Source organism: Enterococcus ratti (assembly GCF_001886195.1).
GTDB lineage: Bacteria > Bacillota > Bacilli > Lactobacillales > Enterococcaceae > Enterococcus_B > Enterococcus_B ratti.
This window is the reverse complement of sequence record NZ_JXLB01000006.1, coordinates 1-57,671: the sequence shown is the minus strand read 5'-3', so window position 1 is coordinate 57,671 and position 57,671 is coordinate 1. Positions and strand designations below refer to the sequence as shown.

52 protein-coding genes and 1 pseudogene (1 of these 53 running past the window's edge) are annotated in these 57,671 nt (G+C 34.9%); 12 read left to right on the top strand and 41 right to left on the bottom strand.

Annotated features, from left to right (window positions below):
* The 11 genes from glyS to RV14_RS03955 form a co-directional block, all read right to left on the bottom strand.
* Nucleotides 1-74 carry the start of a glycine--tRNA ligase subunit beta gene (gene glyS, locus RV14_RS04005; protein ID WP_071855020.1) on the bottom strand. The gene continues 2,002 nt to the left of window position 1, outside the view, so 74 of the gene's 2,076 nt are visible here — the first part of the coding sequence; its start codon is at nucleotides 72-74; the stop codon falls past the left edge of the window.
* Nucleotide 75: 1 nt separating this feature from the next.
* Nucleotides 76-993 (bottom strand): glycine--tRNA ligase subunit alpha, encoded by a 918-nt coding sequence (glyQ, locus tag RV14_RS04000; protein ID WP_071855019.1) that lies wholly within the window; start codon nucleotides 991-993, stop codon nucleotides 76-78.
* 363 nt (nucleotides 994-1,356) lie between these two features.
* Nucleotides 1,357-2,166: a DNA repair protein RecO gene (recO, locus tag RV14_RS03995; RefSeq protein ID WP_071855018.1), complete on the bottom strand. Its 810-nt coding sequence runs from the start codon at nucleotides 2,164-2,166 to the stop codon at nucleotides 1,357-1,359.
* A 203-nt stretch (nucleotides 2,167-2,369) separates the two neighbouring features.
* Entirely contained in the window at nucleotides 2,370-3,269 is a 900-nt protein-coding gene (era, locus tag RV14_RS03990; RefSeq protein ID WP_071855017.1) for a GTPase Era, read from the bottom strand.
* 11 nt (nucleotides 3,270-3,280) lie between these two features.
* Nucleotides 3,281-3,688, bottom strand: coding sequence for a diacylglycerol kinase family protein (locus RV14_RS03985; protein WP_174544631.1), 408 nt, complete (start codon nucleotides 3,686-3,688; stop codon nucleotides 3,281-3,283).
* The gene (gene ybeY / locus RV14_RS03980; RefSeq protein ID WP_071855015.1) at nucleotides 3,672-4,148 is read right to left on the bottom strand and encodes an rRNA maturation RNase YbeY; all 477 of its coding nucleotides are present in this window, start codon (nucleotides 4,146-4,148) and stop codon (nucleotides 3,672-3,674) included. The genes RV14_RS03985 and ybeY overlap by 17 nt, the downstream gene beginning before the upstream one ends.
* A 43-nt stretch (nucleotides 4,149-4,191) precedes the next feature.
* Nucleotides 4,192-6,384 carry an HD family phosphohydrolase gene (locus tag RV14_RS03975; RefSeq protein ID WP_071855014.1) on the bottom strand — a complete coding sequence of 731 codons (2,193 nt, stop codon included), beginning with the start codon at nucleotides 6,382-6,384 and terminating at the stop codon, nucleotides 4,192-4,194.
* A gap of 12 nt (nucleotides 6,385-6,396) precedes the next feature.
* Nucleotides 6,397-7,374, bottom strand: coding sequence for a PhoH family protein (locus tag RV14_RS03970; protein WP_071855013.1), 978 nt, complete (start codon nucleotides 7,372-7,374; stop codon nucleotides 6,397-6,399).
* Nucleotides 7,375-7,810: 436 nt separating this feature from the next.
* The gene (locus RV14_RS03965; RefSeq protein ID WP_071855012.1) at nucleotides 7,811-8,257 is read right to left on the bottom strand and encodes a GatB/YqeY domain-containing protein; all 447 of its coding nucleotides are present in this window, start codon (nucleotides 8,255-8,257) and stop codon (nucleotides 7,811-7,813) included.
* Between the two features lie 26 nt (nucleotides 8,258-8,283).
* Nucleotides 8,284-8,460, bottom strand: coding sequence for a 30S ribosomal protein S21 (gene rpsU / locus RV14_RS03960; protein ID WP_002356740.1), 177 nt, complete (start codon nucleotides 8,458-8,460; stop codon nucleotides 8,284-8,286).
* Nucleotides 8,461-8,646: 186 nt separating this feature from the next.
* Complete coding sequence (locus RV14_RS03955) at nucleotides 8,647-9,075, bottom strand: Fur family transcriptional regulator (protein WP_071855011.1); 429 nt, start codon at nucleotides 9,073-9,075, stop codon at nucleotides 8,647-8,649.
* A 92-nt stretch (nucleotides 9,076-9,167) separates the two neighbouring features.
* On the opposite strand from RV14_RS03955, the gene RV14_RS03950 reads away from it, so the two are divergent.
* Nucleotides 9,168-10,025 carry a pyruvate, water dikinase regulatory protein gene (locus RV14_RS03950; protein ID WP_071855010.1) on the top strand — a complete coding sequence of 286 codons (858 nt, stop codon included), beginning with the start codon at nucleotides 9,168-9,170 and terminating at the stop codon, nucleotides 10,023-10,025.
* A 186-nt stretch (nucleotides 10,026-10,211) separates the two neighbouring features.
* Here RV14_RS03950 and RV14_RS03945 read toward each other — a convergent pair whose 3' ends face one another.
* The 8 genes from RV14_RS03945 to RV14_RS03910 all read right to left on the bottom strand — a co-directional run bounded on the left by RV14_RS03945 (nucleotide 10,212) and on the right by RV14_RS03910 (nucleotide 18,897).
* Nucleotides 10,212-10,559 carry an ArsR/SmtB family transcription factor gene (locus tag RV14_RS03945; RefSeq protein WP_174544629.1) on the bottom strand — a complete coding sequence of 116 codons (348 nt, stop codon included), beginning with the start codon at nucleotides 10,557-10,559 and terminating at the stop codon, nucleotides 10,212-10,214.
* Nucleotides 10,560-10,575: 16 nt separating this feature from the next.
* On the bottom strand, nucleotides 10,576-12,309 hold the full coding sequence (locus RV14_RS03940) for a phospho-sugar mutase (RefSeq protein WP_071855009.1): 1,734 nt from the start codon (nucleotides 12,307-12,309) through the stop codon (nucleotides 10,576-10,578).
* A 112-nt stretch (nucleotides 12,310-12,421) separates the two neighbouring features.
* Complete coding sequence (locus RV14_RS03935) at nucleotides 12,422-13,462, bottom strand: hypothetical protein (protein WP_071855008.1); 1,041 nt, start codon at nucleotides 13,460-13,462, stop codon at nucleotides 12,422-12,424.
* 253 nt (nucleotides 13,463-13,715) lie between these two features.
* Nucleotides 13,716-14,330: a hypothetical protein gene (locus RV14_RS03930; RefSeq protein ID WP_071855007.1), complete on the bottom strand. Its 615-nt coding sequence runs from the start codon at nucleotides 14,328-14,330 to the stop codon at nucleotides 13,716-13,718.
* A gap of 68 nt (nucleotides 14,331-14,398) precedes the next feature.
* Nucleotides 14,399-14,596, bottom strand: coding sequence for a hypothetical protein (locus RV14_RS03925; RefSeq protein WP_071855006.1), 198 nt, complete (start codon nucleotides 14,594-14,596; stop codon nucleotides 14,399-14,401).
* 401 nt (nucleotides 14,597-14,997) lie between these two features.
* Complete coding sequence (trxB, locus tag RV14_RS03920; protein WP_071855005.1) at nucleotides 14,998-15,927, bottom strand: thioredoxin-disulfide reductase; 930 nt, start codon at nucleotides 15,925-15,927, stop codon at nucleotides 14,998-15,000.
* A gap of 139 nt (nucleotides 15,928-16,066) precedes the next feature.
* On the bottom strand, nucleotides 16,067-17,500 hold the full coding sequence (locus tag RV14_RS03915) for a 6-phospho-beta-glucosidase (RefSeq protein ID WP_071855004.1): 1,434 nt from the start codon (nucleotides 17,498-17,500) through the stop codon (nucleotides 16,067-16,069).
* Nucleotides 17,500-18,897 carry a 6-phospho-beta-glucosidase gene (locus RV14_RS03910; RefSeq protein WP_071855003.1) on the bottom strand — a complete coding sequence of 466 codons (1,398 nt, stop codon included), beginning with the start codon at nucleotides 18,895-18,897 and terminating at the stop codon, nucleotides 17,500-17,502. Before RV14_RS03910 ends, RV14_RS03915 begins: the two co-directional genes overlap by 1 nt.
* A 219-nt stretch (nucleotides 18,898-19,116) precedes the next feature.
* On the opposite strand from RV14_RS03910, the gene RV14_RS03905 reads away from it, so the two are divergent.
* Nucleotides 19,117-20,001, top strand: a complete 885-nt coding sequence (locus RV14_RS03905; protein WP_071855002.1) for a MurR/RpiR family transcriptional regulator — start codon at nucleotides 19,117-19,119, stop codon at nucleotides 19,999-20,001.
* Nucleotides 20,002-20,983: 982 nt separating this feature from the next.
* On the opposite strand, the gene RV14_RS03900 is transcribed toward RV14_RS03905, so the two are convergent.
* Nucleotides 20,984-21,208: a YneF family protein gene (locus tag RV14_RS03900; protein WP_071855001.1), complete on the bottom strand. Its 225-nt coding sequence runs from the start codon at nucleotides 21,206-21,208 to the stop codon at nucleotides 20,984-20,986.
* A 240-nt stretch (nucleotides 21,209-21,448) separates the two neighbouring features.
* On the opposite strand from RV14_RS03900, the gene RV14_RS03895 reads away from it, so the two are divergent.
* Nucleotides 21,449-23,023, top strand: a complete 1,575-nt coding sequence (locus RV14_RS03895) for an Nramp family divalent metal transporter (RefSeq protein WP_071855000.1) — start codon at nucleotides 21,449-21,451, stop codon at nucleotides 23,021-23,023.
* A 109-nt stretch (nucleotides 23,024-23,132) separates the two neighbouring features.
* On the opposite strand, the gene RV14_RS03890 is transcribed toward RV14_RS03895, so the two are convergent.
* On the bottom strand, nucleotides 23,133-24,032 hold the full coding sequence (locus tag RV14_RS03890; protein WP_071854999.1) for a deoxyribonuclease IV: 900 nt from the start codon (nucleotides 24,030-24,032) through the stop codon (nucleotides 23,133-23,135).
* A 324-nt stretch (nucleotides 24,033-24,356) separates the two neighbouring features.
* On the opposite strand from RV14_RS03890, the gene RV14_RS03885 reads away from it, so the two are divergent.
* Complete coding sequence (locus RV14_RS03885) at nucleotides 24,357-26,678, top strand: transglycosylase domain-containing protein (protein WP_071854998.1); 2,322 nt, start codon at nucleotides 24,357-24,359, stop codon at nucleotides 26,676-26,678.
* Nucleotides 26,679-26,774: 96 nt separating this feature from the next.
* Here RV14_RS03885 and ccpA read toward each other — a convergent pair whose 3' ends face one another.
* Complete coding sequence (gene ccpA, locus RV14_RS03880) at nucleotides 26,775-27,776, bottom strand: catabolite control protein A (RefSeq protein WP_071854997.1); 1,002 nt, start codon at nucleotides 27,774-27,776, stop codon at nucleotides 26,775-26,777.
* Nucleotides 27,777-27,982: 206 nt separating this feature from the next.
* Between ccpA and RV14_RS03875 the strand changes: the two genes are divergently transcribed.
* Together RV14_RS03875 and RV14_RS03870 are read left to right on the top strand one after the other, a co-directional pair.
* Nucleotides 27,983-29,086 (top strand): M24 family metallopeptidase, encoded by a 1,104-nt coding sequence (locus RV14_RS03875; protein ID WP_071854996.1) that lies wholly within the window; start codon nucleotides 27,983-27,985, stop codon nucleotides 29,084-29,086.
* 700 nt (nucleotides 29,087-29,786) lie between these two features.
* Nucleotides 29,787-33,260 (top strand): NPCBM/NEW2 domain-containing protein, encoded by a 3,474-nt coding sequence (locus RV14_RS03870; protein ID WP_071854995.1) that lies wholly within the window; start codon nucleotides 29,787-29,789, stop codon nucleotides 33,258-33,260.
* A 329-nt stretch (nucleotides 33,261-33,589) separates the two neighbouring features.
* Here RV14_RS03870 and RV14_RS03865 read toward each other — a convergent pair whose 3' ends face one another.
* From RV14_RS03865 to RV14_RS12605, 4 genes are all read right to left on the bottom strand, one after another.
* The gene (locus RV14_RS03865; RefSeq protein ID WP_071854994.1) at nucleotides 33,590-34,177 is read right to left on the bottom strand and encodes a YtxH domain-containing protein; all 588 of its coding nucleotides are present in this window, start codon (nucleotides 34,175-34,177) and stop codon (nucleotides 33,590-33,592) included.
* 22 nt (nucleotides 34,178-34,199) lie between these two features.
* A complete protein-coding gene (locus tag RV14_RS03860; RefSeq protein WP_071854993.1) occupies nucleotides 34,200-34,619 on the bottom strand; it encodes a DUF948 domain-containing protein in 420 nt (139 codons plus the stop codon).
* 193 nt (nucleotides 34,620-34,812) lie between these two features.
* Entirely contained in the window at nucleotides 34,813-35,040 is a 228-nt protein-coding gene (locus RV14_RS03855) for a hypothetical protein (protein ID WP_071854992.1), read from the bottom strand.
* 747 nt (nucleotides 35,041-35,787) lie between these two features.
* Nucleotides 35,788-36,063: a PTS system mannose/fructose/sorbose family transporter subunit IID gene (locus tag RV14_RS12605; protein WP_245785458.1), complete on the bottom strand. Its 276-nt coding sequence runs from the start codon at nucleotides 36,061-36,063 to the stop codon at nucleotides 35,788-35,790.
* Nucleotides 36,064-36,555: 492 nt separating this feature from the next.
* Here RV14_RS12605 and RV14_RS03845 point away from each other — a divergent pair.
* The 6 genes and pseudogenes from RV14_RS03845 (at nucleotide 36,556) to RV14_RS03820 (ending at nucleotide 42,023) form a co-directional block, all read left to right on the top strand.
* A pseudogene (locus RV14_RS03845) lies at nucleotides 36,556-37,235 on the top strand (ABC transporter ATP-binding protein).
* Nucleotides 37,236-38,504 carry an ABC transporter permease gene (locus RV14_RS03840; protein ID WP_071854991.1) on the top strand — a complete coding sequence of 423 codons (1,269 nt, stop codon included), beginning with the start codon at nucleotides 37,236-37,238 and terminating at the stop codon, nucleotides 38,502-38,504.
* A 155-nt stretch (nucleotides 38,505-38,659) separates the two neighbouring features.
* Complete coding sequence (locus RV14_RS03835) at nucleotides 38,660-39,292, top strand: TetR/AcrR family transcriptional regulator (protein ID WP_071854990.1); 633 nt, start codon at nucleotides 38,660-38,662, stop codon at nucleotides 39,290-39,292.
* Nucleotides 39,293-39,383: 91 nt separating this feature from the next.
* Nucleotides 39,384-40,106, top strand: coding sequence for an ABC transporter ATP-binding protein (locus tag RV14_RS03830; RefSeq protein WP_071854989.1), 723 nt, complete (start codon nucleotides 39,384-39,386; stop codon nucleotides 40,104-40,106).
* Complete coding sequence (locus RV14_RS03825) at nucleotides 40,091-40,795, top strand: ABC transporter permease (protein WP_071854988.1); 705 nt, start codon at nucleotides 40,091-40,093, stop codon at nucleotides 40,793-40,795. Before RV14_RS03830 ends, RV14_RS03825 begins: the two co-directional genes overlap by 16 nt.
* Before the next feature lies 1 nt (nucleotide 40,796).
* Nucleotides 40,797-42,023 carry an MFS transporter gene (locus tag RV14_RS03820; protein WP_071854987.1) on the top strand — a complete coding sequence of 409 codons (1,227 nt, stop codon included), beginning with the start codon at nucleotides 40,797-40,799 and terminating at the stop codon, nucleotides 42,021-42,023.
* A 256-nt stretch (nucleotides 42,024-42,279) separates the two neighbouring features.
* Here the strand turns inward: RV14_RS03820 and galU are convergent, their stop codons facing one another.
* The 15 genes from galU to RV14_RS03745 all read right to left on the bottom strand — a co-directional run bounded on the left by galU (nucleotide 42,280) and on the right by RV14_RS03745 (nucleotide 57,140).
* Entirely contained in the window at nucleotides 42,280-43,218 is a 939-nt protein-coding gene (galU, locus tag RV14_RS03815; protein ID WP_071854986.1) for a UTP--glucose-1-phosphate uridylyltransferase GalU, read from the bottom strand.
* A gap of 14 nt (nucleotides 43,219-43,232) precedes the next feature.
* A complete protein-coding gene (locus RV14_RS03810; RefSeq protein WP_071854985.1) occupies nucleotides 43,233-44,258 on the bottom strand; it encodes an NAD(P)H-dependent glycerol-3-phosphate dehydrogenase in 1,026 nt (341 codons plus the stop codon).
* A 43-nt stretch (nucleotides 44,259-44,301) separates the two neighbouring features.
* Entirely contained in the window at nucleotides 44,302-45,132 is an 831-nt protein-coding gene (lgt, locus tag RV14_RS03805) for a prolipoprotein diacylglyceryl transferase (protein ID WP_071854984.1), read from the bottom strand.
* Between the two features lie 14 nt (nucleotides 45,133-45,146).
* A complete protein-coding gene (hprK, locus tag RV14_RS03800) occupies nucleotides 45,147-46,085 on the bottom strand; it encodes an HPr(Ser) kinase/phosphatase (RefSeq protein ID WP_071854983.1) in 939 nt (312 codons plus the stop codon).
* Nucleotides 46,086-46,279: 194 nt separating this feature from the next.
* Nucleotides 46,280-46,630 carry a phage holin family protein gene (locus RV14_RS03795; protein ID WP_071854982.1) on the bottom strand — a complete coding sequence of 117 codons (351 nt, stop codon included), beginning with the start codon at nucleotides 46,628-46,630 and terminating at the stop codon, nucleotides 46,280-46,282.
* Entirely contained in the window at nucleotides 46,630-46,935 is a 306-nt protein-coding gene (locus RV14_RS03790) for a PspC domain-containing protein (protein ID WP_071854981.1), read from the bottom strand. The genes RV14_RS03795 and RV14_RS03790 overlap by 1 nt, the downstream gene beginning before the upstream one ends.
* Nucleotides 46,936-47,117: 182 nt before the next feature.
* Nucleotides 47,118-48,689: a daptomycin-sensing surface protein LiaX gene (gene liaX, locus RV14_RS03785; RefSeq protein WP_071854980.1), complete on the bottom strand. Its 1,572-nt coding sequence runs from the start codon at nucleotides 48,687-48,689 to the stop codon at nucleotides 47,118-47,120.
* Nucleotides 48,690-49,061: 372 nt separating this feature from the next.
* Nucleotides 49,062-49,739: a phosphate signaling complex protein PhoU gene (gene phoU / locus RV14_RS03780; protein ID WP_071854979.1), complete on the bottom strand. Its 678-nt coding sequence runs from the start codon at nucleotides 49,737-49,739 to the stop codon at nucleotides 49,062-49,064.
* A 12-nt stretch (nucleotides 49,740-49,751) separates the two neighbouring features.
* Nucleotides 49,752-50,510 (bottom strand): phosphate ABC transporter ATP-binding protein PstB, encoded by a 759-nt coding sequence (gene pstB, locus RV14_RS03775; protein WP_071854978.1) that lies wholly within the window; start codon nucleotides 50,508-50,510, stop codon nucleotides 49,752-49,754.
* Nucleotides 50,511-50,525: 15 nt separating this feature from the next.
* The gene (pstB, locus tag RV14_RS03770) at nucleotides 50,526-51,332 is read right to left on the bottom strand and encodes a phosphate ABC transporter ATP-binding protein PstB (protein WP_071854977.1); all 807 of its coding nucleotides are present in this window, start codon (nucleotides 51,330-51,332) and stop codon (nucleotides 50,526-50,528) included.
* A 13-nt stretch (nucleotides 51,333-51,345) separates the two neighbouring features.
* Nucleotides 51,346-52,230 (bottom strand): phosphate ABC transporter permease PstA, encoded by an 885-nt coding sequence (pstA, locus tag RV14_RS03765; protein WP_071854976.1) that lies wholly within the window; start codon nucleotides 52,228-52,230, stop codon nucleotides 51,346-51,348.
* The gene (gene pstC / locus RV14_RS03760; RefSeq protein ID WP_071854975.1) at nucleotides 52,230-53,150 is read right to left on the bottom strand and encodes a phosphate ABC transporter permease subunit PstC; all 921 of its coding nucleotides are present in this window, start codon (nucleotides 53,148-53,150) and stop codon (nucleotides 52,230-52,232) included. The genes pstA and pstC overlap by 1 nt, the downstream gene beginning before the upstream one ends.
* A 112-nt stretch (nucleotides 53,151-53,262) precedes the next feature.
* The gene (locus tag RV14_RS03755) at nucleotides 53,263-54,117 is read right to left on the bottom strand and encodes a phosphate ABC transporter substrate-binding protein PstS (protein ID WP_071854974.1); all 855 of its coding nucleotides are present in this window, start codon (nucleotides 54,115-54,117) and stop codon (nucleotides 53,263-53,265) included.
* Nucleotides 54,118-54,450: 333 nt separating this feature from the next.
* Nucleotides 54,451-55,899, bottom strand: coding sequence for a cardiolipin synthase (gene cls / locus RV14_RS03750; protein ID WP_071854973.1), 1,449 nt, complete (start codon nucleotides 55,897-55,899; stop codon nucleotides 54,451-54,453).
* 533 nt (nucleotides 55,900-56,432) lie between these two features.
* Entirely contained in the window at nucleotides 56,433-57,140 is a 708-nt protein-coding gene (locus RV14_RS03745; RefSeq protein WP_071854972.1) for a hypothetical protein, read from the bottom strand.
* Nucleotides 57,141-57,671: the final 531 nt, after the last annotated feature.

Genomic DNA, 57,671 nt, shown 5'->3' with positions numbered 1-57,671 from the left:
TGTTTCATACTCGACGTAACCACCTGCGCAGGCATTTCTTCCAAGCCGATTTCTAATAGTAAATCTTTTGCCATTTTATTCAGCCTCCTTGTTTTTTTTCGGATTTTCTATAGTTTTATTCAATAAAGGAAAGCCTAATTTTTCACGTTCAGCAACAAAAATCTTCGCCACCGCTCTTGCCATATTCCTAATACGTGAAAGATACCCCGCACGTTCTGTAACAGAAACAGCACCACGAGCATCTAATAAATTGAACGTATGACTACATTTTAAAATATAATCATAAGCTGGATGCACAAGATTTTCATCAATACAGTGTTTTGCTTCTTTTTCAAAACGATCAAAATTGCTTAGTAATAATTCTTGATCGCTTCCTTCAAATGAATATTTTGAATGCTCATATTCCGGCTGCTTAAAAATTTCTCCATATTTGACACCATCTGCCCATTCAAGCTCATAAACACTTTCCACTTCTTGAATGTAGGAAGCTAAACGTTCCAATCCATAAGTGATTTCTGAAGTCACGGGTTTACATGGCAATCCTCCAACTTGCTGAAAATAGGTGAACTGCGTAATTTCCATACCGTCCAACCAGACTTCCCAGCCTACACCGGCACATCCCATAGAAGGATTTTCCCAGTTGTCTTCTACAAAACGAATATCATGTTCCAAAGGATCAATTCCTAATAAATGCAAACTCTCTAGATAAAGCTCTTGAATATTTTCCGGAGAAGGTTTCATGACAACTTGAAATTGATGGTGTTGATACAGACGATTAGGATTTTCACCGTAGCGACCATCTGCCGGACGACGAGAAGGTTCTACGTAAGCGGCATTCCAAGGCTCTGGTCCAATCGCTCGTAAAAAGGTATACGGACTCATAGTGCCTGCCCCTTTTTCTGTATCGTAAGCTTGCATTAACATGCAGCCATTTGCTGACCAAAATTTTTGTAAGGTCAAGATCATTTCTTGAACGGATCGTTTTTTGTTCATTTGTACTACTCCTTCCAATTCTAAAATATTTTATTATGAGAATTTGAAACAACAAAAAAAGCCCCCATGCTTGTCTACACAAACATAGGGACGAATAAATTCGCGGTTCCACCCTACTTCCGAAAATTTCGGCAGCTTCGTTTTCACAGTACTCACAAGTGCCTCTTCAAAAATCGCCAGCATTCGGCTTTCACCTTCCCGAATTCGCTTTAGCTACGTATTTTTTACTGATCTTGCTCAACGTACTTATTTATTTTTCTTCGTAGTTCTTACACTTTTTGCCTAAACTCTCATTCGTCTAGATTTCATAATAGACGTTTATTCAACCATTTGTCAAATAATTTTAAACGATTATTAAAATTTCTACTCTTTTTTTTTATTTTCAGTTGATTTTTCATTTGTTACAGGTCTTTTTAAAACATGTTCCCACGATTTCATTTGATCGATAAATTTTTTACTCTTCAGATGAATTCCTACATATTCTTCGTATAACTGATCAATCAATTGTCTGATACTTGCTTTTGTCTCTTCTTTTAAATTGATTGCATTAATTTTATCATATGAAATAGATGAAAACAGCCGGACAAAATAAACAGCTCGCGGATCAGCGTGATAACGACGTAAATCCATCGACCAATGTTCTTCACAAAGTATGCCTCCAAATTTTGAAGAATAATCAAATTTACCGCGTTTTTTCCCACAAACTACACAATGAGTCCAAATCGGAGCGATACCAAAACGTTGTAATAATTGCACTTCAAAAATATTAGTAATGATCTGCGGGTCATCTTCTTCATCCATTTTCTGTAAAGCTAATTGCGTGAACTGGAAAAGGGTCGGATCGTATTGATGATCTTCAATAGCTGCATCTACTAAATTCAACAAGTAGGTTCCATAACCACTTAAAAAAATATCTTCTTGAATTTTTCGAAAAGGATGAATATTTTTTACACTTTTAATAAATGATAACCCTTCATTTTTAAAAGTACCAATGTATACAGCTTCTGTGAAAGGCAAGAGAGCCGGAGCTAACGGTTGATTTTGTCGATGAATTCCTTTAACATAAAACATCATCTTTCCAGCAGATTCAGTAAATATTTTCACCAATTTATCTTTTTCTTTGTAATTTCTACTAAACAATATAATTCCCTTTGATTCTGCTAGCTGGCTCATTTTTTCTCCTCCTTTTCGTTTACGCATCTGCTTTTATGCTATTCATAAAGAAACAATAAGAAAAAGAAAAATTATTTAATGAATCACCTTTCTTTCCCACTGTCTTATTGAAGCCTCAAAGGAAGCCCACCCTTCATCTATCATTTGCTATAATCATCACTCTTTCAATTTTGCTCTCTTATTTTTATTAGTTATCCACTCTTTTAATAATTATCTTTACGGTAACCGAAGTCTTGCAAGTAGACTTTTTTATCTCGCCAATCTTTTTGGACTTTTACCCATAATTCTAAGAATACTTTCTCACCCAAAAGACTTTCAATTTCTTTTCTTGCTTTCGTTCCGATTTCTTTCAACATCTTTCCACCTTTGCCGATAATGATTCCTTTTTGGCTATCACGTTCGACAATAATAGTTGCTTGAATTTGAATTTTATTATTTTCGTTGCGCTTCATTGTATCTACTACCACAGCCACAGAATGAGGCACTTCATCTCTCGTTAAAATTAACACTTTTTCACGAATCAGTTCTGAAACAATAAAATATTCTGGATGATCAGTTACTTGATCGTCTGGAAAATATTGTGGTCCTACTGGCATTTCTTCAACTAAAATATCCATCAAACGTTCCACATTGTTGCCTTGTGTAGCTGAAACAGGTACAACTTGTGCAAAAGCCATTTGGGTGGAATAATCTTCAATTTTACTAAGCAATTCATCCGGATGAACTTTATCAATCTTGTTGATAACTAAATAAACAGGTGATTGAATATTTTTCAAGCGTTCAATAATAAAATCATCACCATGTCCTCTTGTTTGATCGGCACTGATCATAAACAACACAGCATCCACTTCTTTTAAGGCACTATAAGCGGCGTCTACCATGAAATCTCCTAAACGGTGTTTTGGTTTATGAATCCCAGGTGTATCAATAAAAATTAATTGTGCTGCTGGTGTCGTATAAACACCTTGAATCTTATTTCTAGTCGTTTGTGCTTTGTCGCTCATAATCGCAATTTTTTGCCCAACAATGCGATTTAACAAAGTAGATTTCCCCACATTTGGACGTCCAACAATAGCAACAAATCCTGATTTATGTTCTAGCATATTCTTCTCCTTTAATAAAAAAACATTTGATAGATTTTAGGCACAAATAAGATGAAACCAACGATAACTGCAAAAAAAGCGGTAATAAGCACGGCCCCTGCGGCCATATCTTTAATCTTTTTCCCAATTGGATGAAAGTGAAAATCTGTTACCATATCGACAACATTTTCAAAAACCGTATTTAAAATTTCAACAATCCAAACCAAAAAAACCGCTAAAAATAGCCATAGCCATTCCATCAAGTTCAATTGACACACAAACCCCATAAAAAACGCAAACAAGCCAAATCCCACATGTTTTTTCATGTTGCGTTCTTCTGAAAATACAGTTTTAATCCCTTGAACGGCAAATTCTACGGACATTAAGAAATGCTTATTTTTCCCTACGTTTTTCTCACATTTTTTATCTTTTAAGTCCATACGCATCTAAAATCTCTTTCTGCAAACCAAACATCACTTTTTCATCTTCTGGAGTCATGTGGTCATAGCCATTAATATGCAAGAAACCATGAACAGCCAAAAAGCCCAATTCTCTGTCATAGGAATGTCCGTATTCATGCGCTTGTTCAGCTGCACGTTCAGTGGAAATCATAATATCTCCTAGTACTCGAGGCAATGGATTGTCGCCTTCTTCAAAAACTACAGGCACTTCACCTTCGCCTTCTTCTTCTAAGGCAAAACTAATCACGTCCGTTGGCGTATCTTTTCCGCGGTAAATTCGGTTAATTTCTTGGATAGCTATATTATCCATAAAAGTAACCGACATTTCCGTATCATCCGGTAATTTTAAGTAAGAGGCTGCAAATTGTAAAAGATCCTCGATTTCATTGATTTTTTCTGTCGAAACTTTTCGTGTTTCGTCCATAAATGTAATATCCATCTCTATCGCTTCTTTCTTATTCTTGCTTTTTAGCACTTTTTTACTAGCTTTTGTTCGCTTCTTTCATCTTCTTTGCTTCAGTTTTCATTTTAGGATATTTAATTCTTGAATGGAAAGTACTGCTTAAGCCGTTAATGAGTGATTTTTCAACTTTTCGAATTTCTCCCAATGTTAAACCACTCTCATCAAGTTGACCATCCGAGATGCGTTCTTCAATTAATTGGTGAACAAACTTTTCGATTTTTTCTCCAGTAGGATGTTCCATCGCTCGAACAGCTGCTTCACAACTATCTGCAATATTCACAATCCCCGCTTCTCTTGTTTGTGGTTTAGGTCCCGGATAACGAAATTGTTCTTCTGTTACTTTTGAATTCCGTTCTTTTGCTTTGATATAAAAATACTTCATTAACGTCGTACCGTGGTGTTGCCGACAAATATCAATCACCATTTGAGGCATGCGATATTCTGCTAAGATTTTAGCTCCATCTGTCACATGACCAAAAATAATTTGTTTGCTATCTTCTGGCAATAAAAAATTATGGGGATTTTCTGCCCCAGAAGGCAAATTTTCGACAAAAAAGCTGGCATGTTTGATTTTTCCAATATCATGATAATAACAAGCAACACGTGTCAACAATGAACGACCATCAATTTCAGCCACCGCATTTGCACTTAAATTTGCCACCATCATGCTATGATGATAAGTCCCCGGCGCTTCTTCCAGCAATTGTTTTAATAATGGGTGATTAGGATTACTTAATTCGTTCAATACGATTACACTATCATCATTGACCATCAACTCAATATAAGGATGCAACCCCATAGTTAATAAGTAAGACAATAATGCTCCCATAAAGCCGCAAATAAGTGTCAACCATGTTGTTTCGTTACCAAAACTCATCCCCTGATAAATAATTAACACAATATCCATCATTAGAGGAAAAAGAATCACCCACATCATTGCAGAAAACCATTGTTCCGAAACCCTCTGACGTTTTAAGACTGTAGCCAGTAAACCTGAAAATAAATAAACCATTAAAATAACTGGCAAAAAATTAGTACCAATAGAACCATAAAAAATAAAAAGGGCAGATACAGCTTGGAATAAAGCAGCCATGATTCCTGCTCTACGATTCAAGAAAAAGTTTAAAACTAAAGGAACAAATGCAGCGGGATAAAAAAGTGGAATATATGCTGTCTGCTCAGTTTGAAAAAGTTGAAAAAATTTCATTAGTAAAACACTAATGGACATTGCCGTCACATAAAAAAGAATATATTCCGTACGCTTTCCTGCTTCATGATACTGCATCGAGTTATAAACGAGTACCGCAATTTGTAAAAGAACGGCTAAAATCATAGCCACTAAAGGAAAAATCGAAGTCGTTTGGTTGGTTAATCCTAGCAGTTCAAGTTTTTTCATGGCTTCTGCGTCAATTTGATTGCCTTCACGAACGATGATTTCTCCTTGATAAATCATTACTGGTTGAACAGCTTCTCTTGCTGCTTGCTTTAACTCTTGGGTTTTCTTTTCATTTAACACATCGTTTACAACGATTCCTTGATCCACAAGGTAATGGATCGTTTGCTGCTGATCGGCTGAGATATTTAAATATTGGATTTGGTCTTTTGCTTCTTGCTTAAAAGTCTCTAAATCACTTTCTCGTACTTGTTTATTCATTTGCTCACCAATCAGTCTAAGACTTTCATCACGCACGCTTGTAACCTGACTAGCTGTCATACTAAATATTTTTGTATAAAAATTTGTCGGAAGCTTTTGGTAAAAAGCGACGTTTTCTGCATTTGCACTTTCAAAATTCTTCTTTAATGCGGCGATTCGTTCTTCTACTGTTGGTTTGGGTATATTTTCATTAGTTTTTGCTTTGTCAACTTTTTCTTTATATGCTTTATCTATTGACTCATTGGTTTTATCGATCAGTTCAAAAAGCTGTTTGATTCGACTCATTTGTTCTTCTTCTAAATCTTGCTGATACGTATATTCAGGAGTCACAGCTTCTGCCGCTAGCTTTCTTTTTTGTTCTGTTTCTTCTGTATTTTCAATAGTTTTGTTTGCTCGGATACTTTCTTCTGCCACTTGTCCTTCTTTAAAGTCATTAGCTTTTTGTTTCACGCTGCTAAAGGTAACCCCACAAATAATAACAAAAAATAAAAACAATAAAAAAGGCATTGCGGTCTTTCCTAATTTTGCCTGCAATTGTTGCAGTATGTTGTTCAACATTTGCTTATCCTCCTAAGCTTTGGGCTTGATAAAATCTGCCTTTTCATAAGCTTTGATGATCTCGGCTACAACAGGATGACGAACCACGTCACTTGCTTCAAAATTAACAAAAGCAATTTTTTTAATCTGTCTTAATGTACGTTCTGCATGAATCAGACCACTCACTGTTCCTTTTGGCAAATCAATTTGACTTGCGTCTCCATTGACAATCATTTTTGATTGATACCCTAAACGTGTCAAAAACATTTTCATTTGTGCGACAGTAGTATTTTGCGCTTCATCCAATATTACAAAAGCGTCATCAAGCGTCCGCCCACGCATATAAGCTAATGGTGCAATTTCAATAATGCCTCGTTCCATCAGGCGATTGGTGTGATCTAAACCAAAAATTTGATAAAGTGCGTCATAAACGGGACGCAAATAAGGATCAACTTTTTCTTTCAAATCCCCGGGTAAAAATCCTAAATTTTCTCCTGCTTCCACTGCCGGGCGCGTTAAAATAATTTTTTGCACTTCGCCTTTTTTCAAAGCTGCAATTGCCAGTACAACCGCTAAAAATGTCTTCCCCGTTCCAGCAGGACCTATGCCAAAAACAACATCGTGTGTAGCAACCGCCTCCACATATTTTTTTTGCCCGCTGTTTTTTACACGAATCGGCTTGCCGTTTCGGTCTTTAACAATTTCTTCTTCATACATTTCAATAAAATAATCCAACGTTCCTTTTTGCCCCATTTTTAAGGCAGCCACAACATCTGGCGTACTGACGTGAATGCCACGTTTGATTAATTCTTGTAACGTCCGTATGACTGAACTGGCTAATGAAAGTCCCGGCTCTTCTCCAACAATTTGGAGCATTTCCCCTCTAGTATGGATAATGGTTTCTGTCATTTCTTCGATTAATTTTAGATGCTTATCATGTGTACCTAATAGCATGCTGACATCATCAACTGCTGTTAATCTAATCTCTAAAAAACTAGACGCTTCTGTCAAAAATAGACATCTCCTTTGCTTCAAATCATTCTTTCCTATTTTACCATAATAGTAAAAAACTATATAGCAAATAAAAAAGCTTCCTTTGAAGTTCGTTTTTTCTAATTTTTTCATTCGTCTAATTTAAGAACATTCTTTTGTAGCACTGGCTCCTATAAGTCGGGCGGCAAAAATAAAAAAGTATAGAGAAAATTTTATTTTACCTTATTACTTAAAAATCAGAAGTAGACGTTTCTACACTAACCCGTTACGAAAAATTTGGTCGTCAATTTTTATCAAATTTCACGTATTTTTTAAGGTAAGAATTTCTATTTTTCCTTTAATTTACCTCACTTCTGTAAAAAACTTTATTTTTACATGTACTGTTTCTGATTTTACATTTTTTTTACACACAAAAAACTGCGAACATTCCTGTCCGCAGTTTTGTATAACAAGATTAAGATTGCAATAATTCTTTTACAATTGCATTGACTTGGCTGCCGTCTGCTTTTCCTTTGACCTTAGGCATAATCACTCCCATGACTTTGCCAAATTCTTTCACGGAAGAAGCGTTCGTTTGCGTAATCGCTTTTTGAACAAGTTGACGAATGTCCGCTTCAGAAAGCTGTTCCGGCATATATTTTTCAACGATTGCTATTTCACTTTTCACCTTTTCAGCTAAATCGTCACGCCCAGCTTCTTCAAATTCATGCAAAGAATCACGTCGTTGTTTCATTTCACGCGACAACACGGTTAATTCTTCTTCTTCTGTCAAGTCGTGACCTTCTTTAATCTGTTCGTTTTGAATCGATGATTTAATCATACGTATGACTTGTAAAGATTCTTTATCTTTAGCTTTCATCGCTGTCTTCATGTCATCGTTCAATCTACTTAGTAGTGACACACTACCAACTCCAATTCATCAAAGAACTAGAATTTTTTACGTTTTCTAGCTGCTTCAGATTTTTTCTTGCGTTTTACACTTGGTTTTTCGTAGAATTCACGTTTACGAGATTCTTGTAAAGTACCCGCTTTTGACACGGAACGTTTGAAGCGACGAAGAGCATCGTCAAGTGATTCGTTTTTGCGAACGACTGTTTTTGACATAGTAATTCCCTCCCTCCGAGCTTAAAAAGTAACCGTAATTGTTATTGAAATTATCATCCAAAAAACAAGACTGTTCTACAAATATTATATCGAATGCTGTTTTGACCGTCAAGGGAATCTTAGGCTAATTTTTGAACTGCGCTTATCTAAAAACATTACTGTTTTCGGCTAGTTAATAAAAGCGAATCATTGACAGTTTTCGCACCGTCCAAAAATTTCAAAACGATGTCCTTCAATCGTACAACCGTTCAACTGGCTTTCAAAATCATTCATAGGACACATATGGATTTCTTTTGTCATTGCGCAAACTGTACAAATAAAGTGATGATGATGTCCTATCTCTTCTTGACAGCAATGGAAGCGAAACTTCATTTCACCATTTAAATCCGTTTCTTCCAATAAATCAAGCTCAGAAAAATCATGAAGGTTTCGATAGACGGTATCATAACTTACCCCTTGAAATTCCTGATTCATATAATTAAATACTTCTTTTGCTGAAACATAGCGATTTTTTTTGACTAAATATGTCAGTAATGCTTCCCGTTTTTTCGTATACTTAAATCCGTTATTTTTCAGCGTTGCTAATGCTTGTTCCACCAATGTCTGTTTTTTCAAGATTTACCCTCCAAATCAAAACGATTACGAAGTACATCTTCACTCGTATGGTATACTAAAGATAAAAAAAATGCAAGTGAGGTTTTTTATTTATGATGTTTGAATCTACAGACTTTGTTACTTTTTTTGTCATTTCCGACTCAGCTGGTGAAACAGCAACAAAATTAGCACAAGCCACAATGGCGCAATACCCTACCGTTGAATTTAATTTGTTCCGTCGAACATTTGTAACCGATAAAGAAGCATTGGCACAAGCACTACAAGACGCACTGGAAGAAAAAGCACTTGTCTTGCATACTTTAATCAATCAAGAGTTAATTAATCAAACCTGTGAATTTTGTCAAAAAAATAATTTGTTCAGTTTTGATGTCTTGACGCCACCCATTGAAGAAATCGAGCGTTTAACAGGCATTCAACCTACTCGTCAACCCGGTGCTCTGCATTTACTGAATGAAAATTACTTTAAACGAATTAAAGCCATGGAATTTGCTGTAAAATATGATGATGGAAAAGATCCCCGCGGCTTTTTAGAAGCAGACGTTGTATTACTTGGCGTCTCTAGAACGTCAAAGACCCCGTTAAGTTTGTTTCTAGCCAATAAAAATTTAAAAGTGGCGAATTTGCCACTGATTCCCCAAGCACATATTCCAAAACAGCTTTGGGAAATTGATCCGAAAAAAATTGTTGGGTTAACGAATAATCCAGATATTTTGAACAATATACGTAAAGAACGAATGCGTTCTTATGGTCTCAATCCCGATACCGCTTATTCCGATATTGAAAAAATTCGTGCCGAGTTAAAATTTGCGAATGAACTTTATGAAAAACTAGGATGCGTAGTCATTAACGTTGCTTCCCTTTCCATTGAAGAAACAGCCTCACTCATCTTAAACGCTTTAAAACTCGAAGACCATAGTTACTACGGAACCGATTCTTCCGGAGAAAAATAAATAAAACTAAATTTTGGGCGAGGAAAATACTCTCGCCCAAAATTCAGAAAAAATTGTAAAACAATAAAAGCAAAATCTTTTCTTTAAAAAAATTGTTATGTATAAAATCAAACAAACTAGTCATTGTGCTTGATTTACTTTTTCAAGAAAACATCACTTGCTTTTATCAATCTTTTACAAAATAATTTACTGGTGTTTCACATGTTTCAACGTCTGTTCTAAAATATCTAATACATGAAAATCATCTAAACTGTATAAAATAGCCTTTCCTTTGCGATGCGATTTTACTACATGATTTTCTCTTAACAAACGAAGCTGGTGAGAAACAGCAGATTGTTCCATTTCCACTGCTTGACTGATTGCCGTCACATTTTGCTCACCATCTTTTAAATACATCAATATCTTCAGACGTGTAGGATCACTTAATACTTTAAATAATTGACTGACTTTTTCTATTTGACTTTTTTTTGTGTCTGACAATCGGTTCACCTCCATCAAAAAAGACTGACTTCTAAAGTTTACCACTTTTTCCATCAGTCTCAAGTTTTTTTTATTCTTTTGTTTTTGTAATCGATTGGATAATCGCTTCATAGGCGTTGATTTTTTCTTGTGCCTCTTTTGTAGAATGACCTTTTACGCCGATATAGAATTTGATTTTCGGTTCGGTCCCTGAAGGACGAATCGCCACCCAGCCATTTTCTTCTAACACATATTTTAATACATCTGCTGGCGGTGTAGTTAATTTTTCTACACGTCCAGCTGAATCAGTTTTTGTCAACTCTTTAAAGTCTTCTGTTTGAAGGACTTTAGCTCCAGCAAATTCCGTTGGTGCATGTTCACGGAATTTTTTCATTAACGCAGCAATTTTAGCAGAACCTTCTTGGCCGCTCATCGTAACAGATATAGTTTTTTCGGCAAAATAGCCGTATTTTTCAAAAATCATTTGCAACCCATCATAAAGTGTTTTCCCTTGCTTTTTATAAAAAGCAGCCACTTCCGCTAACAACAAGAGCGCTTGAATTGCGTCTTTATCTCGTACAAAAGGTCTCACTAAATAACCATAGCTTTCCTCAAAACCAAACATAAAAGCATACGAATGATCTTCTTCAAATTGATGAATTTTTTCCGCAATAAACTTAAATCCTGTTAACACGTTAAACATCGTTACACCATAATTTTCAGCAATCGCTGTAGGAAGTTCACTTGACACGATTGATTTAAGAACAGCTGCATTTTCAGGCAACGTCCCTTGAGATTGATGCGCTTTTAAAATATATTGAATCAACAATGCACCAATTTGGTTGCCAGTTAACACTTTATACGTTCCATCAGGTTGTCGAACTGCTGCACCTAAACGATCCGCATCCGGATCCGTAGCAATCAGTAAATCCGCTCCTTCTTTTTCTCCCAAACGCATTGCATACTCAAAAGCAGAATGTTCCTCTGGATTTGGAGATTTGACCGTCGTAAAGTCAGGATCAGCCACCGCTTGCTCCGGCACCAACACAAATTGTTCAAATCCTGCTTGCTTTAAGGCTCTTTCTCCCAGCATTTTTCCTGTTCCATGTAAAGGTGTATAAACTAATTTCAAATCTTTTCCCATCGTTTGAACTAATTCCTGATCAATCGTCACTGCTTTGATTTCTTCTAAATAAGCAGCATCCACTTCTTCGCCAATTATTGTGATCAATCCACTATTTTTTGCTTCTTCATCCGATAATACTTCTACTTTTAACGGATTGCTCACTTCGCGAACGTATTTCGTTAACGCGTCTGCATCAGCCGGCGGCATCTGTCCACCATCTTCACCATACACTTTATAGCCGTTATAAGCTGCCGGATTATGTGAAGCCGTTACCATGATCCCCGCAAACGTATTCAAATGTCGAACTGCAAAAGAAAGTTCCGGCGTAGGGCGTAAACTTTCAAATACAAAAGAAGGAATATTGTGTTTTGCTAATGTTTTAGCTGCTTCCATAGCAAATTCAGGAGATTGATGACGTGAATCGTAAGCAATTGCTACACCACGCCGTTTGGTTTCTTCACTTTGGGCATCCATAAAACGGGCCAGCCCCTCTGTTGCTTGTCGCACCGTATAACGGTTCATTCGGTTAATTCCCGGACCTAAAATTCCACGCATTCCTGCTGTTCCAAACTCTAAAGGAGCATAAAAAGCGTCTTCTAATTTTTCAGAATCCCGACTTAGCTCCATTAATTGTTTTTTTAAATTTTCCTCTAAGTTTTCTTCATCTACCCATTGTCGGTACACTTGTTCCCAAGACATGAAGCAAACACCTCTTTCTAAAATATGATCCTCTTTTAGTATAGCATTCTCCTTTCAGATAGAAAAGCAAGAGGAGAAAAAGAAAGAAGATCAGTTTTTATTGGGTAAAAGTTCAATCTCTACTGTAAGAAGCCAAGCTAAAACAACTAACTTTTTCTTTTTTTAACTTTTCCGATGATTTTGCTACATGAGCTACATGATAAGAGTCATTTCTTGTAAATTTCACTAAGTTAACAAACCTTCTTTTTTCCTTTACAGTCGTATCATTTTTGGTTGTGATCATCTCTTTCTCTGATGCCTTTAATCCCTCCATCGATAAACTATTTATCATTTTCTGATTTTCTAAATTTTTTGACTTTTTACGTAAATTATGAGAAATTTTCTTCTTTACATTACCTATTTTTTCGTTAAAAAAAACTTGAGAACATAATCGTTTGCTATCGTTTTCCTTCTGTAACATACATTCCTTCTTTTGCTGGTGACTTTTTGGTATATACGCATCCCACAATTTCGGTTCTTGCTTCCATGGCGCTTCTACTTGTTTTTTTTGTTTAATAAAAACAACTTTATCCTTTAATTCTTCCCAATTACGATAAACATAGCGTAACTCTATCCCCGTATAGCTTTTTTTAAATCGCTTGGTATCTTTAAATACAACACTTTTAAAATCCAAGCCATCTAACACAAAATAAATTTTTAGATTAGCAATACTCTTTGCCATTTCTAAGCCAATTTTACAGCCTCTTTTTACATGCAAGTAAGTATTTATATTGTTAACATTAAACTTATTTTTTTGGTTTTTGTTTATTTCTTGCAGTTGAAATTGATAGATTTTTTGTAATTGGTTTTTAGGTTTATTTTGGAAATGAGAAAAATAGGCCGACCATAACGGAAAATTCAGTCTTTCTTTCATCATTATAGGCATTTTTTCTATAAATTCTGAAAAATTTTCAGTTGAATCCCAACAGCTTTTTTGACTAGGCTCTTTCTTTTTTTGAGCAATTTCTTTTTCAAGTAACCATGTAACTCCGTCATTATAGTCATCTATAAAAAGAGGCATTTTTTTTATATTTGGATTTTCTTTTATTAAGCTTCTTGTATACTTCCATCGTGCTTTTTCTAAACCATAAATTAGCACGTTCTCTTTAATCATCTGCACTCCTACTCATACTAAATATTTTGAAACAACTTTCATCGCTTCGTTCACCCTAATGGATTATTCCTTATCAAATAATCTCCTTTGTATTTTTTAATCTGAGGTTTCATTCAACTATTAATCTTAATAAGCTAAAAAATCTACTAACATCAGACTAAATTATTCAAATACTAATTGCTAACTTTGAACGATAAAGTCCACTCAATCAGTAAATTGACAATCATTGAAAAATAATTTCTTTAATCAATAGCTAAAGAAGAATGCAAGACTTCTTCTCTTTGGAATTTGTCAATTGAGGGCGGACTCGTTTGGCAATGCCACGTGCATTTTTTATCACACACGATAAACGACTTTTTTTCTTCTCGTTTTTATGTATTTTATTCTTTACGCCTTCTTGTTGCGCCACATCTGAAGCTTTCATCGCTGTCTCCTTCTTTTGAGACCAACTTTTTGGTTTATATGCTTCCCACAATTCTGGCTCTCTTACCCAAGGAGCTTTTACTTTTACCCATGATGCTTCTCTTTTTTCCACGAAAATCACTCGTTCTTTCAGTTCCTCCCAATTGCGATAAACATAGCGAAGTTCACTAGACGTCATAGAACCACCATAGATGCCTTCACCTTGAGCTTTAGATATGACATCTTTAATGTCTATTCCATCTAAGCAAAAATGGATTTCAACATCCGGATTAATCTTTGCTATATCTATCCCTATTTTACATCCTCTTTTTATATGTAGGTCGCTAAAAGGACATTCTTTATCAAGATCACTTTGATACATTGTTTTTAATTCGTTTTTTGGATTGGTTTGTGTACAATAATAGTAACTTTCCCATAATGACCAATGTTTCTTTTTATCATCCACATAATTAAACCATTCTTTTGAAAATTTTATAAATTGTTCTTCAGAGTAGCAGCAGGAATTCTTACTTTCTAATGGATTTTTTTTTTGTATTCTCTACCTAAAATATCATCAATTTCACAATTATAAAAATCAATGTAAAAAGGCGAAATATTTTTAACTTTATATAGTTTTTTTCTGTAGTTTGGATTATCAACATATCCTATACTTTCTGCGTATCTTTTCCGTTCTTCAGATAATCCATAAATTAAAAGAGTTTTTTCGTTCATTTTTATTCTCCTTGCTATTCCTTTTTAAAAATAAATAGCACAACATATTTATCTAAGTTGTTCGTTTACTGTATCATAATCTTTTCTCTTGTACTGATCATTTTTTTCTATATTCATTCAAAAATAATTTTATCTTTTTTGATAAAATGTTTCTCCTATTTTTTGTAAACCATATACCATGCAGCAGCTTTAAACACACCTTAAGAAAGAAGAAACAAGTACTTTTATTTACGTCAAACAAATATTGTACGATCATCTCCAAAAAACTGCTAAAAAAAGAGAATTTTTTAAATCTTTTTTTATTTTCAGGTAGATGATCAAAAAAAGAAACTGTTACCAACATTCATGAGGTCTTTTAACCTTCACTATATTGGCACAATTTCTTCAATAAAATTTATCTTTTATTTTTCGTTAGTTTCTCCTAATGTTTCAAGATATTTATAGACTTGTTGTCCAGCAATACCACCGTCTCCTACCGCTGTGGTAATTTGACGTAACTCTTTTTCACGAACATCTCCAATCGCAAACACGCCCGACATATTCGTACGCATTGCTTGATCAGTAGGAATCCATCCCGCAGCATTTGTTAAGCCGGCTTTTTTAAACGGTGCAGTCAAAGGATCTAACCCTACATAGATAAAGACACCGTCTGCTGCCAATTCAACGGTTTCATTGGTATTAACATTATGTGCCTTGATCCCCGTTACAACCATGTCGTTTCCTATAATTTCATCTGTCACCGTATCCCAAACAAAAGAAATCTTTTCATTGGCAAATGCTCGTTTTTGAATAATCTTTTGCGCACGTAATTCATCTCTACGATGAACGATTACAACTTCAGAAGCAAACTGTGTAAGATAAATGGCTTCTTCCACCGCTGAGTCGCCTCCGCCGATCACCACTAACCGTTTGTTTCTAAAAAAGGCTCCATCACACACCGCACAGTAAGAAACACCGCGTCCGGCATATTCGTCCTCACCCGGGACACCTAATTTGCGATGAATACAGCCAGTAGCAATAATCACCGTCTTTGCTGTATAAGACTGGTCTTCACAAATCACTTCTTTATAACTTCCACAATCTTTAATGTCTTGAACAATTCCATAGATATTTTCTGTTCCAAATTTTGTTACGCCTTCATACATTTTATAAGCTAAATCTGGCCCCATGATTGAATCAAATCCTGGATAGTTTTCCACTTCAGCGGTATTATTCATCTGTCCGCCCGGTGCTCCCTGTTCAATCATCGCAACAGATAAATTCGCACGCGAAGCATACAATGCCGCAGTCATTCCCGCAGGACCTGCACCAATCACAATCACATCATACATATGTACATTCCTCCATAAAAACCAAGTAAGCATACTTTACAGCCAATAGAAAAAAAAGTCTATTGTTTTGCCTGCTTCTTTCGAATAGGTTCATTATACTCGAAAAAACAGCTTAAAAACAATAGACTTTTTACAATGATTACTCGTTCCTTAAATCTTCTCCATTTGTTTCAATGACTTTTTTATACCAATAAAATGATTTTTTCTTTGAACGTACAAGCGTTCCATTTCCTTCATTGTCACGATCCACGTAGATAAACCCATAACGCTTATTCATTTCGCCAGTTCCAGCAGAAACTAAATCAATACAGCCCCATGTTGTATAACCTAAAAGATCAATGCCATCTAATTCAACCGCATCTTTCATCGCTTGGATATGCTGCGCTAAGTATTCAATACGGTAGTCATCTTCTACATAGCCATTTTCATCCGGCGTATCTACCGCCCCCAACCCATTTTCTACAATAAATAGCGGCTTTTGATAGCGATCATATAAGTCATTCATCGTTGTACGCAACCCTAAAGGATCAATTTGCCACCCCCATTCGCTCTCCGTCAAATAAGGATTTTTTACAGAAGCAAAAATATTTCCTGCCGTTTGTTCTAAAAGTTCTGGATCCGTTGTTGCTATTCGAGAAGAATAATAAGAAAAAGAAATAAAATCAACGGTATGCGCTCTTAACAATTCTAAATCAGAAGGCTCCATCTCAAGCTTGATACCCTTTTGCTCCATCTCTTTTAACGCATACGTCGGATATTCACCTCTTGATTGAACATCAATAAAGAAATAGTTTTTGCGATCTGCTTTTCTGCAAGCCCATACATCTTCTGGTTTACAAGTATAAGGGTAATTAACTCCAGCTGCCAGCATACACCCCACTTTATTTTCTGAATCTACTTCATGGGCAATCTTAGTTGCAATCGCACTAGCAACAAGTTCGTGATGTGCTGCTTGATACTTAATTTGCTCCGTATTTTCGCCTTCTTCAAACACCAGCCCTGCGCCCATAAACGGTGCATGAAGAATCATATTAATTTCATTAAACGTCAACCAATATTTAACTAATCCTTTGTATCGATTAAAAATAACTCGACAAAGTTTTTCATAAAAACCAATCAATTTTCGTGACCGCCATGCTCCATATTTTTTAATTAAATGCATCGGACAATCAAAATGAGTAATCGTTACTAAAGGTTCAATGCCGTATTTTTGACATTCTTTAAATACATCTTCATAAAATTTCAATCCTTCTTCATTTGGCTCTTTTTCATCACCATTTGGAAAAATACGGCTCCAAGCAAGAGATAAGCGATACGTTTTAAAGCCCATTTCCGCAAAAAGAGCAATATCTTCTTTATAACGGTGATACATATCAATCGCTTGTTTAGCTGGATAAAAATACGCATCATCAAACTCAAACATTTTCTTTTTTCCCGTTATGATAGGAAATCGCTCTTTACCAATCGGCACTACATCAACATTTGCTAACCCGCGCCCCCCTTCATCATAACCTCCCTCACATTGATTTGCCGCTGTAGCTCCTCCCCATAAAAAATCTTTTCTAAAAGCCATCATACTTCCTCCACAACATTTTTTGATAGGTCCCTCGCCACTTCATCTTGAATCACAATTCCTTCTTCTTTCAACCGTCGAATTGCAGCACTAAACTGCGGCAAATATGCTTCATGTGCAACAAACAGTTCATCCATAATCCGTTTAGCTGTTGCACCAGAACGAACCAAAGGATTAATCGTAAATGCTTGAAGAGCCGTTTGATAATCCCCACTCACTGCTGCTTCAATCGTCGACAATTCCATATTTTTCATGACTTGAAGCCATCCTCGTTCCGCTGGCGGTAAGGAACCAAAAGCCACATTTCGAGCGCCACGTGCCCCTACATACGCTGTCACTTCGACAACGCAATCTGCTGGAAGATCAGGTACAGCACCTTCATTTTTAGTGGATACTACAATTTGTGTTTCTTTATTCGCATAAATAGATGCAATCGTCTCACATGCAGCGTCAGAATAATAGGCACCTCCACGTTTTTGCAATTGTTCTGGTTTATGGTCTAACTGCGGATTCTTGTATAATTCAAAAAGTTCTGCTTCTGTAACCTTGACTTGTTGGGCTCTTGTACCAATGGTCCGATACTCTTCTAACGCATGGTTTAACATTTCTTCTTCACGGTAATAATACCGGTGATACCCGCAAGGAATCATCTGCATTTGCTTCAACTGTTCTTTAAAGAAAGGCACGTCAAAAATATTTTTTGGTAATCCATTATTTTTTGCATACAGCCGGTCAATTAATTCATCCGTACGATCTCGGCCTGTTGAATCACCAACTTTATGCCAATGAAAGTGATTTAATCCAGCAAACTTATAAATCAGATTTTCTTTTGTTTCACCCAGCAGTTCCGGTTCTGTCATCATAGCCATCACTGGTACATTACATAAACCAATTACTTTTTCCCACTTTCCATAACGAACCACCGCTTCTGTAACCATGCCACTAGGATTGGCAAAATTGATTAGCCAAGCATTCGGACACAAGCGTTTCATATCTTCTACAATAGCAAGAATAACTGGAATGGTTCGAAACGCTTTGAACATTCCACCTGCACCATTGGTTTCTTGTCCCAACATTCCATAATAAGCAGGAATGCGCTCATCTTTTACTCGAGCATCCAACTGTCCCACACGAAACTGCGTCGTCACAAAATCTGCGTTTTTCAATGCTTCTTCTCGATCAAGCGTTGCATAAATTTTTACATCATAAGGCGAAGCATCCCACATACGCTGCGACATTTCACGCACGATGTTTAATTTTTCTTTTCCTTCTTCCACATCCACCAACCAAATTTCTTTAATTGGTAGTTCCTCATAACGTTTGATAAACCCTTCCATCAATTCAGGTGTATAACTACTTCCTCCACCAATCGTTGCAATCTTAATTTTTTGATTCATCTGCTTCCTCCTTTAATGTTTTACAAATTCATTATGTTTTTTGTAAACGAAAATCACAAGGATACTGGAATTTTTTGCATTACTATTTACAAATTTTCCCTTTAATTATTATTTTTTCTGTAAAAAAACTGTATATAAAAATGACAGGTTGACATAAAAAAATACAGCCTTTACAATTTTTTTACATGAAACGATAAAAAAATGTAAAAGGAGAAGGTCATGCTTTTAAAAGAAAAAATAAAACAAACTACTTTTTCTCCCTCCGAAACTGAAGTCATCCACTTTATTCAGCACCATGAACACCACTTAAAAGAACTAACGATTCAACAAATTGCAAAAACTTGCTATGTCCATCCTTCCACGTTGATTCGTGTGGCAAAAAAAATCGGATTTAACGGTTGGGTTGATTTTAAAAATGCGTTTATTGCTGAAATAGAGTATCTAGAAGGAAATTTTCAAAAAGTAGATGCCAATCTACCTTTTCTAGAAAATGAGAGCATAATGACGATCGCAAATAAAATTGCTGCATTAGAACAAATGACCATTGAAGATACTTTGTCACTGCTTCATCATGATGACTTGCAAAAAGCCAAACAGCTCTTACTTGAGGCAAAAAAAATCGTCCTTTTTTCCAGCAATTCTAATACTTTGGTCTCCCAAGCCTTTATGTTAAAAATGAAGCGAATTAAACAAGATGTTACAATCGTCACTACATCAGGTGAATCGTATTACGAAGCCTATAACTGTACATCAGATACCTGCGCCATTTTGATTTCTTATACGGGTGAAAATAAAATGATGCTACGAACAGCTACTATTTTACAAGAAATTCATGTTCCTATTTTAACATTGACGAGTATCGGTGACTCCACCTTATCTTCTTTAAGTACAGCCGTTTTACATATCACTACCAGAGAACGCTTGTATTCTAAAATCAGCAATTTTACTATTAATACATCCATTTGTTATTTGTTGGATGTTTTATACAGCTGCATTTTCGCAGAAAATTATCAGAAAAATCTTACTCATTTGATCAAAATAGGACAAAAAGTAGACACACGTCCCGTTAGTTCCTCAATTATGGAAGAACCTCCGTCTCCTTAAAGACCTATCTTCTCTTTTATTCTTGCCAGCATTTACAGTTATTGCCCTTTTCCTCTTTTCTTCTTGCACAGTAGGGAGAAGGGCAGAAACACAAAGTTTTTGTCTTCATTTTAGAAATAATTTGAAAAAATCTCCTTTTTACAATTGGTGTTTTGATGTAACCTCTTTTCAAAATTCAGTCACTTAATTTTCGTTTAACAGCAAAGCCGTTACCAAAGACGCAACCATTACTTTTCCTTCGTTTGACAGCATCATTCTTAAAACTAGCCACTAAAATTTTACCTGAACGATTCGTACATAAAACTTCATTGCCATTCTTCTTGAATTCTTCTCGCGTGCCTAATCTAGTGAAAATAAAAGGAAAAAAACAAGACAGTCAATTCTACGGTGACTTTCTTGTTTTTGCTTACATAGCATATAATGAAGTAGGTTTATTTTTAAGAAATTTATTTGTTAACGTTTTCTTTTTCATAGGAATTAACAAGTTCTTTCTTCCATCAAGAAAGGGATACTTACCTTCTTTTTATTCAAAAATTCAAACAGCATTATATAAACAAGCGGGCTAAATAAATAACAGCATAAGACCAACCAATTAAGTTCTCAACTTTTCATCTTTTACTACCTTACGACTGTTCAAAATACAAAATCATTAACGCCAACGTGATTAAATAAACCAACAACTCACGAGATTGGAGATAGCAGAACACATTCATTGGTTGTTTCATATTGAATTATTGGAAGAAGCCGATAAATTAGAATGAACAAGTAAGACAACAAAACTTAACAACAAGTAACTACAACAAAAAATATTAATCCTTTTTTTCATTTTCTCCTTAGTATTGCTTGTAGAAAAAATCAACCTAATTTCTTATTTTCTTTTTTACTCTCGTATACATTTTTCACAATTATGTAAGTTTTTCAAACAACGAATGAAAAAACGAGCTGAATTCTTCAGCTCGCTATAAAATACCTAGTAAAAATCCTATTTTTTTCCTTGAGTTTTCATTTGTTGCATCATCTGACGAATTTTCTTTTCAGATGGCTTTTGTCCCATTGACATCATCATTGATCGTAACATGTCCTCATTCACGGGAGGATTTTTTTCTAAATAGTCTTTCATATATTTACGCGCAAAAAAGAATCCACCAATTGCGCCGAGTAATAAAGCAATAACTGCAATAAGTATAACTATTCCTGTTGATACCATGTAAATCTCTCCTTTCTATTTCCGAATTGTTCTCAATGAGTTATTTTACTAAAGTTTGCTCAAAAAAGAAAGGCGTTTCCTTTAGAATTATTTAAAAAATTTTATTTATTGCTCTAAGCTCAAAAGACAGGTGAAAAGCTTAACCGTACATTTTTTTTAGGCAAACCGAATAAATTTCTTCCAAAATTTTTTATATAGGTGTAGAATGAATAGGTAAAGAAAAACAAGGGGTGATTTTTCTTGAATAGCCAACCGCATAAACAAAAATTAATTGAACATACAAATGGTTTATCATTAGCGGAAGTAAACGGTACGGTAAACGTTCCTAAAAATAAAAGTTTTTTTAAAACACTACTTGCTTATTCCGGTCCGGGAGCACTTGTTGCCGTGGGCTACATGGATCCGGGAAATTGGTCTACTTCCATTACCGGTGGACAGAATTTCCATTACTTGTTAATGTCTGTCATTTTAATGTCAAGTCTGATTGCCATGCTCTTGCAATATATGGCTGCAAAATTAGGAATTGTCAGTCAGATGGATCTTGCCCAAGCCATTCGAGCTCGGACAAGTAAAACATTAGGCATCATTTTATGGATATTAACAGAGTTAGCAATTATGGCGACAGATATTGCTGAAGTCATCGGTGCAGCGATTGCCCTTTATTTACTTTTTGATATTCCATTAGTCATTGCCGTATTTATTACTGTTTTTGATGTTTTCATCTTATTGGCCTTAACTAAAATCGGTTTTCGAAAAATTGAAGCTATTGTCGTTTGCCTGATCTTTGTCATTTTATTTGTCTTTGTTTATCAAGTTGCACTTTCTAATCCTAATTGGAAAGAGTTATTTACTGGCTTTCTTCCTACAAGCAGTACTTTTGCTGATTCCCCAACAATCGGTGGAGAAACACCTTTAACAGGCGCATTGGGAATCATCGGCGCCACTGTGATGCCACATAATCTCTACTTGCATTCTGCCGTATCCCAAACTCGGAAAATTGATCGAAAAGATACAGAAGATATTGCTAGAGCAGTTCGTTTTTCAACTTGGGATTCAAATATTCAATTAACGTTAGCTTTTTTAGTCAATGCTTTATTGTTAATTATGGGTGTTGCAGTCTTTAAAAATGGCTCCGTTCAAGATCCTTCATTTTTTGGACTTTATGAGGCTTTATCTGATCCTTCTGCAATGAGCAACGGTGTCTTGATTGGTGTGGCAAAATCGGGGATTTTATCTACTTTATTTGCAGTTGCTCTTTTAGCTTCAGGACAAAATTCAACTATTACTGGTACCTTGACTGGGCAAGTAATTATGGAAGGTTTTATTCATATGCGTATGCCGATCTGGCTTCGTCGTTTGATTACTCGTCTTTTATCTGTTCTACCCGTTTTATTGTGCGTATTGTTCACCAGCACGAAAGGAACTGTTGAAGAACATACCGCTTTAAATCATTTAATGAATGAATCGCAAGTTTTCTTAGCTTTTGCTCTTCCATTTTCAATGATTCCTTTGTTGATGATGACAAATAGTGAAGCAGAAATGGGCAAACAATTTAAAAATAATTTTTTGGTTAAATTAATCGGCTGGATTTCAGTTATCAGTCTAACTTTCTTAAATCTTCGCGGACTACCCGGACAAATTGAAAGCTTTTTTGGTGGACAAGCAACAGACAATGAATTAATATGGGCAGATTCTCTTGCTTATTTACTAATCATTGCAGTGCTAGCCTTACTTGCTTGGACAATCATTGATTTATACAAAGGAAACAAAAAATACGAAAAAAGATTGCAACAAGTAAGTGCAGAAAATGAATAAGTGAATAAAAATGCCAAAATCAATAGTTCCTCATTTACCGGTTATTAATCACAGTAAATGAAATACTTGATTTTGGCATTGTTTTATTAGAATAGTCAGTTTGTCCGAACTACTCCGTAACTTTGGCAATTAATTCAGGAAATATTTCCGGATCAAATTGTTGTTGTTTTAACATCTTAAGTTCTTTTTTATAAGGTGCATAAGCCATTTTTTTCTCTTTACCTACATAAGGCGTTTCCAAAATTTTAGAAATTCCTTCAAACATCGGCGCGTGAACAATTTTATTTAACGCTTCAAAACCAATTGCCCCAAAGCCGATATTGGCATGACGGTCTTTATGAGAACCTCTAGGATTTTTTGAATCATTAATATGCAAAACTTTTAAACGCTCTAATCCAATTACTTTGTCAAATTTAGTCATTACTCCTGAAAAATCATTGCGAACATCATATCCCGCATCATGCGTGTGACAAGTATCAAAAGTAACAGATAGCTTTTCATTTAAGGCTACGCCATCAATGATTCTTGCTAATTCTTCAAATGTTCGACCAATTTCAGTACCTTTACCAGCCATTGTTTCCAAAGCAATTTGTACCGTTTGTTCTTTTGTCAACACCTCATTTAAGCCTTCGATAATTTTTGAAATACCCGCTTTTACCCCTGCGCCAACGTGCGCACCAGGATGCAAAGTAATTTGAGCTGCGCCTAAAGCTTCCGCTCGAACAATCTCTTCTCTTAAAAATTGTACCGCAAACGGAAACATTTCCGGCTTTATTGTATTGCCCAAATTGATAATATAAGGCGCATGAACAACGACATTTGACAAACCATAGATTTGCATGTATTCTTTGCCGGCTTGAATATTCATTTCTTCGATCAGTTTACGCCGCGTATTTTGAGGCGCACCAGTATAAACCATAAAAGTAGAAGCTCCATAACTTGCAGCTTCTTCGGCGGCACCTAAGAACATTTTTTTACCGCTCATACTTACATGTGATCCAAGTAGCATCAATTTTCCTCCTTAAAAAGCAGTTAATTCATGTTTTATCAACTGCTGTGTTTTTTCATACAATTGTCTAGTTATGCTTGCAGCACTTTTATCTTAACTGAAACCATAAAGAAAAGAAAGCTTGCTTTTAAAAACATTCTTAGGTATCTCTTTTTGTATTGAAAAAACAATTGATAGAAAGAAAAAGACAGTCATTTTCTTTTTATTGACAAAAATTTCTCCTATCATGAAGAAATAAATTCAACAAAAATTCCCTTGTCTGTTTTTTTGCCGTATTCTTTGCTATAATTAGCAAAATAAAACTATTAGTTGAGGTGAGTCCTTTTGCCACGTAAAGATACTCGGAAAAAGCAAAAATGGTTGGGATTCAAAATTGCTTTTGGCGTCTTCCAATCATTAACTGTTTTTATCATCGTTCTTTTTCTGCTACTTGCAGCATTTGGCGCTGGTATCGGAGCTGGTTATTTTGCCTATCTTGTTGAAGATACCAAACTACCAACCAAAGCAACTTTAAAATCAGAACTTGGCAACATCACAGAAACATCAAAAATTGTCTATACTGACAACTCTGAAATATCAAAAATCCAAACTGATCTAATGCGGACAGCCGTTCCTTCTGACCAAATTTCACCTTTATTGAAAACAGCCATTATCAGCACAGAAGATGAGTATTTTGAACGACATAACGGCTATGTTCCCAAAGCTGTTTTACGTGCATTATTTTCTGAAGCAACAGGATTCGGTTCTTCTGGTGGATCAACATTGACCCAGCAATTAGTCAAACAACAAATTTTAACAGATGAAACCACTTTCAAGCGCAAAGCAAATGAAATTCTGCTAGCCGCTCAAGTGGAAAAATATTTTTCAAAAAATGAGATTATCTCAATGTATTTGAACGTCTCGCCATTTGGCAGAAATAATAAGGGACAAAATATCGCCGGCGTTCAAGAAGCCGCCAAAGGCATTTTTGGCGTTAATGCCAAAGACGTTACTTTACCGCAGGCTGCGTTTATTGCCGGCTTGCCACAAAGTCCAATTACTTATAGTCCCTATACCAATACAGGAGCTTTGAAACAAGACCTCTCCGCCGGGTTAAGACGCAAAGATATTGTTCTTTTTAGTATGTATCGTGAAAGAAAAATTACGAAAAAGCAGTATGAAGAAGCAAAAGCTTATGATTTAACAAAAGATTTCTTGCCGCAGCAAATCATGGAACAAAGTGACCGTGAATTTTTATACTATACGGTCATGAACGAAGCTGCTAAAATCATTACAAAACAATTAGCTGAAAAAAATAAGGCGGATTTATCAGATGCAAGTATTTATAATGCTTATTACCAAAAAGCCCAACAGACAATTCAAACAAGAGGTTACACGATCCATTCAACTATCGATAAAAATATCTATGCAGTCATGCAAACAGCCGCTAAAAATTACGGTCACTTGCTAGACGATGGAAAATCTACTCCCGTCGAAACTGGAAATGTTTTAATGGATAATAAAACTGGACGAATTTATGGGTTTGTCGGAGGACGCAATTATCTGCAAAATCAAAATAATCACGCATTTGATACACAACGACAAGCAGGCTCCTCCATCAAACCCGTACTAGTTTATGGACCGGCCATTGACATGGGACTCGTAGGGTCAGAATCCCGCGTTTCTGATTATGCAACCACTTGGCAAGAAGGAAACAATGCCGGAGAAAAAATTGTTAACGCCACAAACGAAGGCTCAAATACCTTCCAAACGGTTAGAAAATCGTTAGAATGGTCCAATAACATCCCTGCTTATCACTTGTATCAAGCTGTCTTGAATCAAGGCGGCTCCAAACAATATGCTTATGAAAACTATTTAGCAAAAATGAACTATCCCGCCAATTCTAATTGGGGGGTCGAATCTGCTCCGTTAGGAACGGTGGATGTAACAACCCTCCAGCAAACAAACGGGTTTCAAGCATTAGCAAATGGTGGCATCTATCAAGAAGGTTATTTAATTGATTCGATTACTGACAATTCTGGAAAAGTCATTTATCAACACGAGGAAAACCCAGTGAGAGTCTATTCGAATGCAGCAGCAACCATTATGAATGACATGATGCGCAGCGTGATCACTGCAAAAATCACAACACCATTTAAAGACGACATGACTAACCTAAATAAAGAGCTAGGTCAAGCCGACTGGATTGGTAAAACAGGATCAACAAATGAATACAGAGATTCTTGGCTGATCGTTTCTACTCCTTCTATCACAATAAGCAGCTGGTCCGGTCATGATGATAATACAAGCATGGATACTCAAGCAAGAAAACGTTCTTCCCGCTATTTAGCAAACATGATCAATCAAATTTACTACGTCAATCCCTCTATTTTTGGGATCAAAGATAAATTTGAATTATCTTCTGATGTCATGAAGAAAAAAGTCGCAGCTTTTACTGGACAAAACCCCGGAAAAGTTACAATTGATAAAAGAACCATTCATACACCAAATAAAACAATTGAATCACTCTGGGCAAAAAACGGGCCAAAAGACACTACCTTTAAGTTTGGCGTAGGAGGAACAGAGGAAAATTACAAAGCATATTGGAAAACAGCCTATGCTTTTGCAAGAGCAAATCCAGAAATAAAAAGCAGCAAAAAAAATTAAATTGTAAGCGGCTTTTAAAACAAAAAGCTGCTTTTGCCTTAAAATTCCCAGCAAAAGCAGCTTTTTTAGATATATTTTATTTTCCGTTTTATTTCCTTATTTTGTTGAACCCTTTTCTTCGATTCCATAAGGTAAAACGATGGTTTTCTCTTCTACTTCTTCTTTGTTCATCATTTTAGTTAATAAACGCATCGAAACTGCACCAAGATCATACAACGGTTGGGTAATACTAGTTAAGCGTGGACGAGCCACATCCGTAAGCAGTGAATTATTGCTTGTGATGATTTCAAATTCTTCCGGTATTTTGACTCCTTTATCTAAAAGTCCATCTAAAATTCCGATTGCTAACTCATCATCTGAAACATAGGCAGCGGTTGCGCCACTATTATTGATTCGTTCAACTAATGAGATACCATCTTTAAAATTATATTCCGCTTCAAAAATCAATCCTTCACTATAAGACAAATGATTTTCTTTCAGTGCTTCTTTGTATCCTTTCAGACGGTTTTGTCCATTGATTGGATCAATCAACGCTCCACTGACAAAAGCTATTTTTTCATTGCCATTTTTCGCTAATTTGTTTACAGCATCTTTTGCAGCAGATGTGTAATCAATGTTTACACTACCTACTTGTTCATCTGGATCAATTGAACCAGCTAAAACAACAGGGGTTTTAGAGCGGGAAAACTCACCACGAATTTCATCTGTAATATGATGCCCCATAAAAATGACGCCATCTACTTGCTTGGCTAAAAGATTATTTAATACATTTACTTCTTTTTGATCATTGCCATCAGAATTAGCTAAAATAATGTTGTATTTGTACATCGTCGCCACATCATCAATTCCACGAGCTAAAGAAGCAAAAAACATGTTGCTAACATCAGGAATGATCACACCGACTGTCGTCGTTTTTTTACTTGCTAAGCCTCGTGCCACAGCATTTGGACGATAATCCAAACGATCAATAACTTCCAATACTTTTTTTCTGGTTGCAGGTTTGACGTTGGGGTTACCATTAACAACACGTGAAACAGTAGCCATCGAAACATTTGCCTCTCTCGCTACATCATAAATAGTAATAGTTTGCTTTTCCATTCTTACTCTCCTACTCTTTTTATATGTTTTCTGAAAATACGCTTTACATTTCTAAAATAGAATATCAAATTCTATTCAAAAATGCAACCGTTTTACTACGTCTTTCATGAAAATATTTACTTTTTTCACTTGGCAAACGTTGGTCTTTGAATCATTAAGTGGTACAATAACTAATAATTCAATACAACAGAAAGAAGGATGCCAAAATGAATCACGTAAAAATCACTGAATTACGTAAATGGATGGCTCAAAAACAAGTAGATTTAGCTTATATTTGTGACCCTAAACACATTGCTTACTTTTCCGGATACGAAAGCGACCCGCATGAACGTGTCCTCGCATTATTTATTCCGCTTGAACAAGATCCTTTCTTATTTACTCCAGCTTTAGAAGTAGAAGATGCTCAAAATAGTACTTGGTCATTTGATGTACGCGGCTATTTAGATAGTGAAAATCCATGGGAAATCATTGGAAAAGAAATTCATACACGTTACGGACAACCCGGCACAATCGGTATCGAAAAAAATGTGCTAACGATTGATCGCTTCGATGCGATTTCAAATGGTTTAATTGGTACGGATTCTTTTATTGACTTAACAGCAATCATTCAACGGCTTCAATTAATTAAAACACAAGAAGAAAAAGAACAGTTGTTGGCTGCTGGCAAATGGGCAGATATAGCTTTTGAAATTGGCTTTCAAGCTGTGAAAGAAGGAATGACTGAACAAGCAATCATCGCAGAAATCGAATACCAGCTAAAAAAACAAGGCGTTTCTCAAATGTCTTTTGATACCCTTGTTTTAGCAGGCAAAAATGCCGCAAGTCCACATGGTACTCCCGGAAATACACAAATTGCGCCAAATGAACTGGTTTTATTTGATTTAGGTGTAGTTTGGAACGGCTATTGTAGCGATGCCACTCGAACAATTGCTTACAAAAAACCGACAGCATTTCAAGAAAAAATTTATCAAATCACGCTTGAAGCCCAACAAACGGCTCAGGCTGCTGTTCGTCCTGGAATTACCGCCGCTGAACTGGATCAAATTGCTAGAAAAGTCATTAGTAGTTACGGTTATGGTGAATACTTCAATCATCGTCTGGGACATGGTATTGGAACCACTGTCCATGAATTTCCTTCTCTTGTAGAAGGAAACGATCTAGTGATTGAAGAAGGCATGTGTTTTTCTCTTGAACCAGGTATTTATATCCCTGAACAAGTAGGTGTTCGAATTGAAGATTGCGTTTATGTGACTAAAGACGGCTGTCTTGCATTGACAAATACACCAAAAGAATTAATTATTCTTAATTAACTAGAGCCGACTTAAAAAAATTATAATTATCGCTCCAAAAAAAGATCACTCCTAAAAAATTAGTTTGCAATTTTTAGGAGTGATCTTTTTTTCAAACATTTAGAAATTTCTTTATCCGATTATACCCTTTATTTTTATATCTTCATCAATTTAATTTCACTTACTAATATCTATCCTTCTTCCCTCTAAGTAACATGAATACTCATATCTATTCTCTTAACACAATGTAGAAAACAAGTTCAACACCCAGCGTAGCCATCCTTCGCCTGTTTTCTTTTACCTAAAATTATTTTCAGTATTGAATTTTTTCTCTTTAATAGCAGTCCTACGCATGAACAATTTTCTATTTTTTAAAATGTATTCAAAAATAAATAAATAGAGGAAGCTATTTTTTTTATTTTAACTTTAAAAAAAGAGTTATTAATAAAAAAATAGAACATATTTTATTTAATACTGACGTAAACATCATTCGTTTGACTCATTAGTAAATAGACTTTTATTTTAGAATTAATTATCTAATTACTTAAAATAATACTATTTTTCACAAAAAATGTATACCTCTATTATTTAATTTTTTAGATAAAAGTTATAAATAACTTACAACAAAAAAATGTAAAGATTTCGTATAGTTGACCTAGGATTATTTCCTTTCTTTAATAAGCACTATGGTAATAAATTAATCTAATGAGGTGAAGTTTTAATGTTTAAAAAATTTTCTTCAGATCGTGTGCAACGTTTTTCGATTAAAAAATTAAAAAAAGGAGCAGCTTCCGTTTTAGTGGCTAGTTTAGCACTTGTTTTTCTTAGCCATTCTACATCAACTACCGTATTAGCAGAAATAACAAATGGTGAAACAAAAGCCGTTGCTACAAAACCTGCCGATTTAGCAACCATGAAAAATCAAGCAGAAAAGCAGACTACCTTTTCTACCGTAAAAGAAAAAACTGTTTCATCAAAATCAGCACAAGAAAACTATCGTTGGCTTTCTGATATGGAATTTAGCCAATGGAAATCTGGTTACGGTGGTCAAAACGGTGTTCGTAAAGACACCAATATGTCAGGGAATAAATTATCTTTAAAAATTGAGAACATTTTAACACAATTTGAAAAAGGCATCTTTGTTCACGCAGATGGATTTGCTCAATTTGATATTTCTACTCTTTCTTCTGACTACAGCCGTTTCGTAACAACTGTTGGTATTGATCAAAGCCAAGGTAATTTAGGAGAAGTCGTTTTCTACATTCAAGGATCAAAAGATGGACGAACTTGGGAAAACTTAAAAGTTTCTTCAGTAATTAAAGGATCAAATAATGCAGAAGACATCGAAGTTAATGTAAAAGGATACAAACAATTACGTTTATGGGCCAATAGCCATGGACCAAACGGGAATGATCACGCAGTCTTTGCCGGAGCTAGACTTGTTAAAGAAAATTATGATTTAAATAGTGAGAATTATCAAGGCGTGAAGCCATTAGCAGAATATGATAAAGAAATTTCTAAATTAGGGGCAGAAAATGCTGTCAATAATCATACAGATTTGCTTAATGAGCGTGAACTGGTTCGACAATTAGGTTATCGTGCCATTCAAAATTCTGTAAAAGAAAATGCAAAAAACAAAGACGCATTGGATTGGCTTTTAAGCGATAAAGATGCATTAAATCTATTTATTGAGGCTGGAAATATTGAACAACCAATCCGTTTTATGGATGCTTTAGGGAATATTTATCATGATCATAAAGCGGATTTACAAGATTCTAACCATGGTGAACTATATAAGAAAATGATGATTGCAGCGGCTGCTGGATGGAGCAGTGACATTTATACTTCTCCTTTATCCTTTAGCATGCCTTTACCAAGCAACGATATTTCTGAGCGTTATGGGATTATGAAAGAATTGTTTGAGAACAACCAATTTGCACGCATGGATGAATTTGCCACTTATGACATGGAACATTTACGCATGGTAATGACTGATTCAATTGCAAATGACGAATTAAAATGGCTAAATGGTTATAGTCAAACAAAAGGTGCGGATCGATTAAATATGTGGAAATATGGTGTGCCATACGTTGCACCAAATTATAATCAAGAAAGTCTTTATGACATGGCGAACAAACAAGCAATGGATGAGAAATATCATTTGCCTCAATACAATATTCAATACGGTGAAAAAGGCAAAAATCGTACTTGGATGGTTATGGAAGCAGGCGGTCTTTGTTGGAATATTTCTCGTTTAGGTCAAAACTTATTGAAATCAAACGGTGTGGCTACTGTAGGTATTTTCCAACCGGGTCATGAAGCTGTCTTACAATATGCAAAACAACCAGACGGTAAGGGAAAATGGGCAATCAATAATAATGTTGGCGGATGGCAAGCTGCACGAACTGTTTGGTGTGGCGGCAATGGTTATCGTATGCTCTTAAATTGGGGAAACAAATATTTTTCAAGTAACGCAACCAATGAAAGTAATAATGCTTCTTATACCTTACTTGCTCAAGCAGCGTTGGATAGCGGAAAATTTGAAGAATCAAATGATTATAATTTAGCGGCTAAATCTTTTTCAACTTCTCAAGAAAGAATTAACGCTTATAAAAAAGCATTAAGTATATTGAATATTAATTTGGATAGCTTTGAAGGCCTTCTTAAAGAATATACAAACAATAGTGAAACTACTTCTGCCCAATGGAATCAGTTAGGTGAAGAAGTCATTAAAGCTTACACGTATTATCCATATGCAATGGTTGATTTGCTAAATGTGATTACTCCTCACTTACAAGGAAGCGACCTAGTAAATATTGATCTGTTAAAAACACAAGCATTAGAAAAAGCAACCAGAGCAACTAGCGAAAATGTTTATCAATTTGAAGATACAAAAACCTTAGCTTCTCATTTGTTACAATCAAACCGCGTTGATCTAGCTACATTTTCTTTTGATGGCGAAAATGCAAATAAAATCATGATCAACAGTAAATATCATACTTCTAATTTAGATATTCTTTACAGTCTAGATGGTGGAAACCAATGGATTAATGCAGGCAAAGTAACTGAAATTACATTAACACCTGAACAAGTCAAACAAATCAGTGAAGTGAATGACCTAAAATTAAAAGTGGGCGGCTCAAATGCTGTATTTACGATTGATATCACTAAAGCAAGCACCTTGACTGGTTTATTTGCAAACGACTATGAAAATAGAATATTAGGAAACATTGACCACTTAGAAGTAAGTACAGATAATGGAAAAACTTGGACAGACTACACTACACAACGCTTTACGGGTAACACAGTTGTTTTAGCTCGCTATAAAGCAAATGGAACGAAATTACAAAGTGATTCGTCTACGTTTACTTTTACTGAAGACAACTACGATTCTATCAAAAAAAATATCAAGTACATTCCATACGATCAAATGAAATTGCACAGCTTCTCTTCTGAGCAATCAGAACAACATGCAGCAAAACATATGATCGACGGATTGACAAATACCGCTTGGCATACAAAATTTGGTATTGACAGCGATAATCAACTCTATTACACCGTTGAATTTAATGAAGCAAAAGAATTAGCAGTAATTGATTATTTACCTAATGAAGGTGGCGCAAATGGGCGTTTACAAGCGGCAGAAATTTATACTAGTATGGATGGAACCAATTGGACGTTATCTCAAACAGTCACTGGTTTACAAAACAACACGGAACAAAAGCATCTTATCTTAGATACGCCGGTTAAAACAAAATTCGTAAAAATCAAGGCAAAAGCAACGTATGGTAATTACGAAGGAGAACGTAATCACTACTTTAGCGGAAAACTCTTTATGTTCTTTGAAAAAGAGCAAGTACTAACGGAAGAGCAAAAAGCAAAAGCAGCAATTGAAAAGATGAAAGCAGCAGTGAAAAATGTCTTAAAAGATCAAGATGTTAAAACTGCTCCGGATTTCGTTGTAACGAATTCTCCAATGCAACCAACATTAAATGGGCTAGCTAAAGAATTAGCTGATAGAGCAAAAAAAGCAATTGAACCTTTATCAGGAAGATACTTTATTCATATGATTAATGATTACAGTGCATCTAATCTTGATGAGTTATTAAGAAACGGCTTGTATATTTTTTATCAAGAAAATGAAAATGCCCCACAATATATGTTATGTATGGATGAGTTTAGTCTGGTAGATTAATCATTATTTAAATTTAGTTCTTCTTAAACTTTTCCTTTTATGAGTGGATTGATTAATAATGCAAAAAGAATAAGTCGCTATCAACTATTCTTTGAAAAATAATTATATTTCTTGACACCTCCAATAAATTAGACTTTTTGTCTAACTCATTGGAGGTGTCTTTATGCTAAATAGAAGACGAAATCTATTTCAAAAAGCTACTTAAATTGTGACGTGATTGCCATTTTATTGCATAAAAAAAGGAGCAGATTTCTCCACTCCATAGAAGTCTAACTTTTTGAAATTGCTACTTTTTATATGAAATAGGATTATTTTTAAATGAGATCCCTCTAGTTTTCATTATCTGTAAAAGCTGTTTTCAACTCTTCTTTTGCTGATTGGGCATCTTCATTCACCATCATTTTTGTATCTTCTGCAACAGGTTTTGCTTCCTCTAAGCCTGCTTGTACAGTTTGTCCAGCTTCACTTGCTGTATCTTTGACATTGAGCAAAATATCTGCTGAAGCATCTTTTACTGTCTCATTTACATGGTTGATGGGTTTTTTTAATTCATCTGCTGATTTTTTAAAACGATGAGATAAATCTGCTGATTGCTCTTTTAAAGTTAATAAAATATCTGCTGATTCTTCTTGTACTTCATTAGCAGAATGACTGACTTTGTTTTTCACGCTGCCAGCTAAATCACCCGCTTGTTGTGATAAGTCTTGTGCTTTTTCTTTTGCTATGTCTGTTAACGTAGCTGTTTTTTCTTTCGCCTTATCTGTATAGTCTGAAGCCATGTCAAAAAAATCATCTGCTTGAGCAGCCAATTCATTTCTTAATTCTTTCCCAGATTTAGGAGCCCATAAGAGAGCTGCAACTGCCGCTGCTGTTCCACCAACAATTGCGCCTAATAAAAACCCGCCTTTTTTTGCCATAATTAAATTCCTCCTATCATTTTTATCGTTTTTTATTTTTGAAAAGCTTTAAAGCAGTTCCGCCGACTTTACCCATAACTGTTACTTTAGCAGTCGTTTTACCGATACTACCTACTTTTGTTGCAATGCTTTTACTTGAAGTATTCAACTCAGATACACTTTCACTTAAATCAGCAATAGCAGTAAACAATGGATCAATTGTTTCGACTTTCCCATTGATGTCTAAGAGTAATTCATTACTTTTGACCAATAATCCTTCTACTTGTCTAGCTAATAGATCGACATCATTGGTAACAACATCAATGGTTGTATTAGTTTTTGCAACCGTTTGATCGACTTTTTCTAATGTTTTGGACAATTGTAGCAAGACTCTTATAATAAAAACAACTAGAATTACAAATGCGACTGCTACAATCAGTCCTGCAATTTCTCCGACAGTCATAATCAAACTCCCTTCTTATACTAATTCTCTTTCTATTAGCATAGCATTTTCGCATTTTTTAAACAAATAAAAAATAGTAAAAAGTCGGGAATATTCGCATATTCTCATTCTTTAAACCAATAAATAATCGTTTAATACAATGTACTCATGAAATTATCTCTAATTACACCAACTCCTCATGTTTGTAAAGAAATCAGGAGCACTGCATCGTTTCAATGACTAACTGGTTACGTTTATTTAAATGTCCTGTCACGCAGAGATGTTGTTGGCCTTCTTTCATCATGAGTAATTTATCTGCTATTTCCACATCAGCTACTACGCAGTTAATTGATTGACTTCTCGTTTTCAATGTGAAACGTGCCAATAAAGGTTGTGTCTTAATCACTCGAAATTTTTCAAGTACACCAACATATTTTTTCACTAAAATCACCTCAATAAAATTATAACAAAACCTAATTAAATTGAGAAATTTTATTCATTTTTACACCTAAGGTAACTACCAAAAGCAAAAAACATCGGCTTTCTCAAAATAAGATTTTCCTCTTTAATTTTTAAAAGCCGGTTCATCTCCTTCTATTCGACTTACTCGAATCAATTAATTTTAAAATCATTACATAAGAAAAGCAATCTAGTGTTCAAATCATTTCCCTTTCGCTATCAATCTTTCTTGTTCTACTGGGCTGGGCAAAAACTTTCAAAACTAATTTTGAATAGCAAATAAATGATGAACTTTTAATAAACAAAATTTCTCAACTAGTAGAAATAGTTTGCGTGTATTTTAGTAAGTAAAGCGCCATTTTATTTCTCAGGAATAATCCTAACATTTCCAATCATTCCTACGATCGTTAGCTATAAGGATTGGTCTATAATTGCTAGACAAACTTTTTAATATCTATTGGATTTTGACAGCAGACAGTCCCCATTGTGCGGTCCGATAAAAAATGTTGTTTTCAGAAAAATTCAGTCTTTTTCTAAAAATCTTTGGATACAAAAACGCAGATATATAGCAGATACCGACGAGAATTTATGCTTCTATCTAATTATTATACTTAACAATTTTACTCAGCCTTTACAGTGATGTCACTTCTTTAAGTTGGCTCAGTTATTAATCTCTTCAGTTTTAACATAAATTCTGTAAAATTTTCTGTTCTCATTAATTGTTTTACGTTCACAGGATCTGAGTCAATTTCAATAAACGGTTCAAAAAATGTATGAAATTCCTTTTTAATATCCAACAAATTGCTATTCTTGTGAAATGTTCATATCTAGAACGATTATATAAATTTTGTAAATGAATCGCCAACTTATTAAAAAAAGCGTCATCTTGTAAATCAATGAAATATGCTTCCTTTCCTTGTTTAGCAAAAGATAAACCAGCGCCAAAAGTAATGATTTGTAAAGTTCCTTGGAAAAAAGAAACACCGATACCAGCAAACGGTTCCATCAAATTTGTCTTAATGACTTCAATAAGTGATTAATCGTGCAATTTTATTAAAAAACAAAAAGTGATCACTTTATAGCCTATAACGATTCAAACTGAATAAAAATCACTATTAAAAAAACAATACTGGTTTTTATTTCACTTCTCCTAGCACAAAATTTAACTTCCTCTCTCACACAGCAACAATGAAACAAAAAACTGGCAGATCCCCTATCTATGAGAAGAATCTTCCTCATAAACAGTGGATCTCCTACTTTTCATAAACAAATCATTCTTTTTAAGCTCCTCCTCACATTGATAATATTTCAAAAATCCTCTCTTCTACAATGGAATAATGAATTGAGAAAAATTCTTCCTAATGTAAGTAAAAAAGAAAAGAAACCTTCACACAAATAATATTTTTTCACTAATCTACTACTAGAGACGGATGGCTTTATAAATAAATCAGCGTAGACTGTGTGTATGTTAAGGCTATAACAAAAAGGAGAGAGATTTATGAAAATTTTGGAAATAAGAAACTTAACAAAAAAATATGGAGAAGGGTCAACTGCTTTTGAAGCATTGAAAGGAGTAAATTTGGAAATTCATCAAGGAGAAGCAGTCGCAATTATTGGAAAAAGTGGTTCTGGTAAATCCACATTAATGCACATTTTAGCCTTACTTGATCATGCAACAACAGGAGAAGTCATATTATTTGATCGTCAAACAAGTGAAATCACAAACAAAGAGCAAAATATTTTGCGAAATCAAACATTTGGTTTTGTTTTCCAACAATTTTTTTTAAACAGCAAAGACACCGTATTAAACAACGTTTTATTGCCATTAAAGATTGCAGGAGTATCCAGTAAAAAAGAAAAGAATTAGCCATGAAAGCCCTTAAGTCTGTTGAACTTGAAAATAAAGCTTTTAATAAAGCCATGAACTTGTCTGGTGGTCAAAAACAGCGTGTTTGCATCGCTCGAGCACTTGTCAATAATCCTAAAGTTATCTTTGCCGATGAACCTACAGGCAACCTTGATTCTGCCACTGGAGAAAAAATTGAAACCCTTTTATTTCAATTAAATAAAGAAAAGAGAATTACCTTAATTATCGTTACCCATGATCCAGAACTAGCTGCACGCTGTGATCGCCAAATTCAAATTAGTGATGGACAAATCATCAAGGAGGTAGAATAAATGAAGTTAATTGATGTTATTCGACAAGCAAGTACTAACTTATGGAGAAATAAAGGGCGTACGATTTTGACGATTGTCGCTATTTTTATTGGCACGTTAACGATTACAATTACAATCGGAATTAAAAACGGAGTAAATGATTATGTGGATCGTCAAATAAATTCAATTGGCAAAGAAGATGTTTTAGCTATTGCTAAAGATATAAATGGAACCAAACAATCTTCAGGTCCTACAGAGTATAGTGAAAACTCCCCCAAAGCAACTGACGATTACCTATTGACAAAAAAACAAATTTCTAAAATCGAACAGATAAAAGACTTGAAAAAAATTAAGCCGATTAAAGATTTTAAAATCGACTATATTCAAGGTGCCTCAAATAAAAAATATCAATTAAACGCCTCTAGTACGGAAGGAATTGATGTAGATTTAAAAGTTGGTAGGCAAGTTTCTGAAGATAAAAATAAATTAGAAATTGTCATTGCTTCTGATTATGTTAAAAGCTTAGGCTATTCTTCAGCAAAAAATGCCCTCAATAAAAAAGTAAAACTTGGTGTTTCTTCTCAAGCAACCCAAAAACAGCAAACACTTAAAGCAACAATTGTTGGCGTAAGAAATCCAAGTCTTATAAACAATGGAAACGCTGTCGTAAATGACGAACTTGTAGATAAATTAGTAACCATTAATCAAGAAGGTATCCCTGAATCAATGAAAAATCAATATGATGCAGTCATCGCTACAGTTGAACACCCTAATGAGAAAAAAATAGAAAAAATAAAAGATGAATTAGCAAATCAAGGACTATTAGGAGTCACATTTGCAGATCAAGTAGGCATGATGCATCAAACAGTTGATGCAGTAATTGGCGTATTAACAATTTTTGGCGCAATTGCGCTTCTAGCAGCTAGCTTTGGGATTATTAATACCCTTTATATGTCCGTACAAGACCGTACACGAGACATTGGTTTAATGAAAGCCATGGGCATGAGCAAAGGTAAAGTTTTCTTTTCTTTTAGCGTGGAAGCATTATTAATCGGTTTTTGGGGGTCTTTGTTAGGCTGCATGGTTGCCTGGTTAGGAGGAAATCTGCTAAATAAGCTAGCTACCGATTCTTTTTTGCAAGAACTAGATGGATTTAACTTAGTCCAATTCACCCCACTTTCTATAATCACAATTATGGGAATCATTATGCTAATAGCATTTTTGGCAGGTACATTACCAGCTAATCGAGCTGCACGCTTAGACCCAATCAACGCATTACGCTATGAATAAATAAACTAGAGCGATTCACCCCTTCCCTAAGTTTTTCTTACGAAAAGGTGAGTCGCTTATCGTTACAAATTAATCATAAAATTTAGATTGACAATTCTTGTCAAAAGAAGTAAGATCACTTTAGATACCATTGGTATGTTTTTGGAGGTCTGTTTATGAGCAAAAAAAAAAATCCAGAAGAAACACGCAAAAAAATTATAGATGTTTCCAAGCAGCTTTTTCTTGAAAAAGGATATGATAACACTTCCATTCAAGACATCATTAATGGACTTGGTGGTTTAACAAAAGGAGTCATTTATCACCACTTCAACTCTAAATTTGATATTTTACAAACAATCGTCAATAACGAAAACGACCAAAATGAATCGTTTGATTGGTCAGGAAAAACAGGTTTGGAAAAACTTCAAAATTCTTTAAAAGCGGCCTTTAAAAACTTAGAAAAACAAAAATTGGCTTACTCTGCTGCTATTACGTTAAGAAGTCCGCGTCTTTTGGGAGAACAATACTTAGACATGTTTGAATATGCTGTTCCTGAAATTCAAAAGATGGTTCAAGAAGGCATCTCTGATGGTTCAATTACAACAGAATATCCTGAAGAAGTGGCTGACTTAATTGTTCTTACATTAAATATTTGGATTGGTTTCCAATCCTCTACGCTTTCTGAACAAGATTTACAACGAAAAATTAAATTTATCAAATATACCTTTGATAGATTAGGAATTCCTTTAATAACAGATGAAATTATTCATTTAATCTATGATTTATTTAACCACTTAAAAAATGAATAGCTTTTAAGCTATTTTTTTTAAATAAAACATACCGAAGGTATGTATATTTTTTATGATTTTACATACCATTGGTATGAATTGGAGGAAAAAAATGAAACCTATCGTCACTATTAATAATTTAGAAAAATGTTATCGAGGAGTCCCTGTCCTGCATCAATTGAGCCTTTTCATTCAACAAGGAGAAGTATTTGCAATTCTTGGAAAAAATGGTGCTGGAAAATCCACATTGTTTAAATTACTCGCAGGACTCATTGAGCCAACGGACGGTACGATTCAAATCTTAGACGCCAAACCCACCGATTTAATGATTAAAAGAAAAATTGGTGTCACCATTAATGAGCCAGTCTTTTACGAACAACTAACTGGATGGAAAAACTTAGAAATCCATGCGGCTTATTATGATGTAAACACCGCTAAATTAGCGCTTGCTTTTGAGCGAGTAGGATTAAATCCTAAAAATCATTTGCCAGTAAGTCAATATTCACTAGGAATGCGTCAACGTCTAGCAATTGCTCGGATGCTGTTGCCCAATCCTGAAATACTAATTATTGATGAACCTTTAAACGGCTTAGACCCTAAAGCCATTCGGGATTTTAGAGAACTTCTTCACGAATTAGCTAATGAAGGCACGACGATCATTTTATCTAGTCACATTCTTTCAGAAGTACAACATGTTGCATCCACCATTGCTGTTCTTTACGAAGGAGCAATTATCGCTAAAAAATCAACTCAAGAATGGCTACAACTTGAAGGAACTTCCTTTGAAAACAAAATGATTAACTTAATGGAGGGAACAGCATGTATAAATTATTAAAAATAGAATTAATGAAAGTAGATTGTAAACATTATTTAGGTATTGCTTTTCTTATCCCTGTAGTAGTACTGGCCTTTCTTTATTTTTTTGCATCCATTCCTCATTTTGACCCGACTGTTCAAATAAGCGATTCAGAAATAGCCTCCTATTCATTTATTTTAAATATGGCTTTTCTTTTAAACAGCGCGGGATTTATATTTTTAGGAGCAACAATGCTTGGAAAATTAATCATTGAAAGCTATTCAAATAAAAACATTTATTTAACTTTAAGCTATCCAGTTAGCCGTGAAAGAATTTTCTTTTCAAAACTAGGCATCGTCTGTCTATTAGGTAGTATCTTATCAGCACTTAGCTTAGCAATTATAGATATTGTTTTTTTAAGTGCAGAAAAAATTTTACCACTTGTTCATGACCAACTCAACATTTATCTCTTAGTTAAGCAAATTCCAATGATTTTTCTTTCTATTTTACTCGTTCCCGCTATTGATACATGTTCTCTATGGATCGGGTGGAAAAAGCGTTCAATTGCTTTAACTTTCTTTTCTTCACTTGTTTTATTTTCTCTAGTCGGCAATTCTGCAAGTTTAGGTACAAATACTCTATTCTATATTTTTACTATTTTTTATTTTTTTGGTGCCCTATTTTCTTCCTTATCTCTCGTCAATCAAGTGAAAAGAATTGAGATATAACATGATTAAAAAAAATATACTATCCTTACTAATTTTTAGTCAATTATTTTCAGTAATCGGAACAGTCACCATTCAGTTTACGTTGTCTCTTTATCTGTTAGATGTGACACATTCTGTATTTGTATTTAGCATCATTACCAGCTTATCCATCATCGGCAGACTTTTTATGCTTCCTTTTTGCGGGATTCTAACTGATCGAATGAATAAGCGACTGCTCATGGTCATCATGGACACCCTCTATTTAATTATTACCTTAATAATGTTTATCACTTTTATAACCACAAAAAATGTTATACCTATTGGAATACTCGTATGCTTAATGGGAATGGTTTCTGCTTTTGAAACTCCAATTGTTCAAGCAACCATCCCTTTAATTTGTGATAAAAATAAACTTCCAAAAGTAAATAGCATAGTTGACGGAATCGGAATTTTAGGAAATATGTTTGGACCTCTTTTGGCAGGAAGCATGTACAGCCAAAAAACTTTGCCCTTCATTTTTATATTCTGTGTTCTTTTATTTAGTATGGCAATGATCCTCCAAATGATTATGCGTTTTGATGAACAGCCTACTGCAAAAAAATTTGTTTCAGTCTTTCAAACTATAAAAGAAGATACGCATGAAGTATTACACTATTTAAAAAAAAATCAGCTTTTTCTAAAAATATGTTTACTCGCCTTTTTTTTAAACTTTTTCTTAACTTCTTTTATCCAAATTGTCATTCCATATTTAGCGAGAGTTTGGTTTGCAGCGAGTAATGAGCAATACAGTATAATGAATTTTTTGTTTTCCTTAGGAGGATTAATAGATACAATTACTTATGGAATTTTAGCAAAAAAAATAACGCTAAGCCATATTCCACAACAATTAACTTTAATAAGCTGTATTTTTTTACTCTTAGTTTTTCCAATCCATTTGCTTCCTGTAACAAAAACGGCTTTTTGGACAATGACGGGAATTGTTACCGTATTTCTAGCTTTCGTGTCACTAATTTCAATTGAATTAGTTGTATTTATTCAACTAACTGCCGAACAAAAACTTTTAGGTAGATTGATGTCTTTTATCATGGTTATCTGTACATTTGCTCTTCCTCCAGGACAAATTTTATTTGGTTGGATTAGCAGTATTTCTACAAATCTCCAATTGACTTATTTAGTGGGCGGCATTAGTTTATGTACGCTATTCGTTGCCTTTCTAAGCAAAAAACAGTTGAAATCCCACTTTACTTAATAAAATTGAACACCCTTATTTCTCAGAGTTAATCACTTCTATCCCAGCCTTAAATTTAGATAAAAACTTATTTTTTACGATTCCATTACCAGTAAAGAAACACTTATTCAACATACCAAATCAACACTAAAAATTCATGCATAACACAAATAAGCCGAATGATCCATCACCCTTCGTATTTACTGGATCATTCGGTTCTTAGTATGGTCACCCTAAGTCTTTCTCATTTGAAAAAGATAGAGTGACGGATCCGAAACTATTTTTTCATTTCTTTTTTTAATTCAATTTTTTCATTTCTTTTTGTTGAAACAACCTGACTACCTGCTTCCAATTCTTTACCCAACGCTTTAATATATGCTCTTAACGGTTCGCCAACTTCTGGATGCGTCAAGCCATATTCAATGCTTGTTTTCATAAAACCAAATTTGTCCCCTACGTCATAACGCTTTCCTGTAAATTTACGAGCAAACACTCGTTGTGTTTTGTTTAACGTATCAATTGCATCCGTCAATTGAATTTCATCACCTGCTCCCGGTTTTTGTTCATTTAAAACATCAAAAATTTCAGGTGTCAACAAATAACGCCCGATAATAGCTAAATTACTTGGTGCTTTGCTTGGCTCTGGTTTTTCAACAAAGTTTTTGACATTAAATAAACCTTCTTCTAATTCTTCACCGGGATTAATAATCCCGTATTTAGAAGTTTCTTTTTGTGGAACTTCCATCACAGCAATCGTTGAAGCATGTGTACGCTCATAGTCATCAATCAATTGTTGTGTCAAAGGAATCTCATCTTCCATAATGTCATCTCCTAACATCACAACGAAAGGTTCATTTCCAATAAAAGCACGTGCTTGTAAGACCGCATGTCCCAAACCTTTTGGATGCGATTGTCGAATGAAGTGAAGGTTAACGTCTGTTGTTTCTTCTACTAATTTTAATAACTCAGTTTTGCCTTTTTCACTTAAGTTCGTTTCTAATTCAATATTTGAATCGAAATGATCTTCAATAGGTCGTTTAGCTTTTCCCGTTACAATTAAAATATCTTCAATCCCTGATTTCAACGCTTCTTCAACAATAAATTGAATCGTTGGCTTATCAACAATTGGTAGCATCTCTTTTGCCATTGCTTTCGTCGCTGGTAAAAATCTTGTTCCTAATCCTGCCGCTGGAATAACTGCTTTTTTTACTTTCATGTGTCATCTCTCCTCTAAAAAATTGGTAATGAAAATTCATTTTCTTTTTTCCCATCGCGCAACATAATCTCTCTTGCTGCAATTTTTACATCTTTTTGCTTATAAAGTACTTCATAAATTGTTTGAGTAATAGGCATTTCAATCCCCATCATTTGAGCAAGTTCTCTAGCTACTTTTGTTGTATGGACACCTTCCACCACCATGCCCGTATTTTTCAAAACTTCTTCTAGTACTTGGCCTTGTCCTAATAAATTACCGGCACGCCAATTTCTAGAATGAACACTTGTGCAAGTGACAATCAAATCTCCTACCCCGCTAAGACCAATAAAAGTTAGCGGATTGGCTCCCATTGCCACACCTAACCGACTAATTTCGGCTAATCCTCTCGTTATAATTGCAGCTTTTGCATCGTCACCAAATCCTAACCCATGAATTGCTCCTGCGCCAATAGCAATAATATTTTTTAACGCAGCACCCATTTCAACACCGATTACATCTGAATTCGTATAAATTCTGAAATATCGATTCATGAAAAGCCTTTGAACAAAAGCGGCCGCTTTTTGATCAGTACTTGCAGCCGTAACCGTTGTAATATCATGCTTAGCGACTTCTTCTGCGTGACTAGGACCTGATAGCACAGCAATCGCTTGTCGCTTTTCAACCGGAATTTCTTCCAAAAGAATTTCTGAAATGCGCTTGTGTGTTTGCTGTTCAAGTCCCTTACTAGCATGAATAATCACTGGCTTCGTATTCAAATGATTGATTACTTCTTGTGCAACTGAACGAATTGCCTTGGTAGGTACGACAAACACTAAGGCATCAACGTCTTGAACGGCTTGTTTCACAGACATAAACGCCTGAATTGATGCTGGTAGCGTATGATGAGGTAAATATTTTTGATTGGTGTGCTGTTGATTGATTTCATCTATTTGAGGTTGGCGATGTCCCCACAAACGAACATCATGCCCATTTTCGGCAAGAACTTGAGCTAAAGCCGTTCCCCAAGAACCGGCACCTAAAACTGCTACCTTACATTCCATTTTACCACTCCTGCTATTTTTTTCATTTTATTCGCTCTCGAATTTAGATTAATAGCTGATTTTTTCCTAAAGTCCGGTCATAATCTGAGAGATTCCCTTTCTTTCTACGCCAAATAAACAAAATAATGGTTCCAATGAATAAAACAGCTGACAACAATTGTGAGATTCGAATCATTCCTAGAAAATATAGACTGTCTGTCCGCATTCCCTCGATAAAAAAGCGCCCAAAACTATACCATATGATATAAACCAGTAAGACTTCGCCTTTTTTCAACAAATACTTTTTATTTCTTAAAAATAAAAGCAAAACAAAACCAATTACATTCCAAACAGATTCATATAAGAAAGTTGGTTGACGATAGAACCCTTCAATATACATGTTATCAATAATGACTTTGGGGATATGCAAATTCTCTAAAAACGTCTTTGTCGTAATAGGTCCATATGCTTCATGATTCATAAAATTGCCCCATCTTCCGATTGCTTGGGCAAACAAAACACTTGGTGCTGCGATATCTAAAAATGTCCATATCGATATAAAGTGATATTTAGTAAAAAAATATAACGTAATGGCTCCTGCAATTAATCCACCATAAATTGCTAATCCTCCAGAACGAATATTAAATATTTGAATAGGATTCGCTAAATACTGCGGTAAATTGAATAAGATATAATACAAACGTGCACCAATAATCGACAAAGGCAACCCCCACAGCATGAAATCAGTCACATCATCTGCTTTCAATCCAACGCGTACGGCCTCTCGGCTGCTAAGCCACATGGCAATAAGTATTCCTGATACGATAATCAAAGCATACCAGTAAATCGGTATTCCTAAAAGATTAAACGCCACTCGATCGATTTGAGCTAACATGTTTTCACTCCTTGCTATTGGTTCGTTGAATTTTCTTCAATAAGGCGACTCAAACGTTCTTCAAACGTTTTGGTTGCATCAAACCCCATCGTTTTTGCACGGAAATTCATTGCAGCGACCTCAATAATAATCGCTACATTTCTTCCCGTTTTTACAGGTACTTTGATCTGAGGAATGCCGACTTCTGCAATCTCCACAGACGTATCTTCCGAACCTAGCCGATCATATTTTTTATCTTTAGCCCACGCCTCTAAATAGACAGCCAGCTGAACTTGCATCGATCCGCGAACAGCGCTTGCACCAAATAAATTCATTACGTCAATAATACCAATTCCTCTGATCTCAATCAAATGCTCCAAGATTTTTGGAGGTTCTCCAATCACAGTTAGCTCATCTTGTTGATAAACGTCGACTCGATCATCCGCGATCAAACGATGGCCTCGTTTGATCAATTCTAACGCCGTCTCACTTTTTCCAATCCCGCTATCTCCTTGAATCAACACTCCTAACCCGTACACATCAACTAATACTCCATGGACACTCGTTCTAGGAGCTAATCGCCCATCTAAATAACTGGATAATTCACCAAGCAGACGTGAGGTAGAAATAGGCGAACGCAATACGGCCATGCCATATTCATTTGCTGCTTGAATCATTTCTTCAGAAGCAGGTAAGCCTCTGGAGATAATAAATGCCGGCATATCTTCACTACATAATCTCCTCATAATCATCAGTCTTTCTTCAGGCATCATCCGTTCAGCAAAACTGATTTCTTTGCTTCCAAATAACTGCAGGCGATCATGTGAATAATAATTAAAATATCCGGTCAATTCTAATCCAGGTCTTGAGATGTCACCGGTTACTATAACACGTTCCAAACTCTTTTCATCGCCAGTCACAATTTCTAATGATAATTTTTCTACTAATTGGCTTACTTTTACAATTTCTGCCATTCGTGCTACCTCATTTCTATTAGAGTGTTCCTCCCTCATTTTATCATTGTCTGACAAAAAGTACTACCAAATAAAAAAACGTTTTTATTCTAAAATTTGTTTTTTCTTATATAAACACAAAAAAAGGAGACACCTACAAAAATGAAAGAGCAATTTTCATAGATGTCCTTTTTATATTAGCAACTTTTTATTTTCTATCTTCTACTATTGTGTTCACTTACAATCATGTTTACTGTTGACATAACAACCGCTACAAGAAACGCCGACCAGAATGAAGAAAAACTAAAATTATTTGCTCCTATGAAAAAAGAAGTCATTTTAAGAATAACGGCATTAATGACAAACGTAAATAAACCAAGCGTAAACAAAGTAAATGGCAAAGATAAAACCATTAGAACTGGCTTAATAAACATGTTCAATAAAGATAAAACAAAGCTTGCTGCGATAGCCGTCCAAATACTTTCCACATAAATCATATTTGGAAAAATCACAGCAAGTGAGATAAACGTCAGCGTATTAACGATGATACGTTGAAGATACGACATTAAAAGTCACTCCATTCGTCATCATCAACTTTTTCCGCTTCTTTGCGCTTTCTTGTTTGTTTCTGATAGTCATTATTTCTATAATATTGGTTTTCATGTCCATAATGCGTACGTGTACTTCGACCGGATGGGATAATCAAAGCCAATAATATATACAAAATAATAGGACTTCCAAAAGCCACTAAACTTAAAAAGACATAAATCACTCGAACAACCGTTGGATCAATGCCAACATATTCAGCAATTCCAGCTAATGTCCCTGTCAAAACAATATTTTTATTTGATTTTGTCAGCTTTCTTTTCATTTTACTTTCACCTCTATTCTATCATTTTAATGGAAGAAAAAGAGAGTGACAATAAAAATAAACTTCCTTTTGTTCACTCTTTTTCTTAAACAGATTCTCTAACATCTAAAAAACAAATCACTACTAAAAAATCACCCAGTGAAAATCTTCTGTTTTTTATCTTGGCTTACTTTTTCGTCTTCTTATTTATCTGTATCTTTTAAATAAATACTTCCAGTTGTAGTTGATAATTGAATGTTAGCTACTTCATTGTCTGACAGACGTCTAAACTGTAACAGTTGATTCGTCCGCTCTTTTTTCTCACGAATAATTTCATAATTAGAAAGTCGGCTATTAATACTTCCTAAATTTGTTTTAGCATTTCCTTCCATGCCGATATTCTCTGGCAGTGCCACTTTGACATTTCCATTAACAGAACTCGCTTCAATTTTTTTCAGCTTCTCTTCTTTCATTGTTAAGCGTATATCTCCATTAACTAAAGACACAGAAAGATTCTCTGGCGTAGTTCCCACTACCACCGTACCATTAACTGTCTCAATAATTGAGTCTAAAACGCGCCCTTCTTGAACATCAATATTTCCATTAACGCCTTCGACTTCAAGCATCGTAGCATGTAAGCGGTAAATCTTAATATTCCCATTTGTGGATTTTACGTAGACATCTTTTCCTTCTAAGTGATCAATTGTAATATTCCCATTTAGCAACTTAATTGCCGTATGGTCATAAACACGCTCTGGCAGATAAAAAACTAAATCAGTACGTACACGTTTATTAGGAATTTGGAAGGAAATATGTTCATCATTTACTTCAATTTGGCTTCGTTCCAAAAAGGCTTCAAATGGCTCTGCATTCATTTTACCGTATAACTTGATTTTTGCTTCAATTTTGACGTCCTCATTCTCCCAAGTCTTTAATGTCACATTGCCATTTGCTGCCTTGATATCAATAATACTTGCTGCCGGCGCTCTATAATAAAATTCATGCTCGAATTTGGTTGTAGCAATGCCTGGAACACGCAAATTTACATCTTTCCACTCCATGTTTTCATTAACTGTTTCTGATACCGTTTGGAAAGTTTTCTTTAGAAATCTTCCTAACTGAGAACCTGCTTCAGACATTTTTTCTCCCACTTGATTTAACGTATCACTTGCCTGTTCTTTCCAATCCTCCGGAAGATCAAATTTCTCAGTAAACGTTTCTTTCTTTTCTGACCATTGATTTTTACGAATATCTTTTAGTTCCGCTTCTAATTTTAGCTGTTCTTTTGTTAGCTCATTTTTATCATCTTCTATTTTTTTCAGTTCATCTTCCAATTTTTTTCTTTGAATCACTTCGTCTTCTGTTAATTGGTCCAATTCTTCTTTGGTATTGAGCTGCATCAATGCTTCCTGTTTTTCATTGTGCACTACTTTATTTTTTGCTAAAGCTTCGTTTACTTCATCTAAATGTACAGATGTTTTATTTGCTTGTGTTGCCAACTCGTCTAAAATACGTTCTAAATTTTCTTGGTCTTCTTGCTCTTTTTGTTTTGGATCAACCTGAAAGTGAATTTTCTCCGTCAATTCATTTTCTAATTCATCAATTAATTGACTCGACTGCTCTTTTTCCTTATGACTAGCAGTAACCTTATCTGCTTCTTTTGCGATTTGTTTTTCATCTTTTTCAGTAGCCATGCTTTCTAATAAATCTAAGCCTTCTTCAGTTGAAAGGATTCCTTTTTTTACTAAATCTAAAATACGTTCTCTTTCTTTCATGGAAATTGCCTCCTTAAGCAAAAATAGTTTGCAAGCTTTTCCTTACATTCATATTATGCACGGAATAACAGTAAAAGTCATAGGACTTAAGTAGTAAATTTTTCTCCAACTTAAGATAATTATTAAAAACTAATTAATCCTGCTTTTAAAAAAATAGACGTACTGCTTTTTACATTGTTAATTTCCTTCATCTTTATAAGTATTATAAATCATGCAAAAAATACGCAAAAAGCATTCACTAACAGAAATTTAAATTTGATATTTCTTTATATTTTATCTACATCAAAAAAGCCGAAAAAATCGAAAATAGCATTTTGTATTTTCATCATTCTTCGGCTCACGACGTTGAGGTACCTGCATAAAATCATTTGCTTAAAAAATTTCGTTATGATTTATATTTAATTCAGTAATTTTCCCAGTCGCTAAGTAAACAATCCATTCACAAATGTTTGTCACATAATCTCCAATACGTTCCAAATAACTCGCAACATTCAAATAATCTGTTCCACTGATTACTGTCTCTGGATCAGACTGCATATTTTTGATGGTTGCATTATAAATACGATTAAAGTAATCATTGACTCGTTGATCCATATTAGCAATCGTTCGTGCATCTTTTTCATCCGTTTTTACGTAAGCCACCAAAACGTTATCCACCATTTTTTTTACATAATCGGACATGTCGGAAATCTCTTTTTCAATTTCCGGTATTCTTGTTTGTCCTTTGACACGGATCGTTGATTTAGCAACAGAAACAGCATGATCAGCCATCCGCTCTAAATCTGAACTTGCTTTCATCACTGTAATAATCATACGCAAGTCCGTTGTCACTGGTTGTTGTAGCGCAATCATTTCAAAACTTTTTTTCTCTAAACGTGTTTCCATATCATTGATTTTTATGTCATTTTCAATGACTTCTTGCGCAAGTGTTTTATCATGTTTGATGTACGCACGAACTGACTTATGCACTGCACTGCTAACCATCATCCCCATCTCATAAAATTGATTATGAAGATTAAGCAACTCTTCTTCAAACTGCGTTCGCAACATTTTATTTCCCCCTTATCCAAATCGCCCTGAAATATAGTCTTCTGTTTCTTTTTTTTCTGGAGTCATAAAGATTTTTTTTGTATCGTTAAACTCAATCAAATTTCCATCTAAGAAAAAAGCCGTTTTATCTGAAACACGTGAAGCTTGTGACATATTATGCGTAACTATAATCATAGTATATCTTTCTTTTAATTCCAAGAGCATGCTCTCAATTTTTCCCGTAGAAACAGGATCAAGCGCACTTGTTGGTTCATCCAATAAAATAATGTCTGGATTCACTGCCAGCACTCTAGCAATACAAACTCGCTGCTGCTGCCCCCCCGATAAAGAAAGCGCACTTTTATGCAATTTATCTTTGACATCTTCCCAAACTGAAGCCGCTTTTAAACTTTCTTCTACTATTTGATCAAAAACTTTTTTGTCTTTTTCACCTTTTAATTTTAATCCATAAATGACATTTTCATAAATAGAAAAAGGAAAAGGATTAGGTTGTTGAAACACCATGCCGATTTCTTTACGTAATTCGACAATATCTGTTTTTGGTCCATAAATATCTTTTTCTTTATAAAGCACACTTCCCGTAATTGTCACTCCGGGAATCAAATCATTCATCCGATTCAAGGAACGCAAATAAGTCGATTTTCCACAGCCTGAAGGACCAATCATTGCAGTGATTTCTCCTTGATTGAAACTTAAATCAATCCCTTTTAGCGCTTCTTTTTTCCCGTAGTAGAGATGTAAATCTTTTGATGAGATAATTTCTTTTGCCATAACGAATCCTCCGCCTTATCCAAAATGACCAGATACATAATCTTCGGTCGCTTGAATTTTTGGTCTAGTAAATATCTTATTCGTTTTATCATATTCAATCGCTTTTCCCAAATAGAAAAAAGCAGTATAATCACTGATACGAGCTGCTTGTTGCATATTATGAGTAACAATGATAATCGTATAATCAGCTTTTAAATTGATGAGTGTTTCTTCTACTGTTCCTGTAGAAATCGGATCTAACGCACTGGCTGGTTCATCTAATAATAATATATCCGGCTTCATAGCAATCGCACGAGCAATACACAGCCGCTGCTGCTGCCCGCCTGATAAGGCTAGCGCACTTTTTTCTAAATTATCTTTTACCTGATCCCATAACGCAGCTTGTTTCAAACTAGTTTCAACAATTTCATCTAACTTCTTCTTATCCTTTTCACCGTGTCGTTTCAACGCAAAGGTGATGTTTTCATAGATTGATTTACTAAAGGGATTAGGCCGCTGAAAAACCATCCCTATGCGTTTGCGCATTTCATACACATCAATTTGCGGCGCATTAATATCTACATCTTTATACATAATTTTTCCAGTAACTTTCGTATTAGCAATCCCATCATTCATGCGATTTAATGAACGTAAATAGGTCGATTTTCCACAACCCGAAGGACCAATCAAAGCAGTAATTTTCTTTTTTTCAAATTCTAAGTCTACTCCTTTGATCGCTTCGTTCTCACCATACCAAACGTGAAGATTTTCTGTATACAAAGCCACTTCTTTTGTTGAACTCATCGTCAAGATGTTTCTTTCATTCCAATTGTATTCCTTCATCATCTTCTTCTCCTTAAGCTGAAGTCATTTTACGATACAAACGTTTCCCTATAGCACGAGCACCAAAATTAAATAGTAATACTGCTATAATCAATACAGCAGAAGCTCCCGCAGACACTGATACGCCATCTGGCATCGTTCCTTCTGTATTGATTTTCCAAATATGAACAGCTAACGTTTCAGCTTGACGAAAAATACTGATTGGACTAGATACACTCAATGGATTCCAGTTTGAAAAATCAAGAGCTGGAGCGCTTTGACCAGCCGTATAAATTAAAGCTGCGGCTTCACCAAAAATTCTACCTGAACTCAAAATCACACCTGTTAAAATTCCCGGAGTTGCTTCTGGAACTACCACCCGAATAACCGTCTCCCAACGTGATAGACCCAATGCCAGTCCCGCTTCACGTTGGGTATAATGAACAGATTGCAGCGATTCTTCTACTGTTCTTGTCAATAAAGGCAAATTAAAAACTGTCAAAGCCAACGCCCCAGAAATAATCGAAAACCCATACTGAAACTGAATAACAAAAACTAAAAAACCAAATAAACCAACTACGACAGACGGCAGTGAGCTTAAAATTTCAATAGATGTACGAATGACGTCTGTCAGCCAATTTTTCCCAGCATATTCAGAAAGATAGATCCCTGCACCTAATGAAAGAGGAAAACTAATAATCATGGTAATCAATAATAAATAAATCGAATTAAACAATTGAATGCCAATTCCTCCGCCGGCTTGATAAGCTTTTGCTGGTTCAGTTAAAAAGGACCAAGAAATATGAGGAATCCCTCGAATTAAAATATATAAAAGCAAGGCAGCCAAAATCAATACGATAATTCCGGAGATCGTGTAAAGAACACCTGTTGCAATTTTATCCGCACGTTTTGCCTTCATTAGTTCAATGCTCCTTTCTTACCAATCATTCGAATTACAATATTAAAGAATAAAGACATCAACAGTAAAATTAAGGCTAATGACCATAACACATTATTTTCAACCGTCCCCATGATCGTATTCCCGATTCCCATCGTCAAAATAGAAGTCAGCGTAGAAGCAGGAGTAGTCAATCCTGTAGGCATCAATGCCGCATTTCCGATAACCATTTGGATCGCTAGAGCTTCACCAAAGGCACGTGCCATCCCAAAAACAACTGCCGTTAAAATTCCTGGTACTGCCGCACGCAAAACAACTTTATAAATTGTTTGCCATCTTGTCGCTCCTAACGCTAGAGAAGCTTCACGATAATGACGAGGCACAGCTTTAAGTGCGTCAACAGTCATAGTCGTTACAGTTGGTAAAATCATAATAAACAAAACAAACGTCCCAGCTAAAATACCAAAACCAGTACCACCAAAAACACTTCTAATAAAAGGAACGATCACTGATAACCCAATAAAACCATACACAACAGATGGAATTCCCACTAATAACTCAATGACCGGCTGTAAAATTTTTGTTCCATTCTTTGGAGAAATTTCTGTCATAAAAACCGCTGCTCCGATGGCAAAAGGTGTAGCAATAATTGCAGATAAAAAAGTAACAATAAATGAGCCAGCAATCATTGGTAAAGCACCGACCAACGGTTTTCCGTCAGCTCCTACTTGCCCTGGATTCCAATTGGTGCCAAACAAGAAATCAAATACGTTAATCTTATTGACAAAAAAGGTTGCTAACCCCTTGCTTGCAACAAAATAAAAAATGGCTAATACGACAACAACGATAAACGCAATACACAAAAAACTAATGAATTTACCGTGCTGTTCCATTCTTGAACGCTTAGATTTAGTTAATAATGCTTTTTTTACATCTTCCACAGATGATTCCTCCTTCATAAGGCATGCCTATTCAGTGTACAAAGTAAATGTCAATTTATGTTTAATAACATGTAAAATTTATGCGAAGTTTGTAAATTTTTTGTAAAGGGAATTATTTTACAATATTTCCTTCCCAATCTCGTTCCACCTGCATACGTGAAACGGGAATATAACCTAATTCACCGACAATATGTTTTTGTACATTGTCAGAAAGCATATATTCTAAAAACTCTTTTGTTAATTGTTTTGGTTGATCTTTTGTATACATGTGTTCATAAGACCAAATCGTCCATTTATTAGTCATAACATTTTCATCTGTTGGAGCAACTCCATCAATACTTAATGCCGCTACCTCCTTGTTCACGTAAGAAAATGCCACATAACTGATCGCACCAGGAGTGTCAGCTACAATTTGACGTACCATTCCGCTTGAATCTTGTTCTTGTGCACGAACAGCCGTTGCTCCGTCTAATACCCATTTTTCAAACGTGCTGCGCGTTCCACTACCGGATGCACGATTTAAAATAACCACGGGCTGGTCATTGCCGCCCAATTCTTTCCAATTTTCAATTTCACCTGTAAATAACTTTCTTAAATTCATCAATGAAATGTCTTTGATTCCTACTTCTTTATTTACAATTGGTGCGATTCCCACTACCGCTACACGATGGTCCACTAGAGCAGCCGCATCAATTCCTGATTTTTCTTCTGCAAACAAATCAGAATTTCCAATGTTTACTGCGCCCGATTGAACTTGAGATAATCCTGTACCACTTCCTCCTCCTTGAACATTAATAAACTTCCCGGGATTTTCAGCCTGAAAAGATTCAGCAACTGTTTCAACCAAAGGCTGTAAAGCAGAGGAGCCAACAGCCGTAATGGATTCTCCTCGATCAATCCATTTTGAACAACCTGATAAAAAAATGATTAATCCTAGCATCGGCAAGAGTAATTTGAATTTTTTCATTTAAAAATCTCCTTTAATTCTAAAGTAAATTCATTTTAACATTTCCACTAATGCTTGAAAACGAATCAGATTTTTTAAATAACAAAAACAATGGATTTCATAAAAAAAATACTATCTCATTAAGTATATCTATGCTATACTTGCTTTGAAATGTGTCTCTTTATTAAGCATTAGTTAACTTATTTCTTGCTTTCCCCAAAATCAAGAAGTACCCCAAAGTTAAGCTCATGCGAGACGCTTTCTCCATTTCTGACAGTTTACAGAAATGGCCCCGACAAAAAAAGGACATGAAAAGGCGTCAAAAACGTCTATTCATGTCCTTTTTGATTTAGATTATAACAAAGGAGAAATTAATCGTGCCAACCCTTCTTTTAATTTTATTCTACATCCTCGCTGATCGTAAATTTCCCTAGTTAAGCGTTGAGACATCATTGAATCCTCAAAAAATGCTTTCCTTACCTGCGTTGCCATTTTTTCATCATAAATCAATGTATTTACTTCAAAATCTAATTTAAAAGAGCGTACATCGATATTTGCTGAGCCGATCGAAACGATCCCGCTATCAACAATCATTGTTTTGGCATGAATGAATCCATTCTCATAGGTTTCTATTATGGCACCATATTCAAGCAATTCCGCTGCAAAAGAATAAGTCGCCCAATAAACAAGTGGATGATCGGGCTTATTTGGTATTTGTATCTGGACGTTTACTCCTGAAAGCAATGCCAGCTTTAAAGCTTCATGAATCGATTCATCCGGGATATAATAGGGTGTTTGAATTAAAATCTCTTTTTTGGCTAATGAAATCACTTTTAAATAGGTCATTTTAATTTGTTCGTGTTCCGAATCGGGGCCACTCGTTACTATCTGAAGAGCCAAATTGCCTATTGATTCAATCGTAGGAAAAAAGTTTGGTGCATAGCTGACCTCTTTTACACGCTGTGAATTCCAATCCATTAAGAAACGATTTTGCAAAGTGTAAACAGCTTCACCATAAATACGCAAATGATTGTCACGCCAATAACCAAACTTCGCTACTTCACCTAAATACTCGCTTCCTACATTAAATCCACCAATATACCCGATCTTCCCATCAATTACAACAATTTTCCGATGGTTTCTATAGTTGATTCGTGGATTGAGATAAGGCACAAACAAAGGAAAGAAAAAGGCAATTTCACCGCCAGCTGATTGTAATTCTTGAAAAAATTTAGCCTTCACTTGTGTGGAACCCCAAGCATCTAACAATACTCGAACTTTGACTCCTCTTTTCGCAGCCGCCGTTAAAGCCTCTCGAACCTTAATTCCTAACGCATCACTACGATAAATATAGTATTGAAAATGAATGTGGTCTTTTGCATGCCTGATGTCCTCCAACAACGCCTCAAATTTTTCTCGTCCATCGGTAAACAATGTTACTTTGTTTTTTGTCGTGTACAACGTACTTTCAAAAACCGTCAACATGTAAATTAGTTGTTTAACGTCTACTTGCCCTGTAGGCGGATGCGGATATAACCCGCGGATTAACGCTTGTTTATCTTCTTCAATTTCAAGATTTTTACCAATTTTTCCTTGAATCTTTAAATCAAAAATTTTATCTTTCGAGATGCCTCTGCCAAGAAAAATATAAAGAATAAAACCAACAATCGGAATAAACAACAACACCAACAACCATGCCCATGTTTGAGCAGTTTCTTTTCGCTCACGAAAAATGATGACGAGCGATAATAATATATTTGCAATTAAGATAATAATAAAAAAATGATTTACAACTACTCCCATGGCTCACCTCTTCATTTTTTTGCCTACTTAAGAATAGCTGAGTTATTTTTTAAAGTAAAGAAAAACTAGGGGGTAAGTGGTTAGGAAATTACTCATTCCTAACTACACAATTAATTAAAAAATTCCACTTCTTTCACACAACAAAATAATGAGACAACTTCACATATTCGATCGTTGTCTCATTATTACTTAATAAAATTAACTTATTTATATAAAAACGTGGCTGTTTTTTGATAATGAATTTGTACAATGCTTTTACAAAGCTTGCTTATAAAACAGCCGTTATCTCATCGCGTAAAAAAACAGCTTGATCTACCATGATAACAAGGACTAAATACCATAAATTAGCCACTGTATTTTTTCAATCAAAAAAATTAAAAATCCAACACCAAAAATGAGAAAAAGATGGAAGAATTGAATACTACCACATAGACTATTTCTTTACACTCAAACGTTCAATATCATTAAATGTTTCTTATCAGTGACTAATCTACGAGTAAACCTTTTCTTTCATCCTTTCCTTTTTATAATTCTTAAGCGTTAGGTATAAATGAGTTTAAGTAAACACTCTTTTCTTGGTCATTAATCTTAAATTCATACGTTCCAGTAGTTGTATTTGGTAATTTTATTGTTTTATTTACTTGTAATGCCGCTCTATCTGCTGAAATTACAATTGTTGCATCTTTTCCAGTTCGTTTTAATTTCTTGACACTTGTTACATAATTTCCTACTTCATACGTTTTATTGAAGATAGCTCGTGTACGTGAACCATTTTTTTCTTTAATACTGATTTTTCCATATGCTTGATTAGGATTTTTCCATAATGTGTTACGGAAAGTTCTCGTATAGACGTCTAAGCTATTGTCGTTAACAATTACACTCACTTGAGCAATCACTTCTCCGTCTTCTGTAGCAAGACGCATTTCATATACTCTACTCTCAATCTCTTTTAACTCTTTTGTTAATAGTTGTTTTTCAAGTGGATCAGCTAGCTGGTTTACTTGGTTTAATAAATCGTCTATTTTACTTTGCATTACCCTGTTATTCAACATCTTTTGATTGTTCTCTACATAATAAAATTCACTAATTGCTTCTTTAATTTGCTCGAATTCTAAGCTATGTGAGACTTTAGCTGCACTTATTTTTTGAGAGGCTTGCTCTGCAAAAACAGCATTTCCTCCCATTGCAGCACCACTTAATAATGTAGAACTAACTAAAATAATTGAAAATATTTTTTTCATTTGGAATTTCTCTCCTTTGTTTTTAGTAAGTCTAGTATAAACATCTCTCTTTCACAGAATCAATATTAACCATTATTCAATTTATCAAAGAAAAAAATTCGAATCGAAAAAAAGAAAAAATTTTCATCTCTTGCCGATTGATTCTTATTTTATCCATTTAGGTTAAATTCCTCACCTTTCAAACTAGTATTTAGCTTATTTAATCATTGTTTATTCGACAGTACATCATAAAATAAATGTGAAAAATAGACCTCGAATTGGGTTATCATTCTTGAAAAGTAGGCATACACTTTTCTTAAATTTTCCAAACATTTGGATAAATACAAACTCTTAATTCTTTCATCAAAAGTCATGAAAAAAACGAAAACTTGTGAGCTTTATAAAAAGAAGCAATCTACTCGCATCTTATAGAAATAAAGCCAACCACTTTTAACCAAATTTGTCTTTAATTATGTTCATTTATCAAAAATTTCACTTTTTTATTTTCTGAACGAAAAAAGTTTGAAAATCATAACCACCCTTCAAAAGGGT

What these genes read in the sequence shown, in the direction of transcription:
- RV14_RS03900 (WP_071855001.1), bottom strand. Translation starts at nt 21,208, where the DNA reads ATGGTATCAACAGGAATAGTTATACTTATTGCAGTTATTGCTTTATTA.
- RV14_RS03950 (WP_071855010.1), top strand. Translation starts at nt 9,168, where the DNA reads ATGATGTTTGAATCTACAGACTTTGTTACTTTTTTTGTCATTTCCGAC.
- pstB (WP_071854978.1), bottom strand. Translation starts at nt 50,510, where the DNA reads ATGGCAAAAGAAATTATCTCATCAAAAGATTTACATCTCTACTACGGG.
- RV14_RS03840 (WP_071854991.1), top strand. Translation starts at nt 37,236, where the DNA reads ATGAAGTTAATTGATGTTATTCGACAAGCAAGTACTAACTTATGGAGA.
- RV14_RS03865 (WP_071854994.1), bottom strand. Translation starts at nt 34,177, where the DNA reads ATGGCAAAAAAAGGCGGGTTTTTATTAGGCGCAATTGTTGGTGGAACA.
- RV14_RS03915 (WP_071855004.1), bottom strand. Translation starts at nt 17,500, where the DNA reads ATGGCTTTTAGAAAAGATTTTTTATGGGGAGGAGCTACAGCGGCAAAT.
- RV14_RS03935 (WP_071855008.1), bottom strand. Translation starts at nt 13,462, where the DNA reads ATGATTAAAGAGAACGTGCTAATTTATGGTTTAGAAAAAGCACGATGG.
- RV14_RS03790 (WP_071854981.1), bottom strand. Translation starts at nt 46,935, where the DNA reads ATGAAAAGAAAGCTGACAAAATCAAATAAAAATATTGTTTTGACAGGG.
- RV14_RS03890 (WP_071854999.1), bottom strand. Translation starts at nt 24,032, where the DNA reads ATGCTACTTGGATCACATGTAAGTATGAGCGGTAAAAAAATGTTCTTA.
- lgt (WP_071854984.1), bottom strand. Translation starts at nt 45,132, where the DNA reads ATGTTAGCTCAAATCGATCGAGTGGCGTTTAATCTTTTAGGAATACCG.
- era (WP_071855017.1), bottom strand. Translation starts at nt 3,269, where the DNA reads ATGCTAGAACATAAATCAGGATTTGTTGCTATTGTTGGACGTCCAAAT.
- pstA (WP_071854976.1), bottom strand. Translation starts at nt 52,230, where the DNA reads ATGAAGGCAAAACGTGCGGATAAAATTGCAACAGGTGTTCTTTACACG.
- RV14_RS03795 (WP_071854982.1), bottom strand. Translation starts at nt 46,630, where the DNA reads ATGTCGTATCTTCAACGTATCATCGTTAATACGCTGACGTTTATCTCA.
- recO (WP_071855018.1), bottom strand. Translation starts at nt 2,166, where the DNA reads ATGAGCCAGCTAGCAGAATCAAAGGGAATTATATTGTTTAGTAGAAAT.
- RV14_RS03945 (WP_174544629.1), bottom strand. Translation starts at nt 10,559, where the DNA reads ATGGAAAAAGTGGTAAACTTTAGAAGTCAGTCTTTTTTGATGGAGGTG.
- trxB (WP_071855005.1), bottom strand. Translation starts at nt 15,927, where the DNA reads ATGTATGATGTGATTGTGATTGGTGCAGGTCCTGCGGGAATGACTGCG.
- RV14_RS03940 (WP_071855009.1), bottom strand. Translation starts at nt 12,309, where the DNA reads ATGTCTTGGGAACAAGTGTACCGACAATGGGTAGATGAAGAAAACTTA.
- glyQ (WP_071855019.1), bottom strand. Translation starts at nt 993, where the DNA reads ATGAACAAAAAACGATCCGTTCAAGAAATGATCTTGACCTTACAAAAA.
- pstB (WP_071854977.1), bottom strand. Translation starts at nt 51,332, where the DNA reads ATGAAGGAATACAATTGGAATGAAAGAAACATCTTGACGATGAGTTCA.
- RV14_RS03905 (WP_071855002.1), top strand. Translation starts at nt 19,117, where the DNA reads ATGCTTTTAAAAGAAAAAATAAAACAAACTACTTTTTCTCCCTCCGAA.
- RV14_RS03830 (WP_071854989.1), top strand. Translation starts at nt 39,384, where the DNA reads ATGAAACCTATCGTCACTATTAATAATTTAGAAAAATGTTATCGAGGA.
- RV14_RS12605 (WP_245785458.1), bottom strand. Translation starts at nt 36,063, where the DNA reads ATGGAACCGTTTGCTGGTATCGGTGTTTCTTTTTTCCAAGGAACTTTA.
- RV14_RS03825 (WP_071854988.1), top strand. Translation starts at nt 40,091, where the DNA reads ATGTATAAATTATTAAAAATAGAATTAATGAAAGTAGATTGTAAACAT.
- hprK (WP_071854983.1), bottom strand. Translation starts at nt 46,085, where the DNA reads ATGGCAGAAATTGTAAAAGTAAGCCAATTAGTAGAAAAATTATCATTA.
- rpsU (WP_002356740.1), bottom strand. Translation starts at nt 8,460, where the DNA reads ATGTCAAAAACAGTCGTTCGCAAAAACGAATCACTTGACGATGCTCTT.
- RV14_RS03925 (WP_071855006.1), bottom strand. Translation starts at nt 14,596, where the DNA reads ATGAACGAAAAAACTCTTTTAATTTATGGATTATCTGAAGAACGGAAA.
- RV14_RS03975 (WP_071855014.1), bottom strand. Translation starts at nt 6,384, where the DNA reads ATGTTGAACAACATACTGCAACAATTGCAGGCAAAATTAGGAAAGACC.
- galU (WP_071854986.1), bottom strand. Translation starts at nt 43,218, where the DNA reads ATGAAAGTAAAAAAAGCAGTTATTCCAGCGGCAGGATTAGGAACAAGA.
- RV14_RS03870 (WP_071854995.1), top strand. Translation starts at nt 29,787, where the DNA reads ATGTTTAAAAAATTTTCTTCAGATCGTGTGCAACGTTTTTCGATTAAA.
- cls (WP_071854973.1), bottom strand. Translation starts at nt 55,899, where the DNA reads ATGGGAGTAGTTGTAAATCATTTTTTTATTATTATCTTAATTGCAAAT.
- RV14_RS03755 (WP_071854974.1), bottom strand. Translation starts at nt 54,117, where the DNA reads ATGAAAAAATTCAAATTACTCTTGCCGATGCTAGGATTAATCATTTTT.
- phoU (WP_071854979.1), bottom strand. Translation starts at nt 49,739, where the DNA reads ATGTTGCGAACGCAGTTTGAAGAAGAGTTGCTTAATCTTCATAATCAA.
- RV14_RS03875 (WP_071854996.1), top strand. Translation starts at nt 27,983, where the DNA reads ATGAATCACGTAAAAATCACTGAATTACGTAAATGGATGGCTCAAAAA.
- RV14_RS03860 (WP_071854993.1), bottom strand. Translation starts at nt 34,619, where the DNA reads ATGACTGTCGGAGAAATTGCAGGACTGATTGTAGCAGTCGCATTTGTA.
- RV14_RS03985 (WP_174544631.1), bottom strand. Translation starts at nt 3,688, where the DNA reads ATGGACTTAAAAGATAAAAAATGTGAGAAAAACGTAGGGAAAAATAAG.
- RV14_RS03810 (WP_071854985.1), bottom strand. Translation starts at nt 44,258, where the DNA reads ATGGAATGTAAGGTAGCAGTTTTAGGTGCCGGTTCTTGGGGAACGGCT.
- liaX (WP_071854980.1), bottom strand. Translation starts at nt 48,689, where the DNA reads ATGAAAGAAAGAGAACGTATTTTAGATTTAGTAAAAAAAGGAATCCTT.
- RV14_RS03910 (WP_071855003.1), bottom strand. Translation starts at nt 18,897, where the DNA reads ATGAATCAAAAAATTAAGATTGCAACGATTGGTGGAGGAAGTAGTTAT.
- ybeY (WP_071855015.1), bottom strand. Translation starts at nt 4,148, where the DNA reads ATGGATATTACATTTATGGACGAAACACGAAAAGTTTCGACAGAAAAA.
- RV14_RS03745 (WP_071854972.1), bottom strand. Translation starts at nt 57,140, where the DNA reads ATGAAAAAAATATTTTCAATTATTTTAGTTAGTTCTACATTATTAAGT.
- RV14_RS03835 (WP_071854990.1), top strand. Translation starts at nt 38,660, where the DNA reads ATGAGCAAAAAAAAAAATCCAGAAGAAACACGCAAAAAAATTATAGAT.
- ccpA (WP_071854997.1), bottom strand. Translation starts at nt 27,776, where the DNA reads ATGGAAAAGCAAACTATTACTATTTATGATGTAGCGAGAGAGGCAAAT.
- RV14_RS03820 (WP_071854987.1), top strand. Translation starts at nt 40,797, where the DNA reads ATGATTAAAAAAAATATACTATCCTTACTAATTTTTAGTCAATTATTT.